Source organism: Streptomyces sp. NBC_01017, from assembly GCF_045162795.1.
Lineage (GTDB): Bacteria > Actinomycetota > Actinomycetes > Streptomycetales > Streptomycetaceae > Streptomyces > Streptomyces machairae.
In genome coordinates this window covers 2,755,312-2,812,557 of record NZ_CP108683.1, presented here as the reverse complement: position 1 = coordinate 2,812,557, position 57,246 = coordinate 2,755,312, and the positions used below count along the sequence as shown (strand labels likewise).

53 protein-coding genes (2 of these 53 cut by a window edge) are annotated in these 57,246 nt (G+C 71.5%); 32 read left to right on the top strand and 21 right to left on the bottom strand.

What is annotated here, in order from left to right; genetic code table 11:
- From uraD to OG331_RS13015, 5 genes are all read left to right on the top strand, one after another.
- Positions 1-159, top strand: the end of a protein-coding gene (gene uraD / locus OG331_RS13035; protein ID WP_406195355.1) for a 2-oxo-4-hydroxy-4-carboxy-5-ureidoimidazoline decarboxylase. The gene continues 381 nt to the left of window position 1, outside the view; 159 of the gene's 540 nt are visible here — the last part of the coding sequence; its start codon lies off the left edge, out of view; the stop codon is at positions 157-159.
- A 2-nt stretch (positions 160-161) separates the two neighbouring features.
- Positions 162-554, top strand: coding sequence for a hydroxyisourate hydrolase (gene uraH, locus OG331_RS13030; protein WP_383248635.1), 393 nt, complete (start codon positions 162-164; stop codon positions 552-554).
- Between the two features lie 5 nt (positions 555-559).
- A complete protein-coding gene (gene pucL / locus OG331_RS13025) occupies positions 560-1,483 on the top strand; it encodes a factor-independent urate hydroxylase (RefSeq protein ID WP_406195353.1) in 924 nt (307 codons plus the stop codon).
- A 131-nt stretch (positions 1,484-1,614) separates the two neighbouring features.
- Positions 1,615-2,994, top strand: a complete 1,380-nt coding sequence (locus OG331_RS13020) for an 8-oxoguanine deaminase (protein ID WP_406195350.1) — start codon at positions 1,615-1,617, stop codon at positions 2,992-2,994.
- Between the two features lie 222 nt (positions 2,995-3,216).
- A complete protein-coding gene (locus OG331_RS13015; RefSeq protein ID WP_406195347.1) occupies positions 3,217-4,611 on the top strand; it encodes a nucleobase:cation symporter-2 family protein in 1,395 nt (464 codons plus the stop codon).
- Here OG331_RS13015 and OG331_RS13010 read toward each other — a convergent pair.
- Positions 4,577-5,179, bottom strand: a complete 603-nt coding sequence (locus OG331_RS13010) for a 3'-5' exoribonuclease domain-containing protein (RefSeq protein WP_406195345.1) — start codon at positions 5,177-5,179, stop codon at positions 4,577-4,579. The two genes, OG331_RS13015 and OG331_RS13010, sit on opposite strands and share 35 nt — an antisense overlap.
- A gap of 131 nt (positions 5,180-5,310) precedes the next feature.
- Here OG331_RS13010 and OG331_RS13005 point away from each other — a divergent pair, with 131 nt between their 5' ends.
- Complete coding sequence (locus OG331_RS13005) at positions 5,311-6,963, top strand: serine/threonine-protein kinase (protein WP_406195342.1); 1,653 nt, start codon at positions 5,311-5,313, stop codon at positions 6,961-6,963.
- Between the two features lie 80 nt (positions 6,964-7,043).
- Here the strand turns inward: OG331_RS13005 and OG331_RS13000 are convergent, their stop codons facing one another.
- Positions 7,044-7,493, bottom strand: coding sequence for a spore-associated protein (locus OG331_RS13000; RefSeq protein WP_406195340.1), 450 nt, complete (start codon positions 7,491-7,493; stop codon positions 7,044-7,046).
- 73 nt (positions 7,494-7,566) lie between these two features.
- Positions 7,567-8,994: an MFS transporter gene (locus OG331_RS12995; protein WP_406195338.1), complete on the bottom strand. Its 1,428-nt coding sequence runs from the start codon at positions 8,992-8,994 to the stop codon at positions 7,567-7,569.
- 93 nt (positions 8,995-9,087) lie between these two features.
- Here OG331_RS12995 and OG331_RS12990 point away from each other — a divergent pair, with 93 nt between their 5' ends.
- The gene (locus OG331_RS12990; RefSeq protein WP_406195336.1) at positions 9,088-9,483 is read left to right on the top strand and encodes a winged helix-turn-helix transcriptional regulator; all 396 of its coding nucleotides are present in this window, start codon (positions 9,088-9,090) and stop codon (positions 9,481-9,483) included.
- Here the strand turns inward: OG331_RS12990 and OG331_RS12985 are convergent, their stop codons facing one another.
- From OG331_RS12985 to OG331_RS12965, 5 genes are all read right to left on the bottom strand, one after another.
- Positions 9,484-9,906 carry an acyl-CoA thioesterase gene (locus OG331_RS12985; RefSeq protein ID WP_406195334.1) on the bottom strand — a complete coding sequence of 141 codons (423 nt, stop codon included), beginning with the start codon at positions 9,904-9,906 and terminating at the stop codon, positions 9,484-9,486.
- Positions 9,907-9,957: 51 nt separating this feature from the next.
- Positions 9,958-10,596 carry a hypothetical protein gene (locus OG331_RS12980; RefSeq protein WP_406195332.1) on the bottom strand — a complete coding sequence of 213 codons (639 nt, stop codon included), beginning with the start codon at positions 10,594-10,596 and terminating at the stop codon, positions 9,958-9,960.
- Between the two features lie 95 nt (positions 10,597-10,691).
- Entirely contained in the window at positions 10,692-11,291 is a 600-nt protein-coding gene (locus OG331_RS12975) for a histidine phosphatase family protein (protein ID WP_406195329.1), read from the bottom strand.
- Positions 11,288-11,827, bottom strand: a complete 540-nt coding sequence (locus OG331_RS12970; RefSeq protein ID WP_406195326.1) for an HAD domain-containing protein — start codon at positions 11,825-11,827, stop codon at positions 11,288-11,290. The genes OG331_RS12975 and OG331_RS12970 overlap by 4 nt, the downstream gene beginning before the upstream one ends.
- Positions 11,828-11,853: 26 nt before the next feature.
- Positions 11,854-13,065, bottom strand: coding sequence for a pyridoxal phosphate-dependent aminotransferase (locus tag OG331_RS12965; RefSeq protein WP_406195324.1), 1,212 nt, complete (start codon positions 13,063-13,065; stop codon positions 11,854-11,856).
- 87 nt (positions 13,066-13,152) lie between these two features.
- On the opposite strand from OG331_RS12965, the gene OG331_RS12960 reads away from it, so the two are divergent.
- Complete coding sequence (locus OG331_RS12960) at positions 13,153-13,779, top strand: winged helix-turn-helix transcriptional regulator (protein WP_406195321.1); 627 nt, start codon at positions 13,153-13,155, stop codon at positions 13,777-13,779.
- Between the two features lie 63 nt (positions 13,780-13,842).
- Here OG331_RS12960 and OG331_RS12955 read toward each other — a convergent pair whose 3' ends face one another.
- From OG331_RS12955 to OG331_RS12945, 3 genes are read right to left on the bottom strand one after another with little or no spacing between them, the layout of a single operon-like run.
- The gene (locus OG331_RS12955; protein WP_406195319.1) at positions 13,843-14,646 is read right to left on the bottom strand and encodes a hypothetical protein; all 804 of its coding nucleotides are present in this window, start codon (positions 14,644-14,646) and stop codon (positions 13,843-13,845) included.
- Complete coding sequence (locus OG331_RS12950; RefSeq protein WP_406195316.1) at positions 14,646-15,917, bottom strand: VWA domain-containing protein; 1,272 nt, start codon at positions 15,915-15,917, stop codon at positions 14,646-14,648. The genes OG331_RS12955 and OG331_RS12950 overlap by 1 nt, the downstream gene beginning before the upstream one ends.
- A gap of 43 nt (positions 15,918-15,960) precedes the next feature.
- Positions 15,961-17,475, bottom strand: coding sequence for an IucA/IucC family protein (locus OG331_RS12945; RefSeq protein ID WP_406195313.1), 1,515 nt, complete (start codon positions 17,473-17,475; stop codon positions 15,961-15,963).
- A gap of 105 nt (positions 17,476-17,580) precedes the next feature.
- On the opposite strand from OG331_RS12945, the gene OG331_RS12940 reads away from it, so the two are divergent.
- From OG331_RS12940 to OG331_RS12930, 3 genes are read left to right on the top strand one after another with little or no spacing between them, the layout of a single operon-like run.
- Positions 17,581-19,065, top strand: a complete 1,485-nt coding sequence (locus tag OG331_RS12940) for an IucA/IucC family protein (protein ID WP_406209983.1) — start codon at positions 17,581-17,583, stop codon at positions 19,063-19,065.
- A gap of 22 nt (positions 19,066-19,087) precedes the next feature.
- Entirely contained in the window at positions 19,088-20,002 is a 915-nt protein-coding gene (locus OG331_RS12935; protein ID WP_406195311.1) for a HipA family kinase, read from the top strand.
- On the top strand, positions 19,999-20,277 hold the full coding sequence (locus OG331_RS12930; RefSeq protein WP_369274272.1) for a SelT/SelW/SelH family protein: 279 nt from the start codon (positions 19,999-20,001) through the stop codon (positions 20,275-20,277). The genes OG331_RS12935 and OG331_RS12930 overlap by 4 nt, the downstream gene beginning before the upstream one ends.
- A 4-nt stretch (positions 20,278-20,281) precedes the next feature.
- On the opposite strand, the gene aceB is transcribed toward OG331_RS12930, so the two are convergent.
- Both aceB and OG331_RS12920 read right to left on the bottom strand, forming a co-directional pair.
- Complete coding sequence (gene aceB / locus OG331_RS12925; protein ID WP_406195308.1) at positions 20,282-21,904, bottom strand: malate synthase A; 1,623 nt, start codon at positions 21,902-21,904, stop codon at positions 20,282-20,284.
- Positions 21,905-22,113: 209 nt separating this feature from the next.
- Complete coding sequence (locus tag OG331_RS12920) at positions 22,114-22,716, bottom strand: NTP transferase domain-containing protein (RefSeq protein ID WP_406195306.1); 603 nt, start codon at positions 22,714-22,716, stop codon at positions 22,114-22,116.
- 184 nt (positions 22,717-22,900) lie between these two features.
- On the opposite strand from OG331_RS12920, the gene OG331_RS12915 reads away from it, so the two are divergent.
- Positions 22,901-23,215, top strand: a complete 315-nt coding sequence (locus tag OG331_RS12915; protein WP_406195304.1) for a DUF5955 family protein — start codon at positions 22,901-22,903, stop codon at positions 23,213-23,215.
- A gap of 202 nt (positions 23,216-23,417) precedes the next feature.
- Here OG331_RS12915 and OG331_RS12910 read toward each other — a convergent pair whose 3' ends face one another.
- On the bottom strand, positions 23,418-24,218 hold the full coding sequence (locus tag OG331_RS12910; RefSeq protein WP_328878299.1) for an IclR family transcriptional regulator: 801 nt from the start codon (positions 24,216-24,218) through the stop codon (positions 23,418-23,420).
- A 247-nt stretch (positions 24,219-24,465) separates the two neighbouring features.
- Between OG331_RS12910 and allB the strand changes: the two genes are divergently transcribed.
- The 4 genes from allB to OG331_RS12890 all read left to right on the top strand — a co-directional run bounded on the left by allB (position 24,466) and on the right by OG331_RS12890 (position 28,863).
- On the top strand, positions 24,466-25,806 hold the full coding sequence (gene allB / locus OG331_RS12905; protein ID WP_406195301.1) for an allantoinase AllB: 1,341 nt from the start codon (positions 24,466-24,468) through the stop codon (positions 25,804-25,806).
- Between the two features lie 38 nt (positions 25,807-25,844).
- The gene (alc, locus tag OG331_RS12900) at positions 25,845-26,960 is read left to right on the top strand and encodes an allantoicase (protein WP_406195299.1); all 1,116 of its coding nucleotides are present in this window, start codon (positions 25,845-25,847) and stop codon (positions 26,958-26,960) included.
- Between the two features lie 84 nt (positions 26,961-27,044).
- Positions 27,045-28,058, top strand: a complete 1,014-nt coding sequence (locus tag OG331_RS12895; RefSeq protein WP_406195297.1) for a DUF6236 family protein — start codon at positions 27,045-27,047, stop codon at positions 28,056-28,058.
- A gap of 13 nt (positions 28,059-28,071) precedes the next feature.
- Positions 28,072-28,863, top strand: a complete 792-nt coding sequence (locus tag OG331_RS12890) for a hypothetical protein (RefSeq protein WP_406195295.1) — start codon at positions 28,072-28,074, stop codon at positions 28,861-28,863.
- Positions 28,864-28,889: 26 nt separating this feature from the next.
- Here OG331_RS12890 and OG331_RS12885 read toward each other — a convergent pair whose 3' ends face one another.
- A complete protein-coding gene (locus tag OG331_RS12885) occupies positions 28,890-29,657 on the bottom strand; it encodes a 3-oxoacyl-ACP reductase family protein (protein ID WP_406195293.1) in 768 nt (255 codons plus the stop codon).
- Positions 29,658-29,823: 166 nt separating this feature from the next.
- On the opposite strand from OG331_RS12885, the gene OG331_RS12880 reads away from it, so the two are divergent.
- The gene (locus OG331_RS12880; protein ID WP_406195291.1) at positions 29,824-30,450 is read left to right on the top strand and encodes a dihydrofolate reductase family protein; all 627 of its coding nucleotides are present in this window, start codon (positions 29,824-29,826) and stop codon (positions 30,448-30,450) included.
- A 154-nt stretch (positions 30,451-30,604) separates the two neighbouring features.
- Positions 30,605-30,991, top strand: coding sequence for a ribonuclease domain-containing protein (locus tag OG331_RS12875; protein WP_406195288.1), 387 nt, complete (start codon positions 30,605-30,607; stop codon positions 30,989-30,991).
- Positions 30,992-31,052: 61 nt separating this feature from the next.
- On the opposite strand, the gene OG331_RS12870 is transcribed toward OG331_RS12875, so the two are convergent.
- Positions 31,053-31,253, bottom strand: coding sequence for a hypothetical protein (locus tag OG331_RS12870; RefSeq protein WP_406195286.1), 201 nt, complete (start codon positions 31,251-31,253; stop codon positions 31,053-31,055).
- A 178-nt stretch (positions 31,254-31,431) separates the two neighbouring features.
- Between OG331_RS12870 and OG331_RS12865 the strand changes: the two genes are divergently transcribed.
- The 3 genes from OG331_RS12865 to OG331_RS12855 all read left to right on the top strand — a co-directional run bounded on the left by OG331_RS12865 (position 31,432) and on the right by OG331_RS12855 (position 34,674).
- Positions 31,432-32,676, top strand: coding sequence for a sensor histidine kinase (locus OG331_RS12865; RefSeq protein WP_406195283.1), 1,245 nt, complete (start codon positions 31,432-31,434; stop codon positions 32,674-32,676).
- A 94-nt stretch (positions 32,677-32,770) separates the two neighbouring features.
- Positions 32,771-33,451 (top strand): response regulator, encoded by a 681-nt coding sequence (locus tag OG331_RS12860; RefSeq protein WP_406195280.1) that lies wholly within the window; start codon positions 32,771-32,773, stop codon positions 33,449-33,451.
- Between the two features lie 44 nt (positions 33,452-33,495).
- Positions 33,496-34,674: a cytochrome P450 gene (locus tag OG331_RS12855; RefSeq protein ID WP_406195278.1), complete on the top strand. Its 1,179-nt coding sequence runs from the start codon at positions 33,496-33,498 to the stop codon at positions 34,672-34,674.
- Between the two features lie 37 nt (positions 34,675-34,711).
- On the opposite strand, the gene OG331_RS12850 is transcribed toward OG331_RS12855, so the two are convergent.
- Positions 34,712-35,734, bottom strand: a complete 1,023-nt coding sequence (locus tag OG331_RS12850; RefSeq protein WP_406195276.1) for a Gfo/Idh/MocA family oxidoreductase — start codon at positions 35,732-35,734, stop codon at positions 34,712-34,714.
- Between the two features lie 129 nt (positions 35,735-35,863).
- On the opposite strand from OG331_RS12850, the gene OG331_RS12845 reads away from it, so the two are divergent.
- The 8 genes from OG331_RS12845 (at position 35,864) to OG331_RS12810 (ending at position 47,356) form a co-directional block, all read left to right on the top strand.
- Positions 35,864-36,601 carry a GntR family transcriptional regulator gene (locus tag OG331_RS12845; protein ID WP_362381993.1) on the top strand — a complete coding sequence of 246 codons (738 nt, stop codon included), beginning with the start codon at positions 35,864-35,866 and terminating at the stop codon, positions 36,599-36,601.
- A 141-nt stretch (positions 36,602-36,742) separates the two neighbouring features.
- Positions 36,743-37,891, top strand: coding sequence for an ROK family glucokinase (locus tag OG331_RS12840; protein WP_406195274.1), 1,149 nt, complete (start codon positions 36,743-36,745; stop codon positions 37,889-37,891).
- Positions 37,888-38,466, top strand: coding sequence for a sugar kinase (locus OG331_RS12835; RefSeq protein WP_406195272.1), 579 nt, complete (start codon positions 37,888-37,890; stop codon positions 38,464-38,466). The genes OG331_RS12840 and OG331_RS12835 overlap by 4 nt, the downstream gene beginning before the upstream one ends.
- A gap of 160 nt (positions 38,467-38,626) precedes the next feature.
- Positions 38,627-41,467: an SNF2-related protein gene (locus tag OG331_RS12830; protein ID WP_406195269.1), complete on the top strand. Its 2,841-nt coding sequence runs from the start codon at positions 38,627-38,629 to the stop codon at positions 41,465-41,467.
- 938 nt (positions 41,468-42,405) lie between these two features.
- Positions 42,406-44,400: an SWIM zinc finger family protein gene (locus OG331_RS12825; RefSeq protein WP_406195267.1), complete on the top strand. Its 1,995-nt coding sequence runs from the start codon at positions 42,406-42,408 to the stop codon at positions 44,398-44,400.
- Positions 44,401-44,521: 121 nt separating this feature from the next.
- Positions 44,522-45,820, top strand: coding sequence for a 4-carboxymuconolactone decarboxylase (gene pcaC, locus OG331_RS12820; protein ID WP_406195265.1), 1,299 nt, complete (start codon positions 44,522-44,524; stop codon positions 45,818-45,820).
- A 64-nt stretch (positions 45,821-45,884) separates the two neighbouring features.
- A complete protein-coding gene (locus OG331_RS12815) occupies positions 45,885-46,520 on the top strand; it encodes an MBL fold metallo-hydrolase (RefSeq protein WP_406195263.1) in 636 nt (211 codons plus the stop codon).
- 56 nt (positions 46,521-46,576) lie between these two features.
- Positions 46,577-47,356 (top strand): exodeoxyribonuclease III, encoded by a 780-nt coding sequence (locus tag OG331_RS12810; protein WP_328421546.1) that lies wholly within the window; start codon positions 46,577-46,579, stop codon positions 47,354-47,356.
- A 105-nt stretch (positions 47,357-47,461) separates the two neighbouring features.
- On the opposite strand, the gene OG331_RS12805 is transcribed toward OG331_RS12810, so the two are convergent.
- Positions 47,462-49,228: an SGNH/GDSL hydrolase family protein gene (locus tag OG331_RS12805; RefSeq protein ID WP_406195260.1), complete on the bottom strand. Its 1,767-nt coding sequence runs from the start codon at positions 49,226-49,228 to the stop codon at positions 47,462-47,464.
- Positions 49,229-49,484: 256 nt separating this feature from the next.
- Between OG331_RS12805 and OG331_RS12800 the strand changes: the two genes are divergently transcribed.
- Both OG331_RS12800 and OG331_RS12795 read left to right on the top strand, forming a co-directional pair.
- Positions 49,485-49,892, top strand: coding sequence for a DUF6278 family protein (locus tag OG331_RS12800; RefSeq protein WP_406195257.1), 408 nt, complete (start codon positions 49,485-49,487; stop codon positions 49,890-49,892).
- Positions 49,893-50,029: 137 nt separating this feature from the next.
- A complete protein-coding gene (locus OG331_RS12795; RefSeq protein ID WP_406195255.1) occupies positions 50,030-50,773 on the top strand; it encodes an amino acid ABC transporter ATP-binding protein in 744 nt (247 codons plus the stop codon).
- 226 nt (positions 50,774-50,999) lie between these two features.
- Here OG331_RS12795 and OG331_RS12790 read toward each other — a convergent pair whose 3' ends face one another.
- Positions 51,000-52,568 (bottom strand): CocE/NonD family hydrolase, encoded by a 1,569-nt coding sequence (locus OG331_RS12790; protein WP_406195252.1) that lies wholly within the window; start codon positions 52,566-52,568, stop codon positions 51,000-51,002.
- A gap of 116 nt (positions 52,569-52,684) precedes the next feature.
- A complete protein-coding gene (locus OG331_RS12785; protein ID WP_406195250.1) occupies positions 52,685-53,443 on the bottom strand; it encodes a hypothetical protein in 759 nt (252 codons plus the stop codon).
- Positions 53,444-53,560: 117 nt separating this feature from the next.
- Here OG331_RS12785 and ggt point away from each other — a divergent pair, with 117 nt between their 5' ends.
- Positions 53,561-55,354 (top strand): gamma-glutamyltransferase, encoded by a 1,794-nt coding sequence (gene ggt / locus OG331_RS12780; protein ID WP_406195248.1) that lies wholly within the window; start codon positions 53,561-53,563, stop codon positions 55,352-55,354.
- Between the two features lie 15 nt (positions 55,355-55,369).
- Here the strand turns inward: ggt and OG331_RS12775 are convergent, their stop codons facing one another.
- Positions 55,370-57,246 carry the 3' portion of an ATP-dependent Clp protease ATP-binding subunit gene (locus tag OG331_RS12775; protein ID WP_406195245.1) on the bottom strand. It continues 685 nt past the right edge of the window, so the window shows 1,877 of its 2,562 coding nt (coding positions 686-2,562); the start codon falls outside the window, past its right edge — the gene reads right to left on this strand; the stop codon is at positions 55,370-55,372.

Genomic DNA, 57,246 nt, shown 5'->3' with positions numbered 1-57,246 from the left:
GGTGAGCAGATGCGCGACGCGGTCAAGGAACGGATCGGCAACGCGCCGGAGCAGGAGCGGGAGATCGTCCGCACCGAGCTGGGCAAGATCAACCGTATCCGGCTCGCCCGGCTCGTCGACGAAGACCGATCTTCGAGGAAGACCGAAGAGGACGCCTGACCATGAGCACCAGCACCACCGCCTCCGTGTCCACCCACATCCTGGACACCAGCGTCGGCCGCCCCGCCGAGGCCGTCGCCGTCCAGCTCGCAGCCCGCACCGGCCGCGGCGCGGACTGGCAGACGCTCGGCGGCTCCGCGACCGACGCGGACGGGCGGTGCAAGGACCTGCCGGCGCTGCCGGAGGGCACCACACACGTACGGCTCGACTTCGCCGTGGAGCCGTATTTCGAGAAGAAGCAAGCCGATGCGCAGCAGGACGCCCCCGCGAATCGGGACAGCGGTGCCGTGTTCTTTCCCGAGGTGGCGATCACCTTCGCCGTGAACCCCGGGGAGCATTACCACGTGCCGCTGCTGCTCAACCCGTTCGGCTACTCCGTTTACCGAGGGAGCTAGCAGACATGCCCACGATCCTGGGACAGAACCAGTACGGCAAGGCCGAGAACCGAGTCGTAAAGATCACGCGGGACGGCGCCACCCATCACATCAAGGACCTGAACGTCTCCGTCGCGCTCTCCGGCGACATGGAAGAGGTCCACTACTCCGGCTCCAACGCCAACGTCCTGCCGACCGACACCACCAAGAACACGGTGTACGCGTTCGCCAAGGAGTACGGCATCGAGTCGGCCGAGCAGTTCGGCATCCACCTCGCCCGCCACTTCGTCACCTCGCAGGAGCCGATCCAGCAGGCCCGGATCCGTATCGAGGAGTACGCGTGGGAGCGGATCGAGGCCTCCGACGCCAACTCGCAGTTCATCGGCTCCGACGAGGTCAAGCACTCCTTCGTCCGCAAGGGCCAGGAGACGCGGGTCACGCAGATCACCTACGACGGTGAGAAGTGGGAGGTCGTATCCGGCCTCAAGGACCTCGTCGTGATGAACTCGACCAACTCCGAGTTCTGGGGCTACGTCAAGGACAAGTACACGACGCTCCAGGAGGCGTACGACCGCATCCTGGCCACCCAGGTCTCCGGTCGCTGGCGGTTCAACTGGACCGACGACGAGCAGCGGATGCCCAACTGGGAGAAGTCCTACGAGCAGACCAAGAAGCACATGCTCCAGGCCTTCGCCGAGACCTACTCGCTCTCGCTGCAGCAGACCCTGTACCAAATGGGTTCGCGCATCATCAACAACCGCAGCGAGATCGACGAGGTCCGCTTCTCCCTCCCGAACAAGCACCACTTCCTGGTGGACCTGGAGCCGTTCGGGCTGAAGAACGACAACGAGGTGTACTTCGCCGCCGACCGCCCCTACGGCCTGATCGAGGCCACCATCCTGCGGGACGGCTGCGAGCCGAAGATCCCCGTGGACCTCACCAACCTGTAAGCCAGCAACCCCATTTCGGCACCCGCGGCCGGAGGAGCGAGCCTGTGAGGCTCCCCGGCCGCGGTACTCAAATCCCCCAGGGTCCTGCCGTGCCCGCCGCTTCAGCACACCTCGTCGAAAAGGGACGAATCATGGCAGCAGCCCAGCGCATCGTCATCGAGAACTGTTCGATCGCGACGGTGGACGCGAACGACACCGAGTACGCCACGGGCCACCTCGTCATCGCGGACAACCGCATCGAGTCGCTCGGCGCGGGCAAGGCACCCGAGGGCCTGGAGAACGTCGGTACCCGCATCGACGCCACCGGGCACCTGGTCACTCCCGGCCTGGTCAACACCCACCACCACTTCTACCAGTGGATCACGCGGGGCCTGGCCACGGACCACAACCTCTTCAACTGGCTCGTCGCCCTCTACCCGACGTGGGCGCGCATCGACGAGCAGATGGTGCGCTCGGCCGCGCAGGGCTCCCTGGCGATGATGGCCCGCGGTGGCGTGACCACCGCCATGGACCACCACTACGTCTACCCGCAGGGCTCCGGCGACCTCTCCGGCGCCATCATCGGTGCCGCCCGCGACATGGGTGTCCGCTTCACCCTCGCCCGCGGCTCCATGGACCGCAGTGAGAAGGACGGCGGGCTGCCCCCGGACTTCGCCGTCGAGACCCTCGAAGGCGCGCTGGCCGCGACCGAGGAGACCGTCAAGCAGCACCACGACTCCTCCTTCGACGCGATGACCCAGGTCGCCGTCGCCCCCTGCTCCCCGTTCTCCATCTCCACCGAACTGCTCAAGCAGGGCGGCGAGCTGGCCCGCCGGCTCGGCGTGCGCATGCACACCCACGGCTCGGAGACCGTGGAGGAGGAGAAGTTCTGCCACGAGCTGTTCGGCATGGGCCCGACCGACTACTTCGAGTCCACCGGCTGGCTCGGCGAGGACGTGTGGATGGCGCACTGCGTCCACATGAACGACTCCGACATCGCCGCCTTCGCCCGGACGAAGACCGGTGTCGCCCACTGCCCGTCCTCCAACGCCCGCCTCGCCGCCGGTATCGCCCGCGTCCCCGACATGCTGGCGGCAGGCGTCCCGGTCGGCCTCGGCGTCGACGGCACCGCGTCCAACGAGTCCGGCGAGCTGCACACCGAACTGCGCAACGCCCTGCTCATCAACCGCCTCGGCGCCCACCGCGAGGCCGCCCTGAACGCCCGGCAGGCCCTGCGGCTCGGGACGTACGGCGGTGCCCAGGTCCTCGGCCGCGCCGCCGAGATCGGCTCGCTGGAGCCCGGCAAGCTGGCCGACCTGGTGCTGTGGAAGCTGGACACGCTCGCCCACTCCTCCATCGCCGACCCGGTCACCGCGCTGGTCTTCGGCGCGGCGGCCCCGGTCACGGCGTCCTTCGTGAACGGCCAGCAGATCGTGGAGGACGGACGTCTGCGCACGGCCGACGAGGACGCGATCGCCCGCAGCACGCGGGACCAGGCCCGGCGGCTCGCGGAGATCGCCGCGCAGGGCTGACCAGTTGAAGATCTCCGGTCGAGGGGGACGGCCCTCGACCGGTAGCCGTGGACCCGAGCGGGGTCCATGGCGGCCGTCTCCGGGGCGCGCGCCCATGCGTGCGCTCCGGAACGGTCACCGTTTCCCCCCGGAACGGGCCCGTCCCCGGTCCCGCACGACCGCGCACCACCTCCCTGAAACCCACGTCAGAGCCGCCGTGTAACCGACCGGAGGAGAGCCGCAGTGTCCGCCCAGTCCGTTCATCCAGTCGACGAGAAACTCCCCGCCCTGAAAATGGCGACCACCGGCCTTCAGCATGTGGCCGCCATGTACGCGGGAGTGGTCGCCCCACCCCTGATCGTCGGCGCGGCCATAGGCCTCTCCGCGACCGATCTGACCTTCCTCACCGGCGCCTGCCTGTTCACCGCGGGCCTCGCCACCTTCCTGCAGACCCTCGGGATATGGAAGATCGGCGCCCGACTGCCGTTCGTCAACGGCGTCACCTTCGCCGGCGTCGCCCCCATGACCGCGATCGTCGCCTCCACCGAGGACAAGTCCGACGCCCTGCCGATCATCTTCGGCGCGGTGATCGTCGCCGGCCTCCTCGGCTTCCTCGCCGCCCCCTTCTTCAGCAAGGCGGTGCGCTTCTTCCCACCGGTCGTGACGGGTACGGTCATCACCCTGATCGGCATCTCGCTGCTCCCCGTCGCCTTCGGCTGGGCGCAGGGCCCCAACCCGGCCGCGGACGACTTCGGTTCGGCGACGAACCTGGGCCTGGCGGGCGGGACACTGCTGATCGTCCTGCTCCTGCGCCGGTTCACCACGGGCTTCGTCAAGCAGATCGCCGTACTGCTCGGCCTGGTGGCGGGCACGCTGATCGCGATCCCGTTCGGTGTCACGGACTTCGGGCCCGTCGCGGACGCGGCCGTCATCGGCTTCCCGACCCCGTTCCACTTCGGTGCCCCGCAGTTCCAGCTCGCCGCGATCATCTCGCTGTGCGTGGTGATGGTGGTGTCGATGACCGAATCGACCGCCGACATGCTGGCGTTGGGTGAGATCGTCGACCGCCCGGCCGACGAGAAGACCATCGCGGCGGGCCTGCGCGCCGACACTCTCGGCTCGGCGATCAGCCCCTTCTTCAACGGCTTCATGTGCAGTGCCTTCGCGCAGAACATCGGCCTGGTCGCCATGACCAGGATCCGCAGCCGGTACGTCGTCGCCGCGGGCGGCGGCTTCCTGGTCCTGATGGGCCTGTGCCCGATGGCCGCGTCGCTCATCGCGGTCGTACCGCGCCCGGTGCTCGGCGGTGCGGGCGTGGTCCTGTTCGGCTCGGTGGCGGCCAGCGGCATCCAGACCCTGGTTCGGGCCGGCCTGGACCGGGACAACAACGTCCTGATCGTCGCCGTCTCACTGGCCGTCGGCATCGTCCCGATCACGGCGCCGGAGTTCTACCACGCCTTCCCGGAGACGGCGCGGATCGTCCTCGACTCCGGCATCTCGACGGGCTGTGTGGCGGCGGTGGCGCTCAACCTCGTCTTCAACCACCTGGGCAGGGGCCGCGACGCACAGGACGTCACCCACCCCATGGAGGCAGGGGAGGAGATCACCGGGGCGACCCGGGCCCCGGCCACGCCATGAGGTTGGCGAACAACTCGGCCTGCTCGACGGCGTCGTCCAGCGCATGGTGCGTGTGACGGCGCCTCGACAGCAGCTCACGCGGCATCGTGCCCTTGGCCACCGCCCGCAGCGGCAGCCCGGCCTTGGTCGCGTACAGCGTCTTCATGTCCATGCAGCCCGAGTGCCCGAAGGGGCTCGCTCCGGTGAAGCGGATCAAGTACCAGTACAGGAACGTCCAGTCGTACGACGCCGGGTAGCCGCACATCACCGGCTGGGCGTCGCCGCCGACCTCACGCACCCAGCGCGTGAACTGCGCGAGCGCGAGGGCGGGGTCGACACCCTCCTCGCGCAGGCGCTCCCGATCGAGCCCGCTCACGGCCAGCGCCTCCGGCACGAACTCGTCGCTGATCGGCCGTAGTTCACGGTAGAAGGTGTCCTTCTCCGGGTCGGCCGCCGTGAACCCTTCGGCATCCTGCATCCCGGCGACGGCGGCGCCGAGGCTCAGCATGGAGTACGGACCCGGGATGGGGCCGTCGGCCTCGATGTCGACGGAGATGTAGAGGCTGGGTCTGATACGTCGTGCGGCCATGGAGTGGGAGTTTCCCAGGTGGCCGTGGCCTTCCGCATCCGAATTCCGCTTAGGCTTCTGCCTCGGTCAACTCATGATTGACCAGGGGTTCTGGGGTTCTGGGGTTCAGGGGATGAGGGGGAAGCGGGCCGATGAGCAACGCGACTGAGGTGTTCCAGCCACTCCAGGCGGACGATCCGCCCGTCGTGGCCGGATACCGCCTCGCCGCCCGGCTCGGCGCCGGTGGCATGGGCCGGGTCTTCCTGTCACACACGCAGGGCGGCCGACCGGTGGCGATCAAGGTGGTACGCCCGGAGCTGGCTGACGACCCGGGCTTCCGACGGCGATTCCGCCGGGAGGTGGAGGCGGCCCGGCGGGTCCGTGGCGCGTACACCGCCGAGTTGATCGACGCCGACGTGGACGGCGTACCGCCCTGGCTCGCCACGCTGTATGTTCCCGGGCCCTCCCTGACGGAGGCCGTCGCCCGGCGTGGCCCGCTGCCGGTGCCCGCGGTGCTGTGGCTGATGGCGGGGGTGGCCGAGGCGCTGCAGGCCATCCACGGTGCGGGAATCGTGCACCGGGACCTGAAGCCGTCGAACGTGCTGCTGGCCGCCGACGGGCCCCGCGTGATCGACTTCGGCATCTCGCTGGCCGCCGACCTGAGCTCCCACACGGCCGCGGGCGCCACCGTCGGCACGCCCCACTTCATGGCTCCCGAGCAGGCGTCCGGGGGCGAGGTCACGGCGGCGACGGATGTCTTCGCGCTGGGCCAGACGGCGGCGTTCGCGGCGCTGGGCCGGCCGCTCTACGGGGAGGGTTCCGCGCCCGGTGTGCTGTACCGGATCGTGCACGACGAACCCGACCTGTCCGCGCTGCCCGAGCAACTCCGTCCCCTGTTCGCCCGGTGCCTGGCCGCGGCCCCGGAGGAGCGCGCGACCTCGGCGGAGATCATCGAGTGGTGCCGGCGGCGACTCGGGTCCGACGCCGACGCGGGCGCGGGGCCGGCCGTCTGGCGGGACGTCATGGGGCTGGAGGTGACGGTTCCGTCCCCGGTGCCCGACCCCACCCGGCTGCTGCATACCCGGCCGTTGGTCGTCACGCAGCCACAGCCGCAGCCGGCGGAGCCCGACGAGCGGCGGGCGGGCGGACGGCGTACCGCGCTGATCACGACCGCGGCGGTGACGGCCGGGGCCCTGGTGCTGACGGGTTCCGCGTGGCTGTTCGCGGACGCGGGGGTCAGGTTCCGCGACTGGGTCGTGGGCGCGTCGTCGACGTCCGGCCCGAAGGACTCCGCACGGTCGTCGGGGAAGGAGCCGGGGGCGTCGTCATCGGCATCCGCGCCGACGTCGCGGGACGGTGCCGGGGCGGCCGGAACCGGTGACCGGACACCGGGGGCGTCGAAGCCCTCCCCGACCAGGTCCGCGTCGCCGCAAGTCCTCACTCAAGCCCCCGTGCTGCTGACCGCGCAGACGTCACTGAGCTTCAAGGAACCGCTCTGGCGCGAGGACCGCAAGGGCGACATCCGCCTCGACTGCGAGGACGCCGGCTGCGCGATCGAGAGCAACAGCAGCGTGTTCCTCCAGATGTTCGGCAGTTCGGGGACCACCCTCGACGAATGCCGCCTCATGCTCGGCGGCGCCGACCGCCACCGCTGGACCCTGGCCTCGGTGGCGGCCGGCAGCGAGATCTGCGTCAAGCACTCCTCCGGGGACATCGCGCTGCTGGTGGTCCAGACGAAGTCGACGGCGCTGCCGGAGCTCGCCTCGGTGAGCCTGGACATGACGGTCTGGAAGAACGCGGCCTGATCGCCCCGTGGCGACATGCGCCCGCCCCGGCAGAACTCCGGGAGTCCTGCCGGGGCGAGCGGTGTCCCTGTGGGGCCGGATCAGCGGGTGAAGGTCACCCGGTTCTCCTTCAGGGAACCGCAGTTGGAGCCGGTCACCTGCACGTACACGTTCTTGATGTGCCCGCCCCAGTCGACGCAGTGGCCCTTGCCGGTGACGTAGGTCGGTCCGGCGTACGACGTGAAGCTGCCGTTGTCCTCGTGGAACTCCTCGGTGTCGGGGACGTAGATCCACGCGGACATGTCCTGGGCGGTGCCCGGGTTCTTGCGGATGGTCACGACACAGTTCTCGCCGTTGGAGGCGTTGTACGTCAGGTAGACGGTGCCCAGCGAGCCGACGGGCGCCGAGTTCACGGTCTTGTAGCTGCTGCCGCAGACCTTCTGCGGGGTGGTGTTGGGCGCCGCGGAGGCGGGCGAGGCCAGGGCGGCCGTGCTCCCCACCATCAGGGCCGCCACTGCGGCGCCGGACAGAACAGAACGGGTGTATCGCATATTTCCCCCTGGTAACCATTGGAGTTGGTTGCTCCTGCATGATGTGACCCACGGGGTATCCGAATGGTTGTGCTCAGTTCTGCCGCGATCGCAGCACGACCGCCGCCAGCATCAGCGCGCCGATCGCGATCAACGTCCCTACCTGGAAGGCGAGTTGATAACCCGCCGCCGTGGCGGCCACCAGCTCCGTACCACGCTCGCGCAGGCCGTCGGTGCGGCTCGCGGCCAGGACCGAGAGCACCGCCAGACCCAGCGAACCGCCCACCACCTGCGTGGTGTTGAAGAGCCCGGACGCCAGCCCCGCGTCCTCCTCGCGGGCGCCCGACATCGCGAGCCCGGTCAGCGCGGGCATCGCCGCGGCGAATCCGGCAGCGAGCAGAAGCAGCGGCGGGAGTACGTCGGTGAGGTACGAGCCGTCCACCGGGGCGCGGCTCAGCAGTGCCATGCCCGCGACGATGAGGGCCAGCCCCGCCAGCAGGACCCGGTACGCCCCGTAGCGGTCGACGGTCCGCGCCGACAGGCCCAGCATCAGTACGCCGATGGCGATCGGCGCCGGCAGGAACGCCGTGCCGGTCAGCAACTCGCCGTAACCCAGGACGCGTTGGAGGTACAGCGCGCCGATGAACTGGAAGCCGTACATCGTCGCGATCATCAGGATCTGCACGGCGTTCGCGCCGCTCAGCAGCCGGGAGCCGAACAGGCGCAGCCGCAGCAGCGGACGAGCCGCCCGTGCCTGGCGGAGCGTGAACGCCACGAACAGGGCGAGGGCCAGGGCGGCCAGCAGCCAGGTGGCGGTCAGGTCACGGTCGCCGGCGCCGACGATGACGTACACCGTGAGCATGAGGGCGCCGGTGACCAGCGCCGCGCCCGGGTAGTCGGCGCCCCTGCCGAGCCCGGCGCCGCGGTCCGGCTCCAGCACCCGTAGCGCCGCGAGCAACGCCACGATCCCGATCGGCAGGTTGATCAGAAAGATCCAGTGCCAGTTCAGGGCCTCGGTCAGCGCCCCGCCGAGGAAGGTGCCGAGTGCGCCGCCCGCCGCGCCGACCGCGCTGAACACCGCGATGGCACGGGCCTGTTCGCGCGGCTCGGGGAACAGCGCCACCAGCATGCCCAGCACCACGGCCGAGGTCATCGCCCCGCCCACGCCCTGCAGGGCGCGCGCCGCGATCAGCACGCCCTGCTCGGTCGCCACCCCGCACAGCACGGAAGCCGCGGTGAACACGGCGAGCCCCGCCGTGAACATCCGCTTACGGCCGACCAGGTCGCCGAGCCGGCCCGCCAGCAGCAGCAACCCGCCGAACGGGATCAGGTAGGCGTTGACGACCCAGGCGAGGCCCGGGGCCGTGAAGCCGAGGTCGGTCTGGATGGCGGGCATGGCGACCGTGACGATGTTGCCGTCCAGGATCGTCATCAGCGTCCCCGCGCACAGGACGACGAGGGATGCCCAGCGGGAGTACGTTCGGTGTGATGTCGGCGTCGGGGACTCGACGATGGCCGTCATGGCGGTCCTGCCTCCGGCTTCTCCAATGGTGCACGACTTGTAACGGGGTACATCGTGAGTGACCATGGGAGAGCGGCATAAGGAGGCAGTTGGATGTCCCAGAGGAACACCGGTGTAACCGTCCAGGCAGTGAACGCGCACGCGTGCCCGGTCCGCGAAGTTCTTGACAGGGTCTCCGGGAAGTGGAGCGTCCAGATCCTCGTCGCCGCCGCGCACGGACCCATCCGCTTCACCGAGCTGGAGCGCAGCATCGAGGGCATCAGCCGCCGGATGCTGACCCTCACCCTGCGCAATCTGGAGCGCGACGGCCTCGTCACCCGCACCGTCCATCCGACGGTGCCGCCGAAGGTGGAATACGAACTGACGCCGGTGGCGCGGGAGTTGCACGAGACCCTGCAGCGCCTGACCGACTGGGCCGAGCGGAACAGGGTCTACATCGCCGAGTCGCGTGCCACCTACGACGCCGAGCACGACAAGGAGCAGGCCTGACTACAGCCCGAACAGGCTCGGCTCCGTGGACAGTTCCTTGAAGTAGTCCTGCGGGTTCGCCACCAGCTTGCGTTCCTTCAGGTCCAGCAGCCCGCCGACACCCTTGAGTTCGGCCGCCACCGTGCCGTCGGCCTTGCTGATGGTCTGCAGGACACTGAACGTCCGGCCGCCCGACCACTCGAAGGCGCACGTGATGTCCACCTCGTCACCGGCGAGGAGCTCACGCTTGTAGCGGATGGTCGTCTCCAATGCGACGGGACCCACGCCCTTGCCTATCAGCCCCGTCTGGGTGATGCCCGCGGCCCGGAGCAGCGACCAGCGCGCGTGCTCGGCGTAGTTGATGTACACGCTCTGGTTGACGTGCCCCTGGGTGTCGGTCTCGTAGCCGCGGACGGTGACCCGGACGGAAAACTGCTCGCTCACTGCTTCCCCTTCTCGCCTTCTGTGCCCAGCGCACCGATCTTGGCACGCACGTCATGCCCGTCGTGGGGACGCAAGCAGATAGCGTGCTCTGGTGCGCGGCTCGGTGTGCTCGCCGACCTGCCAGCCCGCCTCTTCCAGTGTGGCCGCGCAGGCCCGCAGCCGCGCGCCGTCGCTCTCGTGCACGGCTGCAGCCTCCGGCTGCGGGGTTGCCCGCACCCGGTACCCGTCCGCGGAGTCCGGCCCGGCCGGAGGGTGGCCGGCCGCCTCCAGCGCAAGCGCGGCGGCCTGCACCAGATGCGTACGCTCCCACGCGCACGGCCGGTCCACGGCCCCGTCCGGACTGGTCATCCGGCGCAGCTCCAGGAGGCCCTGCCAGGCGCCCCGCACCTCACGCAACCGCGCCGGCCCCGTCTTCGGGGCGTCCTCCTCACCGCCGATCCGCGCGGCGAACACCCCGCCGGCCGCGGCAGCCGCGGGCTCCGCAGGTGCTGCCGGCTCGGTGGGCTCCGCCTCCCGGATCCGATGCCCCGCCGGCGTCAGAAAGTGATCGTGCGGCGGCCGCGGGTGCCGAAAGGCGAGCCCCCGCTTCACCAGCGCAGCGAGCTGCGCGTCCGTACCCCTCAGCCGCCCGGTGATGGGATCGGCGGCATCGATGACACGCCGCTGGGCGGTGGTCGGCGGTCGGGTCACGGCCTGCTCCTTCCCGGGCGCTGGGCATCGGCCCGACTCCAGGCACGGCGTCGGCGGCCCCCTCCGGGCGAGGACCGGCCCATCTGCTGGGAAGGCTACGACCCGGGTCTGACATTCCACCCGGCGATCACGGGCCGACCGTGCTCGGTACCCAGTCGGCACAGCGTCCCCGTCGCCAGCTGGAACAGCGCCCCGTCCGCCGCCGGCAGCCCGAGCCGCCGGGCCGTGAGCACCCGCAGGAAGTGGCCGTGCGCCACGAGCACCACGCACCCCTCGGTGTTGGCGAAGGCGGCATCCACCTTGGCCAGCATCCGGTCGGCGCGCTCCCCGACCTGTTCGGGACTCTCCCCGGGATGGTCGGGCGGCCCCGGCGCGACCCCGTCCGTGAACAGGAACCACCCCGGCCGCTCGCGCTGGATCTCGACGGTCGTGATGCCCTCGTACCCGCCGTAGTCCCACTCCCGCAGATCGGCGTCGACCCGCATGTCGTGCAGTCCGATCAGCTCCGCGGTCTCCCGCGCCCGTTGCGACGGGCTGACGAACGCCGCCCCGATCCGATGCGAGCGGATCATCGGCACCAGCCGCCGCGCCTCCTCCCGCCCGTGCTCGGTGAGCGGTACGTCCGTCCAGCCCGTGTGCCGCCCGGACCGTGACCAGGCGGTCTCGCCGTGCCGGACGAGAAAGAGATCACTCATGTGTCCAGGCTAAGAGCCCAGCGCTCCAACTCCGTGAAGTCACGCTCGCGCAGCCCCTTGCGCGCGTCGACCGGTACGAGCAGCGCGGCCGCGTCATGGTGGGCCGCGACATGTCGTACGTCGAGGTCGGTGATCATGTCGTCGACCCAGACGAAGGGCCGTCCCGCCGCCCACGCGACCACGTGCCGGGTCTTCCAGTACAGCCCGTCGGGGTCCGTCCCGAACAGCTCGGGCCACTCGATGACCGGCAGATCACCCGGCAGCCCGATCACCGGCCCGATCATCTCGTTGGCCTGGTGCTGCCAGGTGGTGGCCCAGGCCAGCTCGTACGGCAGCGCCAGCAGCCGCTCCCCGTGCCCCGGATGCAGGCGCACCTTCAGGCCCCGACGCAACCGCCGGGACCCCGGAGTCTGCCGGGCGGACCAGTTGGCGGGGTGCAGCCGGCACGTCACATAGCCGCGATGGCGGAGGTACGGGGCGCGGAACGGGTTGAGAGGACCGTCCACGTCGAGGAGCAGCAGAGGGCGGGTACTCATACACGGGTTCTACCCACCCTGGACACTCAGGTCTGCCGATAGCCGCTGAGGAACCGTCCGATCCGCCCGATCGCCGCCTCCAGGTCGTCCGCGTACGGCAGGGTCAGAATCCGGAAGTGATCCGGGGTCGGCCAGTTGAAGCCCGTGCCCTGCACGACCTGGATCTTCTCCCGCAGCAGCAGGTCCAGGACGAACCTCTCGTCGTCGTGGATCTTGTGCACCTTGGGGTCGATGCGCGGGAAGGCGTAGAGCGCGCCCTTCGGCTTCACGCAGGACACGCCGGGGATCTCGTTGAGCTTCTCCCAGGCCACGTCGCGCTGTTCGTGCAGGCGGCCGCCGGGGGTGGTGAGCTCCCGGATGGACTGGCGGCCCCCGAGGGCGGCCTGGATGGCGTACTGGGCGGGCGCGTTGGCGCACAGCCGCATGGAGGCCAGCATCGTCAGGCCCTCCAGATAGTCCTTCGCGTGCTGCCTCGGGCCGGTGACGACGAGCCAGCCGGAGCGGAAGCCCGCCACCCGGTACGTCTTCGACAGGCCGCAGAAGGTGAGGACCACCAGGTCGGGGGCGAGGGTCGCGACCGAGTGGTGCACGGCGTCGTCGTAGAGGATCTGGTCGTAGATCTCGTCGGCGAAGACCATCAGGCCGTGGCGGCGGGCAAGGTCGAGGATGCCCTCCAGGATCTCCTTGGGGTACACCGCGCCGGTCGGGTTGTTCGGGTTGATGATGACCACGGCCCGCGTGCGGTCCGTGATCTTCGAAGCCATGTCGTCCAGGTCGGGGTACCAGTCGGCCTGCTCGTCGCACAGGTAGTGCACGGCCTTGCCGCCGGCGAGGGTCGTCACCGCCGTCCAGAGGGGGAAGTCCGGGGCGGGGATGAGGATCTCGTCGCCGTCCTCGAGGAGTGCCTGTACGGACATGGAGACCAGCTCGGACACGCCGTTGCCGAGGAAGACGTCGTCGACACCGACCTCCAGGCCGAGCGTCTGGTAGCGCTGGGCCACGGCCCGGCGGGCGGAGAGGACGCCGCGCGAGTCGGTGTAGCCGTGCGCCTGGGGGAGCATCCGGATCATGTCCTGGAGGATCTCCTCCGGCGCCTCGAAGCCGAAGAGCGCGGGGTTGCCGGTGTTCAGGCGCAGCACGCTGTGACCCGCCTCCTCCAGTGCGTTCGCGTGCTCGATCACCGGACCGCGGATCTCGTAACAGACCTCGCTCAGCTTGCTCGACTGCCGGAACTCCATGCGCGCTCGCCCCTCCGGTTTCGTGTGTTGCTTGGTTTTACCAAGTTCACGCTTGGAAAGTCCAACAACATGTCTAGACTGCGTCGCATGTCACCTCGCCGAAGCTACGACCAGTACTGTTCCGCCGCCCGTGCGCTCGACGTCGTCGGCGACCGCTGGACCCTGCTGATCGTCCGGGAGCTGCTGGCCGGCCCGCGGCGCTACACCGACCTGCACGCCGACCTGCCCGGCGTCAGCACGGACGTACTCGCCTCGCGGCTGAAGGACATGGAACGGGACGGGATCACCACGCGGCGCCGGCTGCCGCCGCCCGGTGCGGCGTACGTCTACGAACTCACCTCGCGTGGACGTGAGTTGCTGCCCGTGCTCCAGGCGCTGGGGGAGTGGGGGCAGCCCGAGCTCGGCGAGCGGCGGGCCACCGACGCCGTGCGTGCGCACTGGTTCGCGCTGCCTCTGCTGAGGTCGCTGGAGGGAGTGGGCTTGGTCGAAGTCCGCCTGGAGGAAGGCGACTTCCACCTGTACGTCGGCGCCGAGGACGGCCCGGTCTACGGCGACGGGCCCGCCCCCGGTGAGCCCGACGCGCGGCTGGTCCTGGACTCCGCGACGTGCGAGGCGGTCGCGCGGGGGGAGTTGAGTGTGGCGGACGCCGTACGGGACGGCCGTGTCGCGGTGAGCGGGGACGGGACCCTGGCCAAGGCCCTGCTGGACGTCTGACCACCGACGAGGCCCGCCGTACGGTCATGTACGGCGGGCCTCGTCGATCGGTGTGACGATCCGTCAGGCGCCCGGCGGCACCCGCGACGGCCGCCCCGGCCCGCGCGTCAGCGTGTACCCGCCGACACCCGCGAGCGCGGCCAGCGCGCCGCCGATCGCCGTCCACACCCAGCGGTCGGACCACCAGCCGGACGCCCAGCCGTCCTCGGGCTCGATGCCGGACAGCACGGCCGAGGCGGACGAATCCTCTTCGTCGTCCTGCGACTTGACGGCGACCCCTGGTACGAGCGGCTCAGCCAGCGCCCCGTCCACCGCGGCCGAACCGCCGATGTCCTTGGAGTCGACCCGGACCTCGGCGCCGACCGGCAGACCGAGGTCGGAGGTGGGCACGTCCACGACCGACAGGCGGATGTAGTACGTGCCCGGCAGCGGGTCGTTGGCCCAGGGCTCCGACCAGCCGCGGACGGTACGCAGGACGCAGGCCAGCTCGACCGTGCTCGCGTTCGCCGCCGCGGTGCGCGTCTGCGCCGCGTACTGGCAGGCCTGACGGCGGCGCAGGCCGTCGTACACGTCGATCTGCCAGGTCTCGGCGGCATGCGTGTCGGGCAGCTTCACGGTCGCCTTGACGGTGGGGCGCCGGCCGGCGTCCGCGGGGAACGACCAGTACAGGTAGTCGCCCGTGGAGGCGCTCGCGGTGGCCGTCTGCCCCTGCCCGATCTCGGTCGCGGTCCGGAAGGAGGTGCCCGCCTGGGTCGGCGCGCCGCCGTCCTCCGAAGCGCTGGGGGAAGGAGAGGTGTCGGCGACCGCAGGGGCGACCGCCGGCCCGAGCATCAGCAGGGCCGTGCTCAACACACGTGTGATCCGCATCAGTTGGTCCTCCAGACCGCGACGCGCCAGCGCGACAGCCAGCCCCAGACGAGACCGGCGAGGAAGCCGGTGAGGATCAGCGCCCCGAGCAGCCACCAGCCGCGCCCGAGGCCGAAGGAGGCCACGTCGCTCGACTGCGACGGCCCGTCCACGACGTCGACGGTCAGCTCCAGCGGCAGCCCGGGCGTGCTCTGCACTCCGGAGCCGGCCGAGAAGGAGTGGGTGACCTGGAGACACACGGTCTCGGTGGCCGCGGCGGTCGCGTCCTCGTCGTCGGCCTCCGCCTTCGGGTAGCGCAGACCGGTGGACACGACATCCGTACGGCCGTTGCCCGCCGCCTCGCCGCGCACGATCTCCCGGCCGGGCGCGGTCACCGCCCGCAGCAGGACGCCGTACGAGGGGTTCACGGCCCGGTCGGCCGCCACGCTCACCGAGGCGCGCAGCTCCTGGCCGGGCTCGACGTCCACCCGGTACCAGCGCTGCTGCCCGAACTCCTCGCGGTCGGTGTACAGGCCGGACTTCAGCGTCGGCGCCTTGGTGCACCGGTCCGCGCCCGTCGTCGCGACCGGCGTCACCACCGGATCGGCCGCCCGGTCCACCAACTGGTTGACCTTGTCGGTGAGTTCCTCGGTGTGCTCGACCGAGGTGAACGTCCCGCCGGTCGCCTCCGCGATACAGCTGAGCTGCTGCCGCATCTTGGTGTTCGGGACGAGGCCGAGCGTGTCGATGGTCAGACCGATGCCCTTGGCGGCGATCTCCCGGGCCACCTCGCACGGGTCGAGCGGGGCGCAGGTGTCCTCGCCGTCGCTGATCAGCACGATCCGCTTGGATCCCTCGCCGCCGTCGAGGTCGCCGGCGGCCTTCAGCAGCGCGGGACCGATCGGCGTCCAGCCGGTCGGCGTGAGGGTCGCCACCGCCGTCTTGGCCTCGGTGCGGTCCAGGGGGCCGACCGGGTAGAGCTGCGCGGTGTCCTTGCAGCCCGTCCTGCGGTCGTCGCCCGGGTAGTTGGCGCCCAGGGTGCGGATGCCGAGCTGAACCTCTTCGGGCGTCGCGTCCAGCACCTCGTTGAAGGCCTGCTTCGCCGCAGCCATCCGGGACTTGCCGTCGATGTCCTTGGCCCGCATCGAGCCGCTCACGTCGAGGACGAGATCGACCTTGGGCGCCAACGCGCTGGTCTCATCGGCAACCGCCCCGGCCGGGAACGCCATCCCGGCCGCGAGCGCGGCGAGCAGGGCGCAGGCCCCGGTCGCCAGCCGTGTTCTTGTGATCATCGGCGGATCTTATTGATCAGAGGTGTCCCGCTTCAAAACGAGGTCAGAACACCTCGGTGACCAGCGGATTGGGCAGCTCCGCCCACTGGTCCCCGGGCGACCCGGGCGACAGCCGCATCAGCGTCAGCGCCTTCGTCGGCAGCGGCTCCTCGCGCAGTGCGGCGAGATCCCCGGTGTCCGGCAGCTCCCGTACGACCGCCTTCAGCGCCCCGTGCAACGCCGCGCCCGAGCCCGCCGTACCCGCCAGCGCCCCGGCCACCAGCGAGCCGAACAGCTTGCGTCGCAGGGTCGGCACGTCGTCCGTGACGATCCGGCCGGCCAGCTCCGGCAGCGGGATGCCGTGCCGGGCCAGCCGGGCCGGGCTGACGCGGATGTCGGCGAGGTCGCGGTAGACCAGCCCGACCGGGGAGCCGTCCGCCGACAGCACCACGAGCAGGTTCTGGCCGTGGGCCTCCAGCGCCACACCCAGCTCCAGCAGCCGCAGCCCCACGGTGACGGCGAGACGCGTGAACTCGGCCAGCCACGCGGGCGATTCGGCCAGCTCGGTGGTGGCCAGCGCCGCCACCGGTACGACCCGCTCGCCGGGCCCCGCGTACACCTGCGGCGACTCGCGCAGCACCGCCGCCAGATCGGGGGAGTCGGCCGTCGCGGCACCCAGCGTGCGGGTGACGTGAAGCAGCCCGTCCATACGTGCCGCCAGCTCCGCCGCGAAGTCCGACAGGGTGGCCGACAGGCCGATGGAGTACACCGAGATGTCCCGCACCGAGGACGTGAGCCGCGCGCTCAACGCGGTCTTCACATGCGGTCCGTCGGGCAGGGCGAGAGTGCGCAGGGACATCAGCGGGTGCGCGGCGATCCCGTCGCCGCAGGGGCCACAGGGGCGCTTGAGCACATGCTCGGCCTGCCACGGATGCACCGGGATCAGCAGGCGTTCCCCGTCCCGCAACTCCGTGGGCCACCGGCCCGTCACCAGGCACTCCGCCGCCCGCACCGGCACCGGCCCCAGCGTCACCACCGGCCGGTGCTCGGGCCCGTACGCCAACTGCTCCGCGACCGAGAAGCCGGGCCGGGAACGGCAGTTGGGATGGAACGGATGCCCGTCGACCACCCGCTGCTCCCACGCCCAGTCGGACACCGGCCACTCCTTCGGGTGGCCGTGCTGCCCGGCCCGCGACAGCGCCAACGAGGCGACACTGTGGCCGAGTTCGGCGGCGAAGGACGTGCCGTGCGGCACGGCGAGGTCGGACAGCAGCCGGGCCGGATCGTCGTACGACGTGTCGTCGAGCCGTACGGCCGTGACGTACGCGGCGGTGGCGTACGGGTCCGCACGCGGGCCGTGCAGCCGGCGCCCGTCCGAAAGGCACAGGGTGAGGCCCTCCCTGCCCGGCTCACGGCGGGCGACCCAGGGCAGGGGCTCGTGCGCGAGGGCACGCCACAGCCGGGTCAGCACGGCCGCCCGGGCCCCGGGCAGCTCGGCGGCGTACCGCGACGCGAGTTCGGGGCGTACGTCGGCCAGATCGGCGCCGACCTCGGCCTCGGCGCTGGGGAGACGGTGCACGGGCGGGCTCCTCGGGTACGAGTAGGACGTCGGGCCAGGTGCCGACGACAGAGACATACTGATCGTCTTCCCTCCGGAACGGACCGTAGAGAACGAGTGGAGCGAGTGCACCTCAACTCCTTGTCAGCCGCTGCCGACGCCCACGCGGTCGCGCCCTTGCTGAACTGCTTCCTCCGGGAGGTGGCAGAGCCCGTTCCGGGCCCGGGCGAGCGGCGTGTGTACCGGCTGCACGGCACGGGCCGCCTGCTGCGGGTGCTCGGCGAACGCCGGCCCGCCGAGCCCGAGGTGCGAGCGGACGGGACGTGGCAGCGCGTCGGTCACACCGAACTCGTCAAGTTGGTCGCCGAGGAGCTGCGCCGCCACACCGGTCTGTCCAACCACGAACTGCCCGCCGAGATGATCGACAGCCGGGACACGGTGGCCGCGCTGCTCACCGCACGCGCGCGTGCGACGCCGCCGGAGGACCCCTACCTCCGCTCCGAGCAGTGCCTCCTCACCGGCCACCCCTATCACCCCGCCCCCAAGGCGCGCGGTGGCGGCCCGGCCGCGGCCTGGCTGCCGTACGCCCCCGAGGCGCACGCCCGCTTCCCGCTGACGCTGCTCGGCCTGCGCGAGGACGCGGTCGTCGAGGACGGCGACACCTCCGCCCTGGACGCCTTCGGCGAGGCGCCGCCCGGTTACCGGCTGCTGCCCGCGCACCCGTGGCAGCTGGACCTGGTCGGCCGGGAGGTCGCGGAGGCCTTCGCCGACGGCCGGCTGATCCGGCTCGGCACGACCGGCTTCGACGCGTGGCCGACGGCCGCGATCCGCACGCTGTACGTCCCCGAGTGCGCCCCCGAGTCCGCCTCCGCGGGCGACCTCTTCCTCAAGTTCAGCCTCGACGTCCGCATCACCAACGACATCCGTCGGCTGTGGCGCCACGACCTGCTGAAACTCCCCCGGACCGATGCGGCGGCGTCCCGCGCGTTCGCGACGAGCCCCGCGGCCTGGCTCTCCGACCGCGGCTACCGCACCGCCGACTTCGCCTTCGAGGAACTGGCGGTCCTGGTGCGCGACGGCTTCCACGGCCACCTGCTGCCCGGTGCCACTCCGATTCTCGCCGCGGGCCTGGTGGAGGACTTCGAAGGCAGCCCGCTCGGCGACGCGGCCTGGTGGGAGGCGTACCTGCGCGCCGTCGTCCCGCCCGCCCTCGCGGCCTTCGCCGATCACGGCGTCGTCCTGGAGGCCCACCTGCAGAACACGCTGGTCGCCGTCGACACCGACGGCATCCCGGTGCAGGCCCTCTTCCGGGACGCCGAGGGCGTGAAGCTGCTGCCGGACGTGTCCCGTGAGGCCGGCTGGGAGCGGCTGGTGTACACGCTCGTCGTGAACCACCTCTGCGAGATTGCCGCGGCCCTCGCGGAGCGTCACCCGGGCTTCGACCCCTGGCCCGCCGTCCACCGCGAACTGGCCCGCCACGACCTCCCCGAGATCCCGGCCCTGCTGTCGTCCCCCACCCTCCCCGGCAAGACCAACCTGCTGCTGCGCTGGACGGGCGCGGACGGCGCCGACGCCCGGTACCTGCCCCTCCCGAACCCGCTGGCCGGGTGAGCGCTGACTTACCCTGGCGGGTGTGCTGCGCGATGTGACTGCTGTTCGATACGTGACCCCGCTGCGGTCCGGCGGCTCCGTGCCCGGAGTCGTCGAGGCCGACGACCTCGGCACGTACGTCGTGAAGTTCACCGGTTCCGCGCAGGGGCGCAAGGCGCTGGTCGCCGAGGTGATCGTCGGCGAGCTGGCCCGTGCCCTGGGGCTGCGCTTCCCCGAGCTGGTCCTGGTCCATTTCGACCCCGCCGTCGCGGACGGCGAGCCGCACCAGGAGGTGCGGGACCTGCACGCCGCCAGCGCGGGGGTCAACCTCGGCATGGACTTTCTGCCGGGCGCTCGGGACTTCACCCCGGAGGTCGCGAAGACCTTCCCCGTCGACCCGCTGGAGGCGGGCCGGATCGTCTGGCTGGACGCCCTGACCACGAACGTCGACCGCACGGTGCACAGCTCGAACCTGATGATCTGGCCCACCCTCGGCACGGTCCCGCCGCGCCTGTGGCTGATCGACCACGGAGCGGCCCTCGTCTTCCACCACCGCTGGGACGGCTCGGACCCGGCGAAGTCCTACGACTTCCGCCACCACGCCCTCGGCCACTACGCCCCCGACGTGCGCGCCGCGAACGCGGAGCTGGCGCCCAGGGTGAGCGAGGAACTGCTGCGCGGGATCGTGGCCGAGGTGCCGGACCCCTGGCTGGCGGACGAGCCCGGCTTCGAGACGCCCGACGCGCTCCGCGAGGCCTACGTCGGCCACCTCCACGCACGCGTGCAGGCGTCCTCCGCCTGGCTCCCCACCGACTTCCCCACCCGGGAGGAACTCGCCGCCGAGCAAGCCCTACGGGCGGCGAAGTCACAGGAAGGCCGGCCGAAGTGGCTGAAGCAGGTGCCCGACCTGCACGGCAAGCCGGCCGCGGAACAGGATTGGTCGGTGCACCTCGGATGAGTGGCCGTGTCGAGATCGAGTACTGCACCCAGTGCAGGTGGCTGCCCCGGGCGGCCTGGCTGGCGCAGGAACTGCTCACCACCTTCGAGGCGGAGCTGGACGAACTGGCGCTGAAGCCGGGCAAGGGCGGGATCTTCGTCGTCCGCGTCGACGGCGAAGTGGTCTGGGACCGCCGCGAGCAGGGCTTCCCCGAGCCGACGGCGGTCAAGCAGGCCGTACGCGACCGAGTGGCCCCGGGAAAGTCCCTGGGCCACTCGGACAAACCGGCTTCCTGAGGGCTCAGCCCTTCAGCTGCTCGTACGCCGGCAGCGTCAGGAAGTCCGCGTAGTTCTCGTCGAGGGAGACCTCCAGGAGCAGGTCGTGGGCCTGCTGCCAGTGGCCGGCCGCGAAGGCCTCCTCGCCGATCTCGGCGCGGATGTTCGCCAGTTCCTCGGCGGCGACCTTGCGGGCCAGCTCCGGGGTGGCGTGCTCGCCGTTCTCGAACTCGACGCCCGCGTTGATCCACTGCCAGATCTGGGAACGGGAGATCTCGGCGGTGGCCGCGTCCTCCATGAGGTTGAAGATGGCGACCGCGCCGAGGCCGCGCAGCCAGGCCTCGATGTAGCGGATGCCGACCTGCACCGCGTTGACCAGGCCCGGGTACGTCGGCTTGGCCTCCAGGGAGTCGATGGCGATCAGGTCGGCCGCCTGCACGGAGACGTCCTCGCGCAGGCGGTCCTTCTGGTTGGGCCTGTCGCCGAGGACCTTGTCGAAGGACTCCATGGCGATCGGGACCAGGTCGGGGTGGGCGACCCAGGAGCCGTCGAAGCCGTCGCCGGCCTCGCGGTCCTTGTCGGCGCGGACCTTCTCGAAGGCCACCTTGTTGACCTCGGCGTCCCGGCGGGACGGGATGAAGGCCGCCATGCCGCCGATCGCGTGCGCGCCGCGCTTGTGGCAGGTGCGGACGAGGAGTTCGGTGTACGCGCGCATGAACGGGGCCGTCATGGTGACCGCGTTGCGGTCCGGGAGGACGAACTTGGTGCCGCCGTCACGGAAGTTCTTGACGATGGAGAACAGGTAGTCCCAGCGGCCGGCGTTCAACCCGGCGGCGTGGTCGCGGAGTTCGTAGAGGATCTCCTCCATCTCGTACGCCGCCGTGATCGTCTCGATCAGGACGGTCGCGCGGACGGTGCCCTGCGGGATGCCGACGTAGTCCTGCGCGAAGACGAAGACCTCGTTCCAGAGGCGGGCCTCCAGGTGCGACTCCGTCTTCGGGAGGTAGAAGTACGGGCCCTTGCCGAGGTCGAGCAGCCGCTGGGCGTTGTGGAAGAAGTACAGGCCGAAGTCGACGAGGGCGCCGGGGACCTGCTCACCGTCGAACTGGAGGTGACGCTCGTTCAGGTGCCAGCCGCGCGGGCGCATGACGACGGTCGCGAGCTCGTCGTTCGCGCGCAGGGCGTACGACTTGCCGGACTTCGGGTCGGTGAAGTCGATGTTCCGGGTGTACGCGTCGATCAGGTTGATCTGGCCGAGGACGACGTTCTCCCAGGTCGGCGCCGAGGCGTCCTCGAAGTCGGCCAGCCAGACCTTCGCGCCCGAGTTGAGGGCGTTGATGGTCATCTTGCGGTCGGTGGGGCCGGTGATCTCGACCCGGCGGTCCTGCAGCGCGGGCGGACACGGGCCCACCGTCCAGGAGTCGTCCGCGCGGATGGCGGCGGTCTCCGGGAGGAAGTCGAGTGTGGAGGTGCGGGCGATCTCGGCGCGGCGCTTCGCACGGCGGGCGAGGAGTTCGTCACGCCGGGGCGTGAACCGGCGGTGCAGCTCGGCCACGAAGGCGAGGGCCGCTTCCGTGAGGACCTCCTCCTGCCGGGGCAGGGGCTCGGCGTCGACGATGGCCAGCGGGGACGGCGCTGGTGCGGACATGAGCTGTCACTTCCTTCAGCGAACTACGGAGACGAGCGGTCGAGCTTTGGCACCGGGTGCCAGTCTTCCCGGATACGGCTGGGAGCGCCCGTGGAGCAGTCGGGCGCTTCTGAACAGTGGATACTAGTTTCCTCATGGTGGAAGTTCAATGGTTTGTTGATGTCGAGATTCTCTGAGTCGAGGCAAGGTGGCTCTGGGTGCCACCGTCTTCACTCAAGGTGGGTGAGATCGGCCTCCGTGTCGATGTCGTACGGCCGGGCCACGTCCCCGCACTCGACGAGCCCGATCGCGTCCTCGTGCGCCTTCAGATAGGCGCGTGCCCCTCGATCGCCGGTCGCAGTCGCCGCGATGCCCGCCCAGTGGGCGGCGCCGAAGAGCACGGGATGGCCGCGTACGCCGTCGTAGGCGGCCGAGACGAGCGACGCCTCGTCCCCGTAGGCGGCGAGCACGCGCGCGACCGCTTCCGGTCCGATGCCGGGCTGGTCGACGAGCGACACCAGCGCCGCCCGCGCGCCCGTGCCCGCGAGCGAGTCGAGCCCGGCGCGCAGGGAGGAGCCCATCCCGTCGGCCCAGTCGGGGTTGTCCACCAGGACGCAGTCACCGAGTTCCGCCTGCTCCCGTACGGCGGCGGCCTGTGCGCCCAGCACCACGTGCACGCGGGCGCAGCCGGCCGCGATCAGTACCCCGACCGCGTGCTCGACGAGCGGTCGGCCACGGTGCCGGAGCAGGGCCTTGGGGCGTCCGCCGAGCCGCCGTCCACCCCCGGCGGCGAGCAGCAGACCCGCGACCAGGGGGGCTTCTTTCTCAGTCATGCGTCCTGCATACCTGACGTCCGCCGCCGCAGCCGGTGTCGTTGGGCTGAATTTCGGTCCGTATGGTGGCGCGCCCGGCAGCGGTGGCGTTTACTGACCCGCGTCCCCGGCGCCCGACCACCGTCAGGGGGGCTCGACGGGGGATGTGTGACTACTGGCGCACAACGGCGTGCGAGGGGGAGCTTTGTTGCGGAGCTTGGGGCAGAGGTCGGTGACGGGCAGCGACGAGGACCTGAGGGTGGCGGGACTGCGGACCGCCGTGTCCCGTCTGCGCCGCCAACTCGCCGCGCATCCCGGTGAGTTCCCCGACCGGGGCATCGCCGAGGACGAACTTGCCGCGCTGGCCGCGATGACGATCGAGGGCGCCCCCGAAATCCCGCGCCTGCGCCGGTCGTTACTGCTGATCGCGGGCGCGATCGGCTCGGTGAGCGCACTGTCCCGGGGCCTGTCGGCCGTACGCGACGCGGTGGAGCTGTTCGGGGACCCGCCGCGTCGTTGAGGCCTCAGATCTCGACGACCAGTTCGTAGCCGCCTGTCTGCGTGTCCTCGCGCGAGGCGCGGGGTGTGGACGATGCTGAAGCGCCCCCGCCCCGGCCCGCCACCGGTCGCAGACCTTGTCGACGCGGCCAGGGCCAGGCGTCGGACGAGTGCGCCGCTCTCCGCCGCGGGATTCAGTGGAATCCCGCGGACCCCAGCGGGAGCTAAGCGGTCGGCGTCGAGGTGGCCAGGGCCTCCGACAGTTCGACGGCGACCTGCTGGAGCATCGGTACGATCTTGTCCGTCGCCGCCTCGGTCACCCGTCCTGCCGGGCCGGAGATCGAGATGGCCGCCGCGGTGGGGGAGTCGGGGACGGGGACGGCCAGGCAGCGGACGCCGACCTCCTGCTCGTTGTCGTCGATCGCGTAGCCGTTCAGGCGTACCTCCTCCAGGGCCGCGAGGAAGCCGTCCGGCGTGGTGATCGTCTTCTCCGTCGCGGCCGGCATGCCGGTGCGGGACAGCAGTGCCCGCACCTCCTCCGGCGGGAAGGAGGCGAGCAGCGCCTTGCCGACACCGGTGGAGTGCGGCAGCACGCGCCGGCCGACCTCGGTGAACATGCGCATCGAGTGCTTGGACGGCACCTGGGCGACGTACACGATCTCGTCGCCGTCGAGCAGGGCCATGTTCGCCGTCTCGCCGGTCTCCTCGACCAGCCGGGCGAGGTACGGGCGGGCCCAGGTGCCCAGCAGCCGGGACGCGGACTCGCCGAGGCGGATCAGGCGCGGGCCGAGGGCGTAGCGGCGGTTGGGCTGCTGGCGTACGTAACCGCACGCCACGAGCGTCCGCATCAGGCGGTGGATGGTGGGCAGCGGCAGTCCGCTGCTCGCGGACAGCTCGCTCAGACCGACTTCGCCGCCCGCGTCCGCCATCCGTTCCAGCAGGTCGAAGGCGCGCTCGAGGGACTGGACGCCACCATTGGAGCTGGACCTGGCGGAGTCGGTGGTGCTGGCGCTGGACGTCGGCACGGCGTTCCTTTCGGGACCGGTAGGAGCTCAGAAGCCTACCCGTCGGTCGGTTGACTCCCTGCTTGTACGTAGCTACGTTCTGCTTGCCGGAATTGTAATTCCGCTTTGTGGAAACGTCCAGAGTGCGGCGGACGGGTGCACTGTGGAGAAGTGTGCCCTTGACGGCGCGGGAGCGGGAGCGGAGACTCCTTCAACAGAAAGTTGAATTCCGTTACGCGGAAGTAAACGGCGGCAGAGAGGGGTTCGGGTGTCCGACGCTGAACTGGTGCTGCGCTCGACGCGCGTCATCACCCCGGAGGGGACACGGGCCGCCTCGGTCCTGGTCTCCGCCGGCAAGATCACGGCCGTACTCGGGTACGACGCCGAAGTCCCGTCCGGTGCCCGCCTGGAGGACCTCGGCGACGACGTCCTGCTGCCCGGCCTGGTCGACACGCACGTGCACGTCAACGACCCGGGCCGCACCGAGTGGGAGGGCTTCTGGACCGCCACGCGTGCCGCGGCGGCCGGCGGCATCACCACCCTCGTCGACATGCCGCTCAACTCCCTCCCGCCGACCACGACGGTCGACAACCTCCGCGTCAAGCAGCAGGTCGCCGCCGACAAGGCGCACATCGACGTCGGCTTCTGGGGCGGCGCCCTGCCCGACAACGTCAAGGACCTGCGCCCGCTCCACGAGGCCGGCGTCTTCGGCTTCAAGGCCTTCCTGTCGCCGTCCGGCGTGGACGAGTTCCCGCACCTCGAACGGGACCCGCTGGCCCGCACCATGGCCGAGATCGCCGCGTTCGACGGCCTGCTCATCGTGCACGCCGAGGACCCGCACCTGCTCGCCTCCGCCCCGCAGCAGCCGGGACCCAAGTACACCGACTTCCTGGCCTCCCGCCCCCGGGACGCCGAGGACACGGCCATCGCCCAGCTCATCCGCGAGGCGAAGGCCCTGCGCGCACGCGTGCACGTGCTGCACCTGTCCTCCAGCGACGCCCTGCCGCTGATCGCCGAGGCGAGGGCGGACGGCGTCCGGGTCACCGTCGAGACCTGCCCGCACTACCTGACCCTCACCGCCGAGGAAGTCCCGGACGGCGCCAGCGAGTTCAAGTGCTGCCCGCCGATCCGCGAGTCCGCCAACCAGGACCTGCTCTGGCAGGCGCTGGCCGACGGCACGATCGACTGCGTGGTGACCGACCACTCCCCGTCCACGGCCGACCTGAAGACAGACGACTTCGCGACGGCCTGGGGCGGCATCTCCGGACTCCAGCTGAGCCTGGCGGCCGTATGGACCGAGGCCCGTAAGCGCGGGCACGGCCTGGAGGACGTGGTCCGCTGGATGTCCGCGCGGACGGCGGAGCTCGTCGGACTCGACGACCGCAAGGGCGCCATCGAGGCGGGCCGTGACGCCGACTTCGCCGTCCTCGCGCCCGACGAGACGTTCACCGTCGACCCGGCCGCCCTCCAGCACCGCAACCGCGTGACGGCGTACGCGGGCAAGACCCTGTACGGCGTCGTGAAGTCCACCTGGCTGCGCGGCGAACGCATCGTCACGGACGGCGAGTTCACCGACCCGAAGGGGCGACTGCTCACCCGGACCAACTGAATCCCACCCATCGAATTCGAAAGGCAGACCTGATCACCGTGACGGCGATACCCAGCTTCACCGGCGACGCGAACCCCTACGGCGGCGGCGACCCCTACGCCGACCACCGCACCGCCGACTTCCCGTTCACCCAGTACGCCAACCTCGCCGACCGCGGGCTGGGCGCCGGTGTCATCGCCGCCAACGACGAGTTCTTCGCCCAGCGCGAGAACCTTCTGCTGCCCGAGCGGGCCGAGTTCGACCCCGAGCACTTCGGGCACAAGGGCAAGATCATGGACGGCTGGGAGACCCGGCGGCGGCGCGGCGCCTCCGCCGAGCACCCGTGGCCGACGGCCGAGGACCACGACTGGGCGCTGGTCCGCCTCGGCGCGCCCGGCGTGATCCGCGGGATCGTCGTCGACACGGCCCACTTCCGCGGCAACTACCCGCAGGCGGTGTCCATCGAGGCCACGTCGGTACCGGGTTCGCCGTCGCCGCAGGAGTTGCTGGCGGACGACGTGAAGTGGACGACGCTGGTGCCGCGCACGCCGGTGGGCGGGCATGCGGAGAATGGTTTCGCCATCGCCGTGGAGCAGCGCTTCACCCACCTGCGCGTCAACCAGCACCCCGACGGCGGCATCGCCCGCCTGCGCGTGTACGGCGAGGTGGCCCCGGATCCGCAGTGGCTGGAGGTGCTCGGCACCCTCGACGTCGTCGCCCTGGAGAACGGCGGCCAAGTGGAGGACGCCTCCAACCTCTTCTACTCGCCCGCCACGAACACCATCCAGCCGGGCCGCTCCCGCAAGATGGACGACGGCTGGGAGACGCGCCGACGCCGCGACCAGGGCAACGACTGGATCCGCTACCGCCTCGTCGCCCAGTCCCAGATCCGGGCGATCGAGATCGACACCGCGTACCTGAAGGGCAACAGCGCGGGCTGGGCGTCGGTCTCGGTGAAGGACGGCGAGGACGGCGAATGGACGGAGATCCTGCCGCGCACCCGCCTCCAGCCCGACACGAACCACCGCTTCGTCCTGCCGAACCCGGCCGTGGGCACGCACGCGCGCGTGGACATCTTCCCCGACGGCGGCATCTCCCGACTGCGGCTGCACGGTTCGCTGACCGAGCAGGGCACGGCCGGACTGGCGGCGCGGCACCAGGAGCTGGGCGGCTGACGCAGGTGTGGCGCACCGGATCTCCAACTCCGGTGCGCCTCGCTATCGTTGACCTGGTTGCCGTAGAAGGGCCAGGGGGACGTGATGGGCGTGTTGCTGTACTACCCGACGGTGAATCCGCCCACCGAAGTCGTCCACCAGGCCCTGCTCTACTGGGACGGCATCGCCTCGGTCGTGCCCCGCGACCCCCGCGTGTACGAGGCGCTCGTCGGCGCCGAACTGCGGCGGCTGGAGGAGCGTGAGCTGTACCGGCCGCTCGCCTTCACGCCCGAGACGCTCGATGTCCTGGACGGCCACGGGCCCTCGCCCCACTCGGGGCAGAACTGGTCCGTCCTGACCCGTGAGCTCCAGCGGATCGCGGCCCGCCCGGATCCGCCCGGGCCCACCTCGCCGCCCGAAGCAGTCCTCTACACGTCGAAGATCAGCCACCGGCTCAAGCAGCAACTGTTGGAGCTGGGGCTTGCCACCAACCTCGTGCCCTGGGAACTCAGCGCGCAGCTCTCCGTCTCCAAGGAGGTCCAGGCCCTGGTCGTCGGCGTGCTGGCCCGTGAGCTCGCCGCCGCGACGGACATCGCCCTGTTCCCGTACACGGACAGCGAGGACGCGTACCGCAACAGCCTGCGCCCGGTGTCCCCGACCCGCAGTCTGGCCTGGGAGGTGGAGCTGGGCCGGCTGCTGCCCGTCCCGGCGCCGGACACCCCCACCGAGGACGTCCTCGCCTTCCGCGAGAAGTACGCCGACGAACGCCGCCGCCTGATGCGCGCCCTGCACGGCATGCTGGGCGATCTGCGCCGCGACTACGAGCACCCGGCGGACGTCTTCGCCCAGTTGCGCTCGGAACTCTCCGAGGCGGTCGAGGACTACCGGGCGGCGCGCCGCGGCAGCCGTATGGCCTGGGTGCACCGTTCGGTCACGGTGTCGGTCGCGCTGGCCGCAGCGGCCGGCGGCGCTCTGCTGCTGCCGGACCTCGGCTGGTTGCTCGGCACGATCGGCGGCTACGCCCTGAACGTGGCCACCCGGGAGATCCGCCCGCTGGCCAGGGCCCGGGACGACCACGACTTCAGCTATCTGTACCGGGTGCGGAGCGGGCTGGTCTGAGGGAGGACGGACGGTGGCGCTGGCGACGAAACGCCCGGGCAGTGCGCGGCTTGAGGAAGGGCGCCCTTGGAGGGTCGAGATCACCTACGCCAACGGATGGCATGCACTGCGCCTTTCGTCCGGGGCCGCCACACCGACGTGGGACGAGATCGACCGGTTCCTCGCTGAGAGCGGCTATGCCCGCACACAGGCGGCGCCTCGTCGGGCTCCCCGAGCCGGTGACCAGTTCGAGGTCGCGGGCTGGAGCTCGTACGTTCCCGGAGGCCGGCTCCCCCGGGACGAGGAGCGCGCGTGGGCCGGACCGGCCCGGGACGTCACCGTGGCGCTGCCCGCGGCCGAGGTGGGGGAGATCCGCCGGGCCCTGGACACGCTGCGAGCCCACTTCTCGCGGCCCGACCGGACAGAACGGGTCTTCGCGCTGCTCGCGGGCCTGGACGCCGTCGGCACGGTGACGGTGACGCTCCCCGCCGCCACCGCGAGGGACCTCCACTACGCCCTGTCGGCGGTCGGCCCCTGGACCGAGGGGCTCGACGGCGACACCGTGCGCGCGGCGGGCGACCTCGCCCGTCACCTGGCCAGGGCGCAGCCCGCCCACGGCCCCTGGCCCCACGTTCGGGAGACGGTGCAGGACGCCCTGCGCGAGGCCCTGTCCCGCCCGGGCGCCGAGGGGTTGGCCGCCCGAGACGAACTGCTGGCCCTACTCGGCAGATTCGCCGACGCACACCGGACGGCGACGGCGGCGGACGACGCGGACCAGGGGCGTCTCCAGGCGGAGCGGACCGCAGGGGAGGGGACGGCACCCTAGGCGACGTCGTCCTCCCCCCACAGGCGCTAGGCCGCGTGGCCGCCGTCCACCGCGAACTCCGTGCCCGTCACGTAGTCCGCCCCCGCCAGGTACGCGACCATCGACGCCACCTCGTCGGCCGTGCCGAAGCGGCCGAGGGCGGTCATTGCAGCCTGGTCGGGCGCGTAGGGACCGTCGGCCGGGTTCATGTCGGTGTCGATGGGCCCCGGGTGGATGACGTTCGCCGTGATGCCGCGCGGCCCCAGCTCACGCGCCAGAGCCTTCGTCAGGCCGATCAGGGCCGACTTGCTGGTGGCGTAGAGCGTTCCGCCGGGACCCGGCACCCGCTGGACCATGCAGGAGCCGATCGTGATGATCCTGCCCCCGGCACTCATCCGCGCGGCCGCCGCCTGCGAGGCCAGGAAGACGCCCCGGACGTTCACCGCGAGGACCCGGTCCACGTCCGCGAGCGACAGGCCCTCCAGCGGGCCCAGGACGCCGACGCCGGCGTTGTTCACCAGCACGTCAAGGCCGCCGAGCTCCTGCGCCGTGCGCTCCACGGCGCCCGCCGCCTCGTCCGCGTCCGCGGAGTCCGCCCGCAGGGCCACGGCCCGCCGCCCCAGCGCCTCGACGGCCCGTACGACCTCCTCGGCGGCCTCCTTGCCGTTCACGTAGGTCACGGCGACGTCCGCGCCCTCCCGGGCGAGCCGCAGGGCCGTGGCGGCGCCGATGCCACGGCTGGCGCCGGTGACCAGGGCGACCTTGCCGTGCAGGGTCGCGTCAGTGGTTGTCAGGGATGCATGCGTGGTTGTCATGGGTCCATCCCAGCGCCGCACGGGCCGAAGTGCTGGCGGCGAACGGACACCGAGGTGCCGGGGTCCAGACCTGGGGAGCCGGTCCAGCGATGAGTTGCGGGTGCCGACGGGGTCTGAGGTGATGACAGCAGATCCCACCCCGGAAAACCGGAAAGAGGCACTCCTCATGGGCAAGCTCGTTTCCACCCTCTTCGTCACGCTCGACGGCGTCTACCAGGCGCCCGGTGGCCCGGAGGAGGACACCCGCGGCGGCTTCGAGCACGGCGGCTGGAGCTTTCCGTACGCCGACGACGACTTCGGCCAGTTCATGAACGGGGTCTTCGCCCGCCCGGCCGCCTTCCTCCTCGGACGCCGTACGTACGACATCTTCGCCGCGTTCTGGCCGAAGGTGACCGACCCGGCCGACCCGGTCTCCTCCAAGCTGAACGCCCTGCCGAAGTACGTCCCGTCCGCCACGCTGACCGACCCCGCCTGGTCCGGCACCACCGTGCTGAGCGGCGACCTCGCCAAGGAGGTCACCGCCGTCAAGGAGCGCGTCGACGGCGAGCTCCAGGTCCACGGCAGCGGCGCCCTCGTCAGGTCCCTGCTGGCCCTCGGCCTCGTCGACACCCTCCACCTGCTGACCTTCCCGGTGGTGCTCGGCACGGGCCACCGCCTGTTCACGGAGGGCGCCGTGCCCACCGCGTTCAAGCACAGTGGCGGCAGCGTCACGAGTACCGGTGTCGTCATCAGCTCCTACGACCTGGCGGGTCGCCCCGAGTACGGCGCGTTCGGACTCCCCGAGGAGGCCTGATCAGCCGTCTGCGGCGTTCTCGCACGACCTCTCATGGAGATCGGGTGAGGACGCCGGGGCGCACGTTAACTTCCCGAAAACTCATCGGACTTGCCGGGAAAATCTCCGCCCTTGACATTGACATGCCACTGTCTACGCGCGTCATCATGAAGCCATGAGATTCCCCCCACGAATCACTCGCATCGGCGCCGCAGCCGCTGTCCTGTCCGCCCTTCTCGTCGGCGGCACCGTCACTGCCACGCCGGCGGCCGCCGCGGTCGGCAGCATCTGCTACAGCGACCTGCCGTCGCAGGCGTACGACACGCTCGAACTGATCGAGCAGGGTGGCCCCTTCCCCTACGACCAGGACGGCACCGTCTTCCAGAACCGGGAAGGCATCCTGCCGAGCCAGTCGTCCGGGTACTACCACGAGTACACGGTCATCACGCCCGGTTCCTCCAACCGTGGAGCTCGCCGGATCGTCACCGGGGAGGAGAACCAGGAGGACTACTACACGGCCGACCACTACGAGTCGTTCGACCTGGTCAACTACGGCTGCTGACCCCCCACGGTCACAGCCGGCGCCGAGGAACGGTGTCACCTGCCGGAGGTCCGGTCCGGGTTCATCCGGACTTCCGGCTCCCGGCGGCTGCGAACAGCGCGACCGCCAGCACCAGCAGGGCGACGCTCGCGTAGAGCTCGAAGCCGTCGAGGAAGTCGAGCCCCTGTACGAGACCCCAGTCCCAGTCGGTGAACTCGTTCAGCAGGCCCATGACGCCCTGCGCCAGGGCGATGACTCCCAGGAACTCCAGCAACTGCTTCATGCCATGACTCTCGCCCCGCGGACCCCCCACTCCAATCGGCCGCGGGGCGAGCCATGGCCGACGGAAGTCCTCGTTCCGGGTGGTCCGCCGCGACCAAGGTCGCCGATGCCGCGACTTTGGTCGTCGCTCCCGCCCGCAGGGACGCGCCGGGACCCGGCACTGCGTAGATTTGTCGACCGTGAGTGGTGACAAGCAGGTGCCCGCACCCCAGGCGTTCGCGGGGCGGCGCTGGCTGCTGCCCTCGGCCCTGATCCAGGAGTTCGACCCCGACCCCGAGCGCCCCGGGCGGCCCCGGCGCACCGCGCGGGACTGGGTGGTCGACTTCTCCTGCTTCCTGCTGGCCGTCATCATCGGTCTGCTGGCCGCCGACACGATGCGGGACGAGGACCTGCCCGCCGGATACGCCGTCTTCGACCAGCTGGTCGGCGCGCTCTCCTGCGCCGCGGTGTGGCTGCGCCGCCGCTGGCCGGTCGCGCTCGCCGCCGTGATGGTCCCGGTCGCCCTCCTGTCCAGCACCGCGGGCGGCGCGAGCCTGGTCGCCCTGTTCACCCTCGCCGTGCACCGGCCCTTCCGGTACGTGGCCTGGGTCGCCGGGACGTATGCGGTGTTGAACCCGCTGTACTTCCTGGTGCGTCCCGAGCCCGACATGCCGTACGGCTGGTCGGTCTTTCTGGCGTCACTGCTGACCGTCGCGGTGGTCGGCTGGGGCATGCTCGCGCGGTCCAAGCGTCAGCTCCTGCTGAGCCTGCGCGACCGGGCCCGGCGTGCCGAGAACGAGGCGCGGCTGCGGGCCGAGCAGGCGCAGCGGCTCGCCCGTGAGGCCATCGCCCGGGAGATGCACGACGTCCTCGCGCACCGGCTGACGCTGCTCAGCGTGCACGCGGGCGCCCTGGAGTTCCGGCCCGACGCACCCCGCGAGGAGATCGCGCGGGCGGCCGGCGTCATCCGGGAGAGCGCCCACGAGGCCCTCCAGGACCTACGGGAGATCATCGGCGTACTGCGGGCCGCCGAGCCCGACGACTCCGGCCGTCCGCAGCCGACCCTCGCGGCGCTGGAGGCGCTGGCCACCGAGTCCCGCGAGGCCGGCATGAAGGTCACCCTCGACCAGCGCGTCACCGACCCGGCCGCCGTCCCCGCCTCCGTCGGCCGCACCGCCTACCGCATCGCCCAGGAGGGCCTGACCAACGCCCGCAAGCACGCGCCCGGCACGGAGGTCACGGTCATGGTGACCGGCGCACCGGGCGACGGCCTGTGCGTATCGGTGCGCAACCCGGCGCCCGAGGGCGAGGTGCCGCACGTACCCGGCTCCGGACAGGGCCTGATCGGACTGACGGAACGGGCCACGCTGACGGGTGGCCGACTGGAGCACGGGCCCACCGGGGACGGCGGGTTCGAGGTGCGGGCCTGGCTGCCGTGGGGGTGAGCACCGCCGGTACCGGAGCGGGGCAGCTCAACGGCCGCCCCGGTGTACGCCGTCCGTCCCCTCCACGCCGTACAACCGTGATTACGTAAGGCACATGACTGCGATCAGACTCCTCCTCGTCGACGACGACCCGTTGGTCAGGGCCGGGCTGTCCATCATGCTGGGCGGCGCCGACGACATCGAGATCGTCGGTGAGGCGGCCGACGGCTCCGAGGTCGAGGCGCTGGTCGACCGCTCCCGGCCGGACGTGGTCCTCATGGACATCCGGATGCCGTCGGTCGACGGACTCACCGCCACGGAGCGGCTGCGCGGCAGGAAGGACGCGCCGCAGGTCGTGCTGCTGACCACGTTCCACGCCGACGATCAGGTGCTGCGCGCTCTGCGCGCGGGCGCCGCCGGTTTCGTCCTCAAGGACACGCCGCCCGCCGAGATCGTCGACGCGGTGCGCCGGGTCGCGGCCGGCGATCCGGTGCTGTCGCCCACCGTGACACGCCAGTTGATGGCCCACGCGGCCGGCACCGCCGCCGACACCCGCCGGGCACGCGCGCGTGAGCGGCTCACCGGCCTCAACGACCGCGAGCGCGAGGTCGCCGTCGCGGTGGGCCGGGGGCTGTCCAACGCCGAGATCGCCGCGGAGCTCTTCATGAGCGTCGCCACCGTCAAGACCCATGTCTCGCGCGTCCTGGCCAAGCTGGACCTCAACAACCGTGTACAGATCGCCCTGTTGGCGTACGACGCGGGGCTTCTGGAGGAAGTCGAGGACGACGGGCACTAGAGCGGGCCCCCACGCGTTGGCGAAGTGTCGAAGGGGGGAGTGTCATGACGGAAGTGATCGAGCTGGGGGAGTTCGGACCGGGGTTCCGCGACAATCCGCATCCGGTGTACGCCCGTCTGCGCGAGCGGGGTCCCGTCCACCGGGTCCGGCTGCCCGAGTGGCAGTCCGAGGTGTGGCTCGTCGTCGGGCACAAGGAGGCGCGCGCGGCGCTGGCCGACGAGCGACTGTCCAAGGACGGCGCCAAGGTGGGCATGAAGTCGCTCGACGAGGAGATGATCGGGAAGAACCTGCTGGACGCCGATCCGCCTCAGCACACCAGGCTGCGCAGCCTCATCTCGCGAGCCTTCACCATGCGCCGCGTGGAGGAGCTGCGGCCGAGGATCCAGCAGATAACCGACGACCTCCTCGACGCCATGCCGGTGCGGGGCCGCGCCGACCTCGTGGAATCCCTCGCCTACCCGCTGCCGCTCACCGTCATCTGCGAACTGCTCGGCGTGCCCGAGATGGACCGCGTGGCGTTCCGCGAGATGTCGACGGAGGCGGTCGCGCCCACCAGCCCGGGCAAGGAGGTCGAGGCCTTCGGCCGCCTGGGCGAGTACTTCACCGACCTGATCGAGGACAAGAGGTGCGCCGGCCCCAGCGGTGACCTGCTGAGCGACCTGATCCGCACCACGGCCGAGGACGGCGACCGGCTCTCCCCGGACGAACTGCGGGGGATGGCCTTCATCCTGCTGATCGCCGGCCACGAGACGACGGTCAACCTCATCACCAGCGGCGTGCACGCGCTGCTCACCCATCCCGATCAACTGGCCGCCCTGCGCGCCGACATGACCCTCCTCGACGGTGCGGTCGAGGAGATGCTGCGCCACGAGGGCCCGGTGGAGACGGCGACGTTCCGGTATGCCGCGGAGCCGCTGGAGATCGCCGGCAGCCACATCGAGAAGGGCGAGATGGTGATGGTCGGCCTGACCGCGGCCAACCGGGACGCGGGCCGCTATGCCGCCCCCGACACCTTCGACATCCGCCGCGACGCCCGCGGCCACGTCGCCTTCGGCCACGGCATCCACTACTGCCTGGGCGCCCCCCTGGCCCGCCTTGAGGCCCGCACGGCGATCCGGTCGCTGCTGGAGCGAGCCCCCGGCCTGGCACTCGACGGCCCGCCCGGTGAGTGGCTGCCGGGGATGCTGATGCGCGGGATGCGCAGTCTGCCGGTGCGCTGGTAGTGGGACGGCGGGCGAGGGGGCCCCGAGCCTTGGCCCCTCACATGGCCGTCGCCGGGGTCCCGCCCGGAATCTCCCCGAGCGCGACCGGTCTTCGCTCGCGTCTCGACAACTCGCACGCCTCGGCGATCCGCAGCGCCTGCAAGGCCTCCCGCCCGTCGCAGGGGTTGGCCCGCTCCCCGCGCACCACGTCCACGAACGCGTTCAGCTCCGCCTCGTACGCGGGTCCGAACCGCTCCAGGAACCCGGACCACGGCTTGTCCGCGGCGGGCGGCCCGGTCGGCTCGGTCGACGCGATCGGCGTACGGTCGTCCAGCCCGACCACGACCTGGTCCAGCTCCCCGGCCAGTTCCATGCGCACGTCGTACCCGGCGCCGTTCAGTCGCGTCGCCGTCGCCGTGGCGAGCGTGCCGTCGTCGAGCGTGAGCACCACCGCGGCCGTGTCGACGTCGCCGGCCTCACGGAACATCACCGGCCCGGCGTCCGAGCCGGCCGCGTACACGTCGACGATCTCGCGCCCGGTCACCCAGCGCAGTACGTCGAAGTCGTGGATCAGCGTGTCCCGGTACAGCCCGCCGGACAGCGGCAGCCACGTGACCGGCGGCGGCCCCTGGTCGCTGGTCAGGGCCCGCACGGTGTGCAGGCGCCCGAGCCGCCCGGACCGCACCGCCTCACGAGCGCCCGCGTACCCCGCGTCGAAGCGGCGCTGGAAGCCCATGTGCAGAACCGTCCCGGCCGTCTCCACCTCCTCGATCGCGGTCAAGGTGCCCGGCAGATCCAGCGCGATGGGCTTCTCGCAGAAGACCGGAAGCCCAGCCCGTGCTGCCCGACCGATCAGTTCGGCGTGGGCCGAGGTCGCTGTCGTGATCACCACCGCGTCCACGCCCCACCTGAAGATCTCGTCCACGCCCGGCGCCGCTGTCTCGCCGAGCCGGCGCGCCAGATCCAGCGCCCGCGTGCCGTCCGCGTCCGTGAGGATCAGGGAGCCGACGTCGCGGTGACGACTGAGCGTGTTGGCGTGAATGGTGCCGATGCGGCCTGTACCGATGACCCCGATGCGCATGGAAACAAAGTGCGGGTTCGGTGCGTAGGCTGTCAATGCGTATGTCCGGACAATCGAACTACACGACTTCCCGTCAACAACGCGTAGAGCTACGCTCGGCCCGTGCCGAAACCAGAAGTGGACCCGACCGTGGAACTCGAGCTCAGTGTGGACCGGAGCAGTCCGGTGCCTTTGTACTTCCAGCTGTCCCAGCAGCTCGAGGCCGCGATCGAGCACGGAGCGCTCACGCCCGGCAGTCTGCTGGGCAACGAGATCGAACTCGCCGCACGCCTCGGCCTGTCCCGGCCGACCGTCCGCCAGGCCATCCAGTCGCTGGTCGACAAGGGTCTGCTGGTACGCCGCCGAGGCGTCGGCACACAGGTCGTGCACAGCCAGGTCAAGCGCCCGCTGGAGCTCAGCAGCCTCTACGACGACCTGGAGTCGGCCGGCCAGCGCCCGGCGACCAAGGTGATCGTCAACACCGTCGTCCCGGCGTCCGCCGAGGTCGCCGCCGCGCTCGGGGTGGCCGAGGACAGTGACGTGCACCGGATCGAGCGGCTGCGGCTGGCGCACGGCGAGCCGATGGCGTACCTGTGCAACTTCCTGCCGCCCGCTCTGATCGACCTGGACACCGCACAGCTGGAGTCCACCGGCCTGTACCGGCTGATGAGGGCCGCCGGCATCACCCTGCACAGCGCCCGCCAGACCATCGGTGCGCGCGCCGCCACCGGCGCCGAAGCCGAACGGCTCGCCGAGGAGGAGGGTGCCCCGCTGCTCACCATGCAGCGCGTGACGTTCGACGACACGGGCCGAGCGGTCGAGTACGGCACCCACACCTATCGCCCGAGCCGGTACTCCTTCGAGTTCCAGCTGCTCGTCCGGCCGTGAGCTCCGCAGCCGTACGGTCCTGAGCGAGGGGCGGCGGCGGGACCGGCCTGGTCGCAATGTCCGGACAATTTACTGTGACGCGTGCCCCCCTTTGTCGCCCCGTTCGGCACCCAGCGTGAGCGTGCGGCAGAATCGGGCCTGATGAGCACCTACCGCGACTTCACCGCCCCCATCGGCTCCCGGCGAGCCCCCGTGCTGCGCACGGTCGGCCCGCGGGAGCGCCGTTCGCACCTGACCGCACCCCGCGTGCCCACTGTCGGGATCGACATCGGCGGCACCAAGGTGATGGCGGGCGTCGTGGACGCCGACGGGAACATCCTGGAGAAGCTCCGCGCGGAGACCCCGGACAAGTCCAAGAGCCCGAAGGTCGTCGAGGACACCATCGTCGAACTGGTCCTGGACCTGTCCGACCGGCACGACGTGCACGCCGTCGGCATCGGCGCGGCCGGCTGGGTCGACGCCGAGCGCAACCGCGTCCTGTTCGCGCCCCACCTGTCCTGGCGCAACGAGCCCCTCAGAGACCGCCTCGCCGGGCGGCTCGCCGTGCCCGTGCTGGTCGACAACGACGCCAACGCCGCCGCCTGGGCCGAGTGGCGCTTCGGCGCCGGCCGGGGTGAGGACCACCTCGTCATGATCACGCTCGGCACCGGCATCGGCGGCGCGATCCTGGAGGACGGTCAGGTCAAGCGCGGCAAGTACGGCGTCGCCGGCGAGTTCGGCCATATGCAGGTCGTGCCCGGCGGCCACCGCTGCCCGTGCGGCAACCGCGGCTGCTGGGAGCAGTACAGCTCCGGCAACGCGCTGGTCAGGGAGGCGCGCGAGCTGGCCGCCGCCGACTCGCCGGTCGCGTACGGGATCATCGAGCACGTCAAGGGCAACATCGGCGACATCACCGGCCCGATGATCACCGAGCTGGCCCGCGAGGGCGACGCCATGTGCACCGAGCTGCTGCAGGACATCGGCCAGTGGCTCGGCGTCGGCATCGCCAACCTCGCGGCCGCCCTGGACCCCTCCTGCTTCGTGATCGGCGGCGGTGTGTCGGCCGCGGACGACCTGCTGATCGGCCCCGCGCGGGACGCCTTCAAGCGCCACCTCACCGGCCGCGGCTACCGCCCCGAGGCCCGGATCACCCGCGCCCAGCTCGGCCCCGAGGCCGGCATGGTCGGCGCCGCCGACCTGGCCCGCCTGGTCGCCCGCCGCTTCCGGCGCGCCAACCGGCGCCGGGTGGAGCGGTACGAGCGCTACGCGCGGTTCGCCGAGGCCCGCCGAGCATCGCAGGGGTCGGCGTGACCATGTCCGTACCCCGCCAGGCCGACTCCCCCGACGAGCAGCAGCCGCCGGAGGACCGTCGCCACAAGATCCGGCGCAGGGCGCTCACCCTGCTCATCATCGTGCTGCTCATCGGCGTGCCGGCCGGTTACCTCGTGATCTCCGCCAACCAGAGCCGCGACAGCGGCAAGGACAAGGAGGAGAAGTACTCGGCGACCGGCCTCACCGAGGGCTGGCCGTCGAAGGTTCAGCGCCGGCTGTACCAGATCCCGGTCCCGGACCCGTCGGGCAAGGTCGCCTACTACGAGACGAACAACTGGCGGACCAGCCGTCTCTACGTCCAGTTCCAGACGCCCGACTGGAACTTCGACTGGTTCCTGAAGACCATGGGCGTCAGCCGGGCCGAGCTGAAACCGGACGCCATCACCATCAGCGCCCGCGACCAGAAGGTCACCGGCTGGGACTTCAAGCGCCCCGGCCCGTGGTACGGCTTCGTCCACAAGCAGAAGGACCCGGCCCCGACTCAGGACGTCGTCGTGAACATGTCCGACCCGGACAATCCGTTCGTGTACGTCGTCTCGCGCACCATCCCTTGATGATCCCGTCGACGACTCAGTGAAGTCCCGGCCCGGACCGGTTGCCCGGACGGATCGCCAGGACCCGTCGCCAGGGCCGGTCGCCGGGGCCGATTGTCAGACCCCGCCCGTAGAGTCGAAGACGGTTGATCCGACTCATGGACGGGAGGTGACAGGACGTATGAGCGACAGGACCTCGCACGGCGGCGGCACCGCGGTGGCCGAGCGGTCCGGCGCCGCCGTCCCCGTCCGCCTCGCGGCCGTCTTCCTGCCCGCCTCCCTGCCGCGCGAGGGGCGGATCGCCTTCTGGGACCCGGAGGGTGGCCCGCTGCCCGCCGAGGACACCGAGCTCACCGTCGTACGACGCCATGGCGCCGGAGTCCGCCGCCGGACCACCCCGGCCCTGTCCTTGCCGCTCGGCGAGGCGCTGCCACTGCTCGTGCGGGCCCGGCGCGACCCGGCCGCCCACCCCGCCACGGCCTGCTGGGGCGCGGCAGCGCTGCATGCGCTGCGGCTCACCGCGCGCGGCCGGTTGCTGCCCGGCCTGACGCCCACCGGCCACGACGCCTGGCGGGCCGGGCCCCTCGACCCGGACGACATCGCACACCTGCGAGCGGTCGCCGCAGCCCTGCCGTACGAAGGCCATGCGGTCCCGCTGCCCGGCCCGGGGCCGCTGCTGCTGCCCGACCCCGAGGCGCTGATGCGCTCCTTCCTGGACGCCGTCGCGGACACCCTGCCGCGCACTCCCGCCGCGCCGCACGCCTCCGGCAAGCCCTTCGCCGCGCGCCGGGCCCAGCGCCTGCCCGACGCCCACGACTGGGCGGCCGAGGTCGCCGCCGGCATGGACGCGGGCGTGCGGGTCTCGCTGCGGCTGGACCTCTCGGCGTACGACCTCTTCGACGACCGGGACGACGGCGTACGCAGCGCGGGCGCGGCGATCGTCCAGGTGCACAGCCTCGCCGACCCCACGCTGGTCGCCGACGCGGCCGCCCTGTGGTCGGGGGAGGCGGACGCCGCCTTCGGGCCACGCGCGCGTGTGGACGCGGCGCTGGCGGTGCGGCGGGCGGCCCGGGTGTGGGCCCCGCTCGACCGGCTGTCCGAGCAGGACGTGCCCGACGTGCTGGCCCTGTCCGACGACGAGTTGGGCGACCTGCTCGGCGTGGCGGCGACCCGCCTCGCGGCGGCCGGAGTGGCGGTGCACTGGCCCCGGGACCTGGCCCAGGACCTGAGCGCCGCCGCGGTCGTACGGCCCGCGCCGGGCTCGGCGACCGACGGCACCGGCTTCTTCGAGAGCGAGGAACTCCTCCAGTTCCGCTGGCAGTTGGCGATCGGCGGCGATCCGCTCAGCGAGGCCGAGATGGACGCGCTCGCCGAGGCGCACCGCCCGGTCGTCAGGCTGCGGGACAGCTGGGTGCTGGTCGACCCGGCCCTGGTGCGCAAGGCCCGCAAGCGCGAACTGGGCCTGCTCGACCCGGTCGACGCGCTGTCCGTAGCCCTCAGCGGCAGCGCGGAGGTCGACGGCGAGACGGTCGAGGCGGTACCGGTCGGCGCCCTGGCCGCCCTGCGCGACCGGCTGACGTCGGGGGTGCGCCCGGCCGAACCGCCGCCGGGACTCCGGGCGACGCTGCGGGACTACCAACTCCGGGGCCTGGCATGGCTGGACCTCATGACGTCCCTCGGGCTCGGCGGCTGCCTGGCCGACGACATGGGACTCGGCAAGACGATCACGGTCATCGCCCTGCACCTGAAGCGCGCGCGGACGGCCCCGACCCTGGTCGTCTGCCCGGCCTCGCTGCTGGGCAACTGGCAACGGGAGATCACCCGTTTCGCGCCCGGCGTCCCCGTTCGCCGCTTCCACGGCCCGGACCGCACCCTGGAGGACGTGGACGGCGGCTTCGTCCTCACTACGTACGGCACGATGCGCTCGACGGCGCCGACGCTGGCCCAGCACACCTGGGGCATGGTCGTCGCCGACGAGGCGCAGCATGTGAAGAACCCCTACTCGGCCACGGCGAAGGCGCTGCGCACCATCCCGACACCCGCGCGCGTGGCGTTGACCGGCACGCCGGTCGAGAACAACCTCTCCGAGCTCTGGGCCCTGCTCGACTGGACGACCCCCGGCCTGCTCGGTCCCCTGAAGTCCTTCCGCGCCCGGCACGCACGCGCGGTGGAGAACGGCGAGGACGAGGAGGCGGTGGACCGGCTGGCCCGCCTGGTCCGGCCCTTCCTGCTGCGCCGCAAGAAGTCCGACCCCGGGATCGTCCCGGAGCTGCCGCCCAAGACGGAGACGGACCACCCGGTCCCGCTCACCCGTGAACAGGCGGCGCTCTACGAGGCGGTGGTGCGTGAGTCGATGTACGTCATCGAGACGGCGGCGGGCATGGCGCGCAAGGGCCTGGTCCTGAAGCTGCTGACATCCCTGAAGCAGATCTGCGACCACCCGGCCCTCTACCTCAAGGAGGCCGAGGCGGCGGCGTCGGACCGTCTGGCCGCCCGCTCGGGCAAGCTGACCCTGCTGGACGAACTGCTGGACACCGTGCTGGCCGAGGACGGCTCGGCGTTGGTGTTCACGCAGTACGTCGGGATGGCCCGCCTGATCGCCGCCCATCTCGCAGCCCGGGCCGTCCCGGTGGAACTGCTCCACGGCGGCACCCCGGTCCTGGACCGCGAGCGCATGGTGGACCGCTTCCAGAGCGGCGAGACGCCGGTTCTGGTCCTCTCCCTGAAGGCGGCGGGCACCGGCCTGAACCTGACCCGCGCGGGCCACGTCGTCCACTTCGACCGCTGGTGGAACCCGGCCGTCGAGGAACAGGCCACCGACCGCGCCTACCGCATCGGCCAGACCCAGCCCGTCCAGGTCCACCGCCTCATCACCGAGGGCACGGTCGAGGACCGCATCGCCGAGATGCTCGAGTCCAAGCGCGCCCTGGCCGACGCAATCCTCGGCACCGGCGAATCGGCCCTCACGGAACTGACGGCCCGCGAGCTGTCCGACCTCGTGTCCTTGCGGAGGGAGTCATGACGGGGGTGGGGTCGAGGCAGGCGGGGGGTGAGGAGGCGGCCATGAGCGGTGATGAGGGGCGAGCGGGGGGCGCTCCGGGTGTGGAGGAGGAGACGTCGCGGGCGGGGGAGTTGGGCCGGGAGGGGGAGCCTGGCGGGAGGGACGGGCAGGGTCAGCGCGGGGAGCCTTTCCGGAGGGACGAGTCGAGTCGGGAGGGGGAAGCGAGCGGGGACGGTGAGCCGAGCCGGCAGCACGAGCCGGGTCGGTGGGGTGAGCCGGGTGGGCAGGGTGCGCCTGGCTGGCGGGACGAGCTGGGCCAGCACGGCGAGTTGGGCCAGCATGGCGAGCAGGGTCAGCACGGCGAGCAAGGTCAGCAGGGGGCGCTTGGCCGGAGGGACGAGTCCAGTCGGGAGGGGGAAGCGAGCCGGCACAGCGAGCCGAGCCGGCAGCACGAGCCTGGTCGGCAGCACGAGCCTGGTCGGTGGGGTGAGCCGGGTGGGCAGGGTGCGCCTGGTTGGCGGGACGAGCTGGGTCAGCATGGCGAGTTGGGCCAGCACGGCGAGCAAGGTCAGCAGGGGGCGCTTGGCCGGAGGGACGAGTCCAGTCGGGAGGGGGAAGCGAGCCGGCAGCACGAGCCTGGTCGGCAGCACGAGCCTGGTCGGTGGGGTGGGCAGGGTGCGCCTGGCTGGCGGGACGAGCTGGGCCAGCACGGCGAGTTGGGTCAGCATGGCGAGCAGGGTCAGCACGGCGAGCAAGGTCAGCAGGGGGCGCCTGGTCGGCAGGCTGAGCCGAGTCCGGACGGTCATCCGAGTCGGCAGGACGAGCCTGGTCGGGGCGGGCTGAGCCGGCAGGACGAGCCGAGTCGACCGGGTGGGGTGCGTCGCGACGAGGAGCCCGTGCCCCGGCCGGCCGACCTTGCACGCCGGGCGTTGCGGGCTGCGCGGGAACAGCGGGAGAGGGTGTCCGAGGGGAACACGGGCCAGGTTGGGGCCTCTTACGACGGCCCGGACGCGCCGGACACCCACGGGGAAGGTCCCGACGCGTCGGACGGTGACGGGCCCGAGGCGCGACCTGCCGCGCACCTCGCCCCCGACGAGAACGGGGACCGGTCCCGCCCCGCATCGGAACCCGCACCGCGCGTGCTCGGCATCGAGACCGGCCCACGGGGGTCGCGTCCCGCGGACGCCGCCCGGGAAGCGCTGCGCGCCGCGCGCGGGGAGAGGCGGCGGGCCCAGGCGGAGGAAGCCGACCGGGCAGCCCACGGCACGCCGCGACCGCGACGCACCGCGCCCACCGGCGCCGAAGGCCGACGGACCCCGGCCGGCGGCACCGAGAACCGGCGTGCCCTTGAGGTGCGCCGCTGGCTCGCGGGTGCCTTCCAGATGCCGCCCTCGGACTCGCCCGACGAGGACGACTCGGGGGCCGGCGCGATGCCGGATCCGACTGCACAGCGGCGGAACACGCCGGCGAGCCCCACCACCTCGGCCTCGCCCTCAGCCCCGTCAAGCCCCGCGCACCCGGTGGAGGACTCACCCGCACCGCCCTCAGTCCGCTCCGGCGGCGATCCCGCACAGCCTCCGGCCGACCCCGACCCCGACCCCGACCCTGACCCCGCCGCCGGCACCGCGCCCGGACCCGCCACCGCCGCAACCCCCGTTGCCCCCGCCACCCCTCAAGTCCCCCGTTCCATGGCCGCCCCCGGCCGGGACGGCGAACTCCGGCGTACGTTCCCCGCCTTCGCGCCCCGCCCGGCGGACGACGGCCGCTTTGCCGAGACCTGGTGGGGCAACGCCTGGGTGACGGCACTGGAAGAAGGCGCGCTCGACCCCAAGCGGCTGGTCCGCGGACGCGGTTACGCGCAGGAGGGGCACGTCGATGCCATCACCGTGACGCCGGGGCTCGTGCTGGCGTATGTGCGGGGCAGCCGTCCGCGGCCGTACCGCGTGCAGGTGCGGCTGCGGACGCTGGAGGACGCCGACTGGGCACGGTTGCTGGACGCCGTGGCCGAACGGCCGGGGCACATCGCGGCGTTGCTGGACAAGGAGATGCCCCAGTCCCTGGCCGACTGCGGGGTGTCGCTGCTGCCGGGGCCCGGTGACCTCGACCCCCATTGCAGTTGCCCCGACCGCGGCCACCCCTGCAAACACGCCGCCGCCCTCTGCTACCAGACCGCACGCCTGCTGGACGCCGACCCCTTCGTACTGCTCCTGCTGCGCGGCCGGGGCGAACGCGCGCTGCTCGACGCCCTGTCCCGCCGCAACGCCGCCCGCGCGGCACGCGCCGCACAGGAAAAGGAACCGGCTTCACCGGTGGGCGTACGGGCCACCGATGCCCTGGCCCCCGACCGCCGACTCCCCCCGCTTCCCGCCCCGTCGCCCGTGCCTGCGCACCCCGAGCAGCCGCCCGCCTACCCGGCGGCCCCGGGCGGCCCGGACCCCTTCGCGCTGGACCAGCTGGCGACCGACGCGGCAGCCCGGGCGCACGCCCTCCTCAGTACCGGCCGCGACACGGTGGCCGACCTGACGCTGTGGCAGGACGCGGTCCGGCTCGCCGCCGCCCGTCCCGGTTCCGGCCTCACCGCAGGCACTCGTGCCCTGTACTCATCCCTGTCCGCCGCAGCCGACCGCACCCCGGCCGACCTGGCCCGTGCGGTCGCCGCCTGGCGGCAGGGCGGTCTCGAAGGGCTCGCCGTGCTCGAGGAGCCCTGGGATCCGCCGGCCGGCCGTTTCGACCGCGCCCGCCCGCTTCTGCTCGCCGCGGACCTCCCCGCCTTCCGCCCGTGGCGCAACCACCTCACCCACCCCCGCGGCCATGTCCAGCTCCGCCTCGGCCGGGACGGCCTGTGGTACCCGTACGAATCGGAGCCGGGCCACGACGACTGGTGGCCCCGTGGCACCCCCGACCTCGACCCGGTCGGCGCCCTGACAGGTCTCGGTGCCTCGCCGGAAGGCTGACCGACTTGAACCGGTTTCCCGTGAAGGCCGTGTGAGAGTTCCTCGCTGATGTGAGGGAGCCAGGTGTGAGGACCTGGGGCCCAGGGGTCCGGTGCTCGGAAAGGGCGGTTAGCGTGGAGCAGTGAGTGAGACGAAGACCCCAGCCCTCCAGTACCGCTTCGACGGCCCGGAAGACGCCCCGGTCCTCATCCTCGGCCCCTCGCTCGGCACCACCTGGCACATGTGGGACCGGCAGGTCCCCGAGCTGACCCAGCAGTGGCGGGTGTTCCGGTTCGACCTGCCGGGGCACGGTGGCGCGCCCGCGTACCCGGCGGGCTCCGTGGCCGAGCTCACCGACCGGCTGCTCGCCACCCTCGACGGCCTCGGCGTGCAGCGCTTCGGCTATGCGGGCTGCGCGCTCGGCGGCGCACTCGGCATCGAACTCGCCCTGCGCCACCCGGAGCGCGTCGCCTCGCTCGCGCTCATCGCAGCCTCGCCCCGGTTCGGCACGGCGGACGAGTTCCGCCAGCGGGGCGTGATCGTACGCACGAACGGCCTCGACCCCATCGCCCGCACCTCGCCCGACCGCTGGTTCACCTCCGGCTTCGCCGCGGCCCAGCCCGCCATCACCGAGTGGGCCGTGCAGATGGTGCGCACCACCGACCCCGGCTGCTACATCGCCGCCTGCGAGGCGCTCGCCTCCTTCGACGTACGGCCGCAGCTCGGCGGCGTCACGGTGCCCACGCTCGTCCTCGTCGGCTCGGACGACCAGGTCACCGGCCCCGCCGAGGCCCGCACGCTGGTCGCCGGGATACCGGACGCCCGTCTCGCCGTCGTACCCGGCGCCTCCCACCTCGTACCGGTCGAGCAGCCCGCCGCCGTCACCGATCTGCTGGTCCGGCACTTCTCCACCGCCTGGCAGCCCGCGTACGACTCCACGACCGGCCAGATGGCCATCGTCGCCGCCCCCGTCAAGCCGGTCCTGGTCGCCCCGCCCGCCCAGCCCGCGCCCGTCGCCGAGATCGCCCCGGCCGTCGTGGCACCGCAGACGACGGGACGCCCGGACCCGTACGACGCGGGGATCAAGGTCCGGCGCGAGGTGCTCGGGGACGCGCACGTCGACCGGGCGCTGGCGCAGGCGGACGAGTTCTCGGGGGACTTCCAGGAGTTCATCACGCGGTATGCCTGGGGTGAGATCTGGGACAGACCCGGGCTCGACCGGCGCTCCCGCAGCTGTGTCACCCTCACCGCCCTGGTCGCCGGCGGTCACATGGACGAACTCGCCTTCCACACCCGCGCCGCCCTGCGCAACGGCCTCACGCCGAACGAGATCAAGGAAGTGCTGCTGCAGGCGGCCGTCTACTGCGGCGTGCCGGCGGCGAACAGCGCCTTCAAGGTCGCCCAGCAGGTCATAAGGGAGGAGACCACTCCGCAGGAGTGAGGACCCGCAGCGGTCGGATCCGCAGGAGCGGGCATCCGCAACCGGCGCGCGTCAGGATGGAGCCATGAAGCTCACGAAGAAGTCGCACGCCTGCGTCCGGCTCGAGAAGAACGGGCAGACGCTGGTTCTCGACCCCGGCGGATTCAGCGAGGAGGACGCCGCGCTCGGCGCGGATGCGATCCTCGTCACGCACGAGCACCCCGACCACTTCGACGAGGGACGGCTGCGGGCGGCCATGGAGGCCGATCCGGCCGCCGAGATCTGGACGCTCGGCTCCGTCGCGGAGCAGATCGCGGCAGCGTTCCCGGGCCGTGTGCACACCGTCGGCCACGGCGACACCTTCACCGCCGCCGGCTTCGACGTCCAGGTCCACGGCGAACTGCACGCCGTCATCCACCCGGACATCCCGCGCATCACCAACGTCGGCTACCTCGTCGACGGCGGCAAGGTCTTCCATCCCGGCGACGCCCTCACCGTTCCCGACCGCCCGGTGGAGACGCTGATGCTGCCGGTCATGGCCCCCTGGAACAAGATCGCTGAGGTCATCGACTACGTCCGTGAGGTCAAGCCGCAGCGCACCTACGACATCCACGACGCCCTGCTCACCGACCTGGCCCGGCCGATCTACGACCGCCAGATCGGCGGCCTCGGCGGCGCCGAGCACCTGCGCCTGACGCCGGGGGACTCGGCGGAGGTGTGAGCGGTCCCACCCCGGGCGGGACCGGGTTGTCAGTCCCGCCCGGTAGGTTGTCAGGCATGCGCATCGCGACCTGGAACGTGAACTCGATCACCGCCCGCCTGCCGAGGCTCCTGGCCTGGCTGGAGAGCAGCGGCACCGACGTGCTGTGCCTCCAGGAGGCCAAGGTTGCCGAGGACCAGTTCCCGTTCGACCCGCTGCGCGACCTCGGCTACGAGGCGGCGGTCAACGCGACCGGCCGGTGGAACGGCGTGGCGGTGCTCTCCCGCGTCGGCCTCAAGGACGTCGTCAAGGGCCTGCCGGGCGACCCCGGCTTCGACGATGTCGTCGAGCCCCGAGCCATCTCCGCGACCTGCGGCCCGATCCGCGTCTGGTCGGTGTATGTGCCGAACGGCCGTGAGGTGGACCACCCCCACTACGCGTACAAGCTCCAGTGGTTCGAGGCCCTCAAGGCGGCCGTGGCCGGCGACGCGGGCGGCAGCCGCCCGTTCGCGGTGATGGGCGACTACAACGTGGCGCCGACGGACGACGACGTCTACGACGTGGCCGCCTTCGAGGGCCTCACCCATGTCACGCCCGCCGAGCGCGCCGCCCTCGCCTCCCTGCGCGAGTCCGGCCTGTCCGACGTGGTCCCGCGCCCCCTCAAGTACGACCACCCGTACACGTACTGGGACTACCGCCAGCTCTGCTTCCCCAAGAACCGCGGCATGCGCATCGACCTGGTGTACGGCAACGAGCCGTTCGCCAAGGCGGTCACCGACTCGTACGTGGACCGCGAGGAGCGCAAGGGCAAGGGCGCCTCTGACCACGCGCCGGTGGTCGTGGATCTCGACGTGTAGGGCGACGCCCTCCAGCCAGTCCGGCGTTTGAGGACGAGGTCGTTCAGGCCGATACGGGGGTTCGCGGGCAGAGCCCCCGGACGGCCACCGTGACGCCGCACGGCGTCACCGCACCAGCGCCCGCAGATCCACCGACCGAGCCAGCGCAGCGAGCCCCGTGTCCCCGGGATGCAGATAGTCCCCGCTGTCGTACGCGGGCAGCAGCCGGGACGGCCGCGCGGGGTCCCGTGCCACCGCGTCGAAGTCGAGCACGCCGTCGAACGCGGTGCCGGAGCGGATCCACTGGTTCACCGCGACCCGTTCGGCGTCGACGGCGGCCGTGCACCGCGCCTCTCCCTCGCACGGCAGGATCGTCGCCGCCAGCATCCGCAGCCCTCGCGCATGCCCCCGGTCCGCGATCGCGCGCAGCCCGGCGATGACCTGCTCCGCGGTCGTGCCCCAGCGCACATCGTTGATGCCCTCGAACACCACCGCCGTACGCGCCGACGTCTGGGCCAGGACATCCCGGTCGAACCGGTACAGGGCGCTCACCCCGGCCGTGTCCGTGGACACCCCGTCACCGGGATACCGGTCGGAGACCACACGGTTGCCGGAGATCCCCTGGTTGAGCACCCCATAGCGGGGGACCACATTCTGGTTCAACAGCCGTGTGGCCAGCACATTGGGCCACCGCCGGTTGGCGTCCGTCGTGGACTTCTCGCCGTCGGTGATCGAGTCCCCCAGCAGCACCACGGACCCCGGCCCACCGCTCACGTCGACACCGGTCAGCAGCGGCCAGCTGGTCAGGACGGTGGGGTAGGCCGATGCGGAGACGTCCGCCGTGTGGTCGCCCGGTGCGCTCACGTACGACCGCTGCTGCGCGAGCCGGTGCACCGGCGCGGCCGGCACGGTCCCGGGCAGATGGAAGCTCACGAGGAGATTGCTGTCCGCGGGCACCTGGAACCCGAGCGGATCGCTGTACGCCTGTGCCCCGGCCGGGATCTCGACGCCCGCGGCACCCCGGAAGAGCACCCGGACGGGCGTCGCCTTCGCCGCCGCGCCCGCCGCCTGCACCGCCACCGTGGCCCTGCCGATCCGCACGGGCGCCGCCGCGAAGGTGTTGTCGAACCGCAGCCGCACCCGCGGCCCGCCCGCCGAGGTGTGCACCACCAGGCGCAGCGTCCGGTCGCTCCACGGCCCCACGGTCGGATAGCCGCCCGTCGCGGCCGCCCAACTCCCCGTCCAGCCGGTGGCCGGGGCCCGTACCGCCAGCGCGAACACATGCAGCCCGGTCGCCCGCGGCAGCCGTACGGACGCGACCTCGCGCCCCGCCAGGATCGGCACGGTGACGACGTACAGCCGCGCCCGCTCGGCGAGTTGGCCGTTCGGGGTGTTGATGTGCGACAGGGCCACCGCCTTGGTGGCGAGCGGGCCGGTGCGCCAGTCGGGGGCGGTCAGGCTGTAGGTCGAGCGGGCGCCGCCGGTGTACGACACCGCCCCCGCGCCGCCTACGTCGAAACCGTCCGTGCCCGCCACGAGGAACGCGAGGGCGTCACCCCGCCCCTGCACCTTCACGTCCTGTCCCGCGGCCAGGACGTTGTCGGCCTTGCCCGGCTGCCGCTTCGGCCAGGTCAGCCGGGCTCCCTGCACGGTCAGCGCCCGGCCGGGCGTCCAGCCGGCTGCCGCCAGGGCCTGCGCGGACAGCGAGCCGCCCGCCCCGTCGAAGTCCGCCTCCGCGGGCCGGGCGTCGTCGCTGACGGCCGTGTTGTCGAAGAGCCGCTCCAGCGGGAGCGGCCCGGCTCTGCGTTCGGCGGCCGCCTGTGCGGAGACCCCCGGCACCAGGACCGCGAAGACAGCGAGGACGACCGCGGAACTCCATACACGTCGGCGCAACTCCGACTCCTCCCGTTCACGACCGCTCAGGACTGCGTATGACTGCGCATGACAACTTCAAGCGAGACGTTCAGGCGCGACACTCGGACGACAGGTTCGCCTGAGACGTTCGGACGAGACGCAAGACGCATCGAGAAGTTAGAGAGGCGCCCGTGACCCGTCAACGCGCCATGCCCGAACTCGGCGTGAACTCGACCGGAATCGGCGGCCAGCGCGCCTGTGGTGCGTTCGGCAGGACGAATGACACGCTGGGCGTATGAAGATCCCTTTTCTGGGCCACCGGCGCGAGAAGCGCGGGGCCCCCGATCCCGAGGGCATCGCCGAACTCCTTGCCGAATGTGAACTCCTGCGCTCCCACGCGTCCCGGGCGGGCGTCGAACTCGACGACACCACTGCCTCGTTGGAGGCGGTCGACCAGTTGGTACCGCGCTGGCGGGAGGACGAGGAGATCCTGCCCTGGCTGGGCAACGACGCCGGTCTGTATCTCGGCACCGTCATCGTGCGCACCGTGCCCGGAGCCGCGTGGAAGATCCGGCCGGACGGTCAGCCGGTCGTACGTCTCGCGTCCGGCCGTGAGTTCGACGTCGTAGCCTCGGGGCGGGAGTGGGCCGCGAGCGGGGTGCCCGAGCTGTCGCAGCTGTATGCGGAAGTCGCGGAAGCGTAAGGCTCTGGCCTGCAGTTCGACATAAGTTCGGTGTAAATACGGCTTATGCCCGAAAAGTGCGTGTCGTGTATTAAGTACACTCTTGCCCGGATAGTTTGCGGAAACCGCTACACAGCTGAGAGTGACTGGGGCTGGGCATGGCTGGCGATCCACTGATCGAGCTGCGTGACGTCAACAAGTACTTCGGGGACCTGCATGTCCTGCAGGACATCAGCCTCACCGTCGGCAAGGGGGAGGTGGTCGTGGTCATCGGCCCCTCGGGATCGGGGAAGTCGACGCTGTGCCGGGCCATCAACCGACTGGAGACGGTCCAGTCGGGCACGATCAAGCTCGACGGACAGCCGCTGCCCGCCGAGGGGAAGGGTCTCGCCCGGCTGCGCGCCGAAGTCGGCATGGTCTTCCAGTCCTTCAACCTCTTCGCCCACAAGACGGTCCTGCAGAACGTCTCGCTGGGCCAGGTCAAGGTCCGCGGCCGCAAGAGGGACGAGGCCGACAAGCGCGCCCACGAACTCCTGGAGCGCGTCGGCGTGGCCGACCAGGCGGACAAGTACCCCGCGCAGCTCTCCGGCGGCCAGCAGCAGCGCGTGGCCATCGCCCGAGCCCTCGCGATGGAGCCCAAGGCGATGCTGTTCGACGAGCCGACCTCCGCACTCGACCCCGAAATGATCAACGAGGTCCTCGAGGTCATGCGCCAACTCGCCCAGGACGGCATGACGATGATCGTCGTCACCCATGAGATGGGCTTCGCCCGCTCGGCCGCCAACCGCGTCGTGTTCATGGCCGACGGCCGCATCGTCGAGGACCGCAGCCCCGAGGAGTTCTTCACCCACCCCAGCAGCGAGCGCGCCCGGGACTTCCTCTCGAAGATCCTCCATCACTGAGCGGGGAGTACGACCCATGCCGAGAAGAACGGCGTTTGTGGACACCGCAATCCCCTCCGCGTCCGACCTCGACTACGATGTTCCGTCCGTCCCCAAAGCCGTGGTGGTGACCTCGGCCGCGACCAGGGACGCTGCTGCCGGGTGGGGATCCCCCCACGGCCCCTAGCAACAGGGGCAGCAGGGGGCAGCAGTTACAGAGCCATACCCGCCCGGCGCCGGCCGGAGATCACTGCTCGCGCAGTGGAATCGACACGTACGACGGGTCGTTCGCCGGCGAGGAGAAGGTCAGCCGCGCGCCGGACGGGTTGTGCTCGATGTAGAGCGGGTCGACCGTGTCGACGACCAGGGCCAGCCGGTGCCCTGCCGGGACGTCGTAGGCCGTGGAGTACAGCTCCAGGTCGACGCCGAACGGCTTCCCGGGAGTACGTCCGTGGAAGGTGTACGGCGCGTTGCTGACCAGCTTGCCGAGGCCGAGCGGGCCCACGTCGTACAGGTAGGCGACGAGGGTGCCGCTCTCCTTGGTCGGAGTGACGGTGGTGTGCAACTTCGCCGTGCCGCGCACGTGCTGGGCCGTGGCGTACTTCTCGGACTGCCACACGCCCGCCCAGAGCCGGGGGAGCAGCGGGATCGAGGCCATCGGGGGCAGCTGGGCCACCTGGTCGAGGATGCTGGACAGGAAGACGACTCCGCCGTCCGCACCCGAGTTGACGTTCGTGCGGATCGTGGTGCTGCCGCCGAGGGCGATCTTCTTGTTCGTCGCGCCGACCGACTTCCAGTCCGGGTAGCCCTCGTAGTCCCCCGCGGAACGGGACTTGAGCTGGACCGGCAGCTCGCGGTTGATGCCGTTGTCCTCGCCCTTGAGGTAGTGGTCGAACCAGCGCTCGGTGTCCGTCCATACGTCGTTGGGCAGTCCGAACAGGCCGGTCAGCTCGGGGGTGGCGTGGTCGCCCGGGCGGAACTCCAGGCGCTTGGGGCCGGTCAGCTTCTCGTAGAAGTCCGCGTACTGGTTGGGCGGGAAGACCGTGTCGCCCCAGGCGTTGGCCATCATCACCGCTGCGCCGCTCTTGTTGAGTTGATCCACGTATGTTGCGGCCGAACGTTTCTTCCCCCAGTTGATGATGTCCTGTTCCCTGGACAGGTCGGAGGCGTAGAAGTCGTCGAAGATCTGGCGGAGTTCGGCGCTCTGACGGCCGGTGACCAGGCTCGCGCCGTCCAGCAGTCCGGCGGCCTGGAGGTGCTGGGTGCGGCCGGCGTAGATCGAGCCGATGAGGTCGGCCCAGCCGCTGAGGGCGGCGACCGCCCTGACCCGCTTGTCGTGCGCGGCGGCAAGGAGGCTGATGCCGGCGCCGTACGAGACGCCCGCCATGCCGATGTGCTGTGCGTCGGAGGGGGTGTTGGCGAGCGCCCAGTCGATCACCTTGGACGCGTCGGCTATGTCGGGCGGGCCCGCCACTTCTATCTCGCCGCCCGACTGCCAGAAGCCGCGCACGTTGTAACTGACCACGATGTAGCCCGAGTTCGCGAGCTTCTGGGCCTGTGCGAAGTACTCGACCTGGGGCAGGCCCCAGCTCGTGGGCATGACGAGCAGCGGGTAGCGGCGCGAGCCGTCGGCGCCGTCCGGCGTGACGACGTTCGCCTTGAGGGTGGTGCCGCCGTCGCCGGTGATGTCGACGAAGCGGACGCCGTTCGGGGCGGCTTGGGCGGCGGGGGCGAGCCCGAGGGCGCTACCGGCGACCAGGGTCGCGGAGACGACGCCCACGGCGGTCGTGCGCAGGGCCTTGCTTTGGTGTCCCACGGGTCACTCCTCACTCGTGTCAGTGCAAAGTGACCCGACGGTAACCGCGGCCCCTTACCGCAAGTAACCCGTCGGTAAGTTACGTGCCAGTAACGATTACTGGAATGTGTTGGACCTCAGGAGGAGCGATGGCTATTTCGCGCGGGCGCGGGTGTCGGCAACGGTGCCTGCGCCGCCCGTGTGACGTCCGCGACCAGCTCCACGACATCCGGGCCGTACGCCTGCGAGTTGACCACCTTCAGCAGCAGGACGAAGGAGCCGGTGCCGTGTTTGCGGGTCAGCCGCTCGTGGTTGCGGGCGAGGTAGCGGGTGGCGGCCTGGTTGGTGATCGCGGTCTGCCCGCAGAACAGGAAGACGGGACGGGGGCCCTGGCTCTCGCCGACGGTGAGCCGGGCGAGGAGCGCGTACTCCTCCTTGCCGACCTCCACCCGGTAGCGCTCGGAGCCGATCTGGACGGCGCCCCGGTCCGGGCCGGGTTCGGCGTCGACGTTCACCCGCACCCCGGGCAGCAGGGAGGCCAGGTGTGCCGTCATGCGGCGGTTCGACGCCGGGCCGCCGACGCAGAACTCGGTGCGCTCCCCGAAGCCCTGGCGTGCCGCGTCGTGCGGGATGATCTGGGCGTGGGCGTTGCAGTCCTTGATCAGCGCCGCGAGTTCGAGCAGCGCGAACACGTCGTATCGCATCACCGTGAGCTCGGGTCCGCCGGCGCCGCGGTTCACCACCAGCAGGGACTCGGCATTGTCGGGCAGCCCGAAAAATGCCTGCTTGCGGCGTAGTTTCCGCTTCCACAGGTACGTACGGGCAAGCCAGCCGAGGGCGGCACTGATGGCCGCCGCGACCACGCCCAGGACGATGTTGCGCACGTCGTCATTCATGGGCGCGCATGGTAGCGGGCCAACGCAAACCGTTGTTCGACACACGGGGTCACGCGCTCCTGACGGGGGCATGGCGATCGATTAGGCTGCGCCAACAGCCCTTGCCTGGAGGTGCGGATGCGTCGCCCTGTCGCGCGGAAACTGTCGGCTCTGGCGGTCTCGGCCGCCGTGGTGTCAGTGGGTGCCGCAGCGCCCCCTGCCGCGCACAGCAGCCCCGAGAAGGTCCCCGTGGCGGTCGGCTACGGCGGCGCCGTGTCGAGCGTCGACGCGGACGCCTCCGCGGCCGGCATCGAGGTGCTGCGCAAGGGCGGCAACGCCGTCGACGCCGCCGTGGCCACCGCCGCCGCGCTCGGCGTCACCGAGCCCTACTCCGCCGGCGTCGGCGGGGGCGGCTACTTCGTCTACTACGACGCCAAGTCCCGTACGGTGCGGACCATCGACGGCCGCGAGACCGCGCCACTGAGCGCGGACTCCGACCTGTTCGTGGAGAACGGCAAGGCGATCCCCTTCGCCGAGGCCGTCACCAGCGGCCTGAGCGTCGGGACCCCGGGCACGCCCGCCACCTGGCAGAAGGCGCTCGACAAGTGGGGCAGCAAACGGCTCGGCACCGTGCTGAAACCCGCCGAGCGGCTGGCCCGGGACGGCTTCACCGTCGACGACACCTTCCGCTCGCAGACCGCCGCGAACGAGACCCGGTTCCGATACTTCCCAGACACCGCCGAGCTGTTCCTGCCGAACGGCGCCCTCCCGGTCGTCGGCTCCACCTTCAAGAACCCCGATCTCGCCCGCACCTACGCGGAGTTGGCGAAGCGGGGCGTCGGCGCGCTCTACCGGGGCGACATCGCCGAGGACATCGTCGACACGGTCAACCACCCGCCCGTGGACCCGGGCTCCGGCTGGAAGGCCCGCCCCGGCGACCTCACCGCCAAGGACCTGGCCGCCTACCGCACCAAGTCGCAGGCGCCCACCAGGACCTCGTACCGCGGACTCGGCGTGTACTCCATGGCGCCCTCCTCCTCCGGCGGCACGACCGTCGGCGAGGCGCTGAACATCCTGGAGAACACGGACCTGTCGAAGGCGGACGAGGTCCAGTACCTGCACCGCTACATCGAGGCCAGCCGCATCGCCTTCGCCGATCGCGGGCGCTGGGTCGGCGACCCCGCCTTCGAGGACGTACCGACGAAGGACCTGCTGTCGCAGCGGTACGCCGACTCGCGGGAGTGCCTGATCAAGGACGACGCGGTGCTGACCAGCCCGGTCGCGCCGGGCGACCCGCGCAACCCGGCGGCCTGCGGCGCCGGCGGCACGGCCGCCCCGACCACGTACGAGGGCGACAGCACCACCCATCTCACGGTGGCCGACAAGTGGGGCAACGTCGTCTCCTACACGCTCACCATCGAGCAGACCGGCGGCAGCGGCATCACCGTCCCGGGCCGTGGCTTCATCCTCAACAACGAGCTGACGGACTTCTCCTTCACGCCCGCCAACCCGGCCGTGCACGACCCGAACCTGCCGGGTCCGGGCAAGCGCCCGCGCTCGTCGATGTCCCCGACCATCGTCCTCGACCGGCATGACAAGCCCGTCGTGGCGCTCGGTTCGCCCGGTGGCGCGACCATCATCACGACCGTGCTGCAGACCCTGACCGGCTTCCTCGACCGCGGACTGCCGCTGGTCGACGCGATCGCCGCGCCGCGCGCCAGCCAGCGCAACGCGGCCCAGACCGAGCTGGAACCCGGGCTCGACAGCGAGTCGAAGGCCCGGCTGGAGGCCATCGGCCACTCCTTCAAGCCCAACCCCGAGATCGGCGCCGCCACCGCTGTGCAGCGGCTGCCGGACGGGAAGTGGCTGGCCGCCGCCGAGACGGTACGGCGGGGAGGTGGCTCGGCGATGGTGGTGCGGCCGGCGTCGTAGCGCCCGCGTGGGGCGTCACAGCTCGGGGGCGGGCGGCAGCTCTTCCGCACGGAAGGTGAGCTTTCCGTCCGCCACGTCCACCGTCACCCGGCCGCCCTCGCCGATCCGGCCGTCCAGGAGCAGCCGGGAGAGCTGGTTGTCGACCTCCCGCTGGATCGTGCGGCGCAGCGGCCGGGCGCCGTACTCGGGCTGGTAGCCGCGCTCGGAGAGCCAGTCGACGGCCGCGCCGGTGAAGTCGACCGAGACGCCCTGGGCGCGCATCAGGCGACGGGTCTTGTCCAGCAGCAGGTTGGTGATCCGCTCCAACTGCTCCGGGGTCAGCCGGCGGAAGACGACGACCTCGTCGATGCGGTTGAGGAACTCGGGCCGGAAGTGCTCGCGCAGCGGCCGCAGGACCCGCTCGCTGCGCGCCTGCTCGTCGGCCTCCTCGTCACCCGCGCCGAACCCGATCCCGGTGCCGCCGCGGCCGATGGCCTCCGAACCCAGGTTGCTGGTCATCACGATGACGGTGTTGGTGAAGTCGACCGTGCGGCCCTGGGAGTCGGTCAGCCGGCCGTCGTCCAGGACCTGCAGCAGGATGTTGAAGACGTCCGGGTGGGCCTTCTCGACCTCGTCGAGCAGGAGCAGCGAGTACGGGTGCCGGCGCACCACCTCGGTGAGCTGCCCGGCCTCCTCGTGGCCGACGTACCCGGGCGGGGCGCCGACCAGGCGGCTGACGGTGTGCCGTTCCTGGTACTCGCTCATGTCCAGGCGGACCATCCGCTCCTCGCTGCCGAACAGCGCCTCGGCGAGGGCGCGGGCCAGCTCGGTCTTGCCGACGCCGGTCGGGCCGAGGAAGAGGAAGCTGCCGATCGGCCGGTCGGGGCTCGCGAGTCCGGCCCGGGAGCGCAGCACCGCGTCGGAGACCACGCGCACCGCGTCGTTCTGGCCGATGACCCGTTCGTGCAGGTGCTCCTCCAGGCCGAGCAGCCGGTCCTTCTCCTCCTCGGTGAGGCTGCTCACCGGGATGCCGGTCTGCCGGGACACGACCTCGGCGATGGCCTCGGCGGTGACCTCCAGATGCTGCCCCTCGTCGGCCTCCTCGTTGTCGGAGGCCTCCGCGATGCGCTGCTTCAACTCGACGATGCGGTCGCGCAGTTGCGTGGCCTGCTCGTACCGCTCGTCGGTGACCGCCTGGTCCTTGTCCCGGTACAGCTGCTCGACCTCGCGCTCCAGGGTCCGTACGTCCGTCCCCTTGGTCCGCGCACCCAGCCGGACCCGGGCGCCCGCCTGGTCGATCAGGTCGATCGCCTTGTCCGGCAGACGGCGGTCGGTGAGATAGCGGTCGGAGAGTTCCACGGCGGCGACGAGCGCCTCGTCGCTGTAACGGACCTGGTGGTGGGCCTCGTAGCGGTCGCGCAGGCCGCGCAGGATCTCGATCGCGTCGGCGGTGGTCGGCTCGGGGACGAGGATCGGCTGGAAGCGGCGGGAGAGGGCCGCGTCCTTCTCGATCCTGCGGTACTCCACCAGCGTGGTCGCGCCCACGACGTGCAACTCGCCGCGTGCCAACGCCGGCTTGAGGATGTTCCCGGCGTCCATGGAGCCGCCCTCGCCGCCGCCTCCGGCGCCCACGACGGTGTGCAACTCGTCGATGAAGACGATCAGTTGGTCGGAGTGCGAGCGGATCTCGCCCACGATGTTGTTGAGCCGCTCCTCGAAGTCGCCCCGGTAGCGGGTGCCCGCGACCACGCCCGTCAGGTCGAGTGCGACCACCCGGCGGCCGCCGAGGATGTCGGGCACGTCGCCGTCCGCGATCCGCTGGGCCAGGCCCTCCACGATCGCGGTCTTGCCCACGCCCGCGTCGCCGATCAGCACCGGGTTGTTCTTGCCGCGCCGGGAGAGCACCTCGACGG

Bases quoted from the DNA above. Each gene is read 5' to 3' on its own strand.
- uraH (WP_383248635.1), top strand. From the start codon at position 162: ATGAGCACCAGCACCACCGCCTCCGTGTCCACCCACATCCTGGACACC.
- pucL (WP_406195353.1), top strand. From the start codon at position 560: ATGCCCACGATCCTGGGACAGAACCAGTACGGCAAGGCCGAGAACCGA.
- OG331_RS13020 (WP_406195350.1), top strand. From the start codon at position 1,615: ATGGCAGCAGCCCAGCGCATCGTCATCGAGAACTGTTCGATCGCGACG.
- OG331_RS13010 (WP_406195345.1), bottom strand. From the start codon at position 5,179: ATGGCCGCACGACGTATCAGACCCAGCCTCTACATCTCCGTCGACATC.
- OG331_RS13005 (WP_406195342.1), top strand. From the start codon at position 5,311: ATGAGCAACGCGACTGAGGTGTTCCAGCCACTCCAGGCGGACGATCCG.
- OG331_RS13000 (WP_406195340.1), bottom strand. From the start codon at position 7,493: ATGCGATACACCCGTTCTGTTCTGTCCGGCGCCGCAGTGGCGGCCCTG.
- OG331_RS12995 (WP_406195338.1), bottom strand. From the start codon at position 8,994: ATGACGGCCATCGTCGAGTCCCCGACGCCGACATCACACCGAACGTAC.
- OG331_RS12990 (WP_406195336.1), top strand. From the start codon at position 9,088: ATGTCCCAGAGGAACACCGGTGTAACCGTCCAGGCAGTGAACGCGCAC.
- OG331_RS12975 (WP_406195329.1), bottom strand. From the start codon at position 11,291: ATGAGTGATCTCTTTCTCGTCCGGCACGGCGAGACCGCCTGGTCACGG.
- OG331_RS12970 (WP_406195326.1), bottom strand. From the start codon at position 11,827: ATGAGTACCCGCCCTCTGCTGCTCCTCGACGTGGACGGTCCTCTCAAC.
- OG331_RS12965 (WP_406195324.1), bottom strand. From the start codon at position 13,065: ATGGAGTTCCGGCAGTCGAGCAAGCTGAGCGAGGTCTGTTACGAGATC.
- OG331_RS12960 (WP_406195321.1), top strand. From the start codon at position 13,153: ATGTCACCTCGCCGAAGCTACGACCAGTACTGTTCCGCCGCCCGTGCG.
- OG331_RS12955 (WP_406195319.1), bottom strand. From the start codon at position 14,646: ATGCGGATCACACGTGTGTTGAGCACGGCCCTGCTGATGCTCGGGCCG.
- OG331_RS12950 (WP_406195316.1), bottom strand. From the start codon at position 15,917: ATGATCACAAGAACACGGCTGGCGACCGGGGCCTGCGCCCTGCTCGCC.
- OG331_RS12930 (WP_369274272.1), top strand. From the start codon at position 19,999: ATGAGTGGCCGTGTCGAGATCGAGTACTGCACCCAGTGCAGGTGGCTG.
- aceB (WP_406195308.1), bottom strand. From the start codon at position 21,904: ATGTCCGCACCAGCGCCGTCCCCGCTGGCCATCGTCGACGCCGAGCCC.
- OG331_RS12920 (WP_406195306.1), bottom strand. From the start codon at position 22,716: ATGACTGAGAAAGAAGCCCCCCTGGTCGCGGGTCTGCTGCTCGCCGCC.
- OG331_RS12895 (WP_406195297.1), top strand. From the start codon at position 27,045: ATGGGCGTGTTGCTGTACTACCCGACGGTGAATCCGCCCACCGAAGTC.
- OG331_RS12885 (WP_406195293.1), bottom strand. From the start codon at position 29,657: ATGACAACCACGCATGCATCCCTGACAACCACTGACGCGACCCTGCAC.
- OG331_RS12880 (WP_406195291.1), top strand. From the start codon at position 29,824: ATGGGCAAGCTCGTTTCCACCCTCTTCGTCACGCTCGACGGCGTCTAC.
- OG331_RS12875 (WP_406195288.1), top strand. From the start codon at position 30,605: ATGAGATTCCCCCCACGAATCACTCGCATCGGCGCCGCAGCCGCTGTC.
- OG331_RS12870 (WP_406195286.1), bottom strand. From the start codon at position 31,253: ATGAAGCAGTTGCTGGAGTTCCTGGGAGTCATCGCCCTGGCGCAGGGC.
- OG331_RS12860 (WP_406195280.1), top strand. From the start codon at position 32,771: ATGACTGCGATCAGACTCCTCCTCGTCGACGACGACCCGTTGGTCAGG.
- OG331_RS12855 (WP_406195278.1), top strand. From the start codon at position 33,496: ATGACGGAAGTGATCGAGCTGGGGGAGTTCGGACCGGGGTTCCGCGAC.
- OG331_RS12850 (WP_406195276.1), bottom strand. From the start codon at position 35,734: ATGCGCATCGGGGTCATCGGTACAGGCCGCATCGGCACCATTCACGCC.
- OG331_RS12840 (WP_406195274.1), top strand. From the start codon at position 36,743: ATGAGCACCTACCGCGACTTCACCGCCCCCATCGGCTCCCGGCGAGCC.
- OG331_RS12830 (WP_406195269.1), top strand. From the start codon at position 38,627: ATGAGCGACAGGACCTCGCACGGCGGCGGCACCGCGGTGGCCGAGCGG.
- OG331_RS12815 (WP_406195263.1), top strand. From the start codon at position 45,885: ATGAAGCTCACGAAGAAGTCGCACGCCTGCGTCCGGCTCGAGAAGAAC.
- OG331_RS12810 (WP_328421546.1), top strand. From the start codon at position 46,577: ATGCGCATCGCGACCTGGAACGTGAACTCGATCACCGCCCGCCTGCCG.
- OG331_RS12800 (WP_406195257.1), top strand. From the start codon at position 49,485: ATGAAGATCCCTTTTCTGGGCCACCGGCGCGAGAAGCGCGGGGCCCCC.
- OG331_RS12795 (WP_406195255.1), top strand. From the start codon at position 50,030: ATGGCTGGCGATCCACTGATCGAGCTGCGTGACGTCAACAAGTACTTC.
- OG331_RS12785 (WP_406195250.1), bottom strand. From the start codon at position 53,443: ATGAATGACGACGTGCGCAACATCGTCCTGGGCGTGGTCGCGGCGGCC.
- ggt (WP_406195248.1), top strand. From the start codon at position 53,561: ATGCGTCGCCCTGTCGCGCGGAAACTGTCGGCTCTGGCGGTCTCGGCC.